Below are 57,671 nucleotides of genomic sequence, written 5' to 3'. Positions count from 1 at the left end.
GTAATCACCCACTGCGCCACAATCCAGGAGCCGTGCGCCTCGCCCTTCACAAAGCGCTTGATGATTTTAGACAGCGCCAGGTATAGGATAATCGCGACCCCAAAGGCGGCCACATACCCCATCAGGCTTTTGCTCACCATCCCGATAATAGCCCCGGAACTGACAGTGAACACACTCAGCAGCATGAACGTGGTGGACACCGGGATTCGGAAACGCGTCAGGAGCAGCAGCACGATCGGGGCGGCCAACTGCAAGTACACAAAGCTGTCGATGTTCTGGTCGAAGCCCTTGGACGACAGGCGCTGGTACGTCACGTCGCCGTCGAACACATACCAGCTGTAAAAAACGGTGCCCAGAAAGATAGCGCCCATAAAGAGCCACTGCCAATACCATTTCTTGTCCTCGTTGGATACGATGAACGTGCCGATGGTCTGGATACTGTCGTTGGCGATGGCGGAGTAGCCCGCAAAGGCAAAGCCCACCCACATAGCCACACCGGCATACGGATACACCATACCCGCCAGGATAAGGGAGAAGGCGATGAAGTAGAGGAAGTTCTTCTCCTTTCGGATGTAGATGTCGAGCTGGCTATACCGGTCCCGGAATTTGTATGGCTTTACAGGGGCTAGGTGCTTCTTTCCCTTTTTAATTTTAGGCATTCGCGATAAAATTGGTGAGCATCATAAATCGGCGCAAGTTAGCTTAAAAACAAGAGAGGGAGGAAGTTTGGTGCATAAGAAATTCCCCTCATACCTACTCAAATGTGTTTTAGGGCCTTCCAGGGCTAAAAATCAACTTCTTTATAGTATACATCACGAAACGATACTTTGCCCATACCCCGAAAAAGTATAAGCCTGCTGTGGCAAAATCAAACACTAAAAACATATCTTTGCGCTATGGCAACACAAGAGAAAACCCCTGTAGAAAACGCACAGTTAAAAGATATTATCTCGCACGCGAAGGAGTATGGCTTCATTTTCCCGTCGAGCGAGATTTACGATGGCCTGCAAGCCGTGTACGATTACGGCCAGATGGGCGTGGAGCTGAAAAACAACATCAAGAGCCTGTGGTGGAAATGCATGACGCAGCTCAACCAGAACGTGGTTGGCCTCGACGCCTCCATTTTCATGCACCCGCATACCTGGAAAGCCTCTGGCCACGTGGACAGCTTCAACGACCCGATGATCGACAACAAAGACTCGAAGAAGCGCTACCGCGCCGACGTGCTGATCGAAGACAAAGCGGCCGAGTATGAGGCAGACGGCCATTTTGACAAAGCCAGGGACCTGCTGGTAGAGATGGGACGTTTGCTGGGTGCAGAGGAACTGGACGGCGTCCGGGAGCTGATTATCCGCGAAAATATTAAATGCCCAATCTCCGGTACTGCCAATTGGACCGAGGTACGCCAGTTTAACCTGATGTTCTCGACGCAGGTGGGCTCGGTGGCCGAAGAGTCGCAGACGATTTACCTGCGCCCGGAAACGGCTCAGGGTATATTTGTGAACTTCCTGAACGTGCAGAAAACAGGCCGCATGAAGATACCGTTCGGTATCGCCCAAATCGGAAAAGCCTTCCGCAACGAGATCGTGGCGCGCCAGTTCATCTTCCGGATGCGCGAGTTTGAGCAAATGGAGATGCAGTTCTTTGTGCGCCCCGGCACCGAAATGGAGTGGTATGAGCAGTGGAAGGAAACACGCAAGAAGTGGCACGAGGCGATGGGTATACCTGCCGCCAAGCTGCGCTTCCACGACCACGACAAGCTGGCCCACTACGCCAACGCCGCCGTGGACATTGAGTTCCAGTTCCCGTTTGGCTTCAAAGAGGTAGAGGGTATCCACTCCCGCACCGACTTCGACCTGACGCAGCACCAGGAGCTGAGCCGCAAGAAACTGCAGTACTTCGACAACGACCTGAACGAGGACGGAAAGCCATACGGCAACTACGTGCCTTACGTGATCGAGACATCGGCCGGCGCTGACCGCCTGTTCCTGATGACGCTGTGCAACGCATACCAGGAAGAGGAGATTACCGAAGGAGACAGCACCAAGTCGCGCACCTTCCTGAAGCTGCATCCCGCCCTGGCCCCGGTAAAAGCCGCTATCCTGCCGCTTACCAAGAAGGATGGCCTGCCTGAGAAAGCAACCCAGGTGTTTGATGCCCTGAAGTATGATTTCAACATGATCTATGAGGAGCGCGACAGCATTGGCAAGCGCTATACCCGCCAGGACCTGATCGGCACGCCGTTCTGCATCGCTGTAGACCACCAAACGCTGGAAGACGACACCGTTACGGTCCGGGACCGCGATAGCCGTGAGCAGGTGCGTATGCCCATCAGTGAGTTGCGCAGCTACATCGACAAAGCCGTGAACTTCAGAAGCATTTTCGAGAAGCTGGCTTAGTTTTATCAGGGTTTCAGACAAAGAAAGAACGTGATTTCAGGCAGAGGCAGTGTGGTTATACCATGCTGCCTCTGCTTTTATACACCAAGCGGATTTGTATGCAAGTAGCTGCTGTATAAAAAATGTGTTAACATATATGAGCATGGCTTATTAAATATCGATATAATTCCTACGATGATTAACATATCAACAAAGAATAGTTATTAGGATTTATACATGCCTTGGTAATTATATATAGATTTTTAGTAGCTTATGGCAATCAATACATTAACAGAACACAGGGTATGAGATGGATATGGTGCTTGATCATGGTGCTTGCCTTTGGGCAGGCGCAGGCGCAGAAGCAGGCGAAGGAACAGCCTGTTGAGAAGGAGAGAGTAGGGGCCCCTGTTGTGCTGCACCGCGATACGCTTTTTTATATCTATAGCCCGGTAGGCTCTTTCAGCCAGCAGGAGCGAGCCGATGCCATCAACAAGCGGGTGCTGCAACTGGCGGAAGAGCGCTTTCTGCAGCCAGACTCCATCCAGGTCGTAGAAAACGTGCTGTCTGCGGATGTGGTGTATATGGATCGTGTGCTGATGAGCATCACAGAGGAGGATGCCAAAGCGGCCGATCGGCCCCGCCTCGAGCTGGCCTCGCTCTATGCCGCCAAAATCAAGGAAAGCACCGCACGGTCGGCGGAGCAGTATAGCCTGCGCAGCATCCTGATTGAAATTGGCATGGCGATACTCGTGCTGTTGGTGTTCTTTTTCCTGATCAAGTACATCAACAAATTCTTCCAATACATCTTCGGGAAAATAGAGGAGCAGCAAGGCACGCGGCTGAAGGGCCTGCGGGTGAAAGACTACGAGATGCTGACGCCCGAGCGTGAGGTAGCCGTCGTCCTGACGGTGGCCAAGTTCGTTCGCCTGATCACGCTGTTTGTGATGGTGTATATCCTGCTGCCCATCCTGTTCAGCATCTTCCCCTGGACGGAGGGATATGCTGACACGCTGCTGCAGTACATCATCGACCCGCTTCGCAACATCGGTGTCAGCCTCATCAACTATATCCCGAATCTGCTCACCATACTCGTGATCGTGACGGTGACGCATTATGTGGTGAAGTTCCTGCACTTCCTGGCTGGCGAGGTAGAGACCGGGAAGCTGGAGATTTCGGGCTTTTACCGCGATTGGGCCAAGCCGACCTACAACATTATTCGGTTTCTGCTGTATGCCTTCATGTTTGTGGTGGTGTTCCCATACCTGCCGGGCTCCGATTCACCCATATTTCAGGGCGTGTCGGTGTTTATCGGTATCCTTTTCTCGCTGGGTTCCTCATCGGCCATAGCCAACATGGTAGCTGGTTTGGTACTCACGTATATGCGTTCGTTTAAATTGGGCGACAGAATCAAGATAGGGGATATTTCCGGGGATGTGATCGAGAAGACGCTGCTCGTCACGCGGGTGCGCACCACCAAAAACGAGGACATCACCATCCCGAACGCCATGATCCTGAGCAGCCATACCACCAATTATACCGCCTGCAGCGAGCAAAGCGACAAAGGGCTGATTCTGCACACCACCGTGACGATAGGGTATGACGTGCCGTGGCCCAAGGTGCAGCAAGCCCTGATCGCCGCCGCGCTGGCCACGCCTAACGTGGAAAAAACACCGCAGCCCTTTGTGCTCCAAACCAGCCTCGACGATTTTTATGTGAGCTACCAGCTGAACGCCTATACCTTTGCCACCAGCAAAATGGCCATGACGTACTCCACCATCCACCAGAACATCCAGGACAAGTTTAACGAGGCGGGCATCGAGATCCTGTCGCCGCATTACCGTGCCCAGCGCGACGGCAATATGGTTACCATCCCGGAGCAATACTTGCCAGCCGACTACCAGGCACCGAGTTTCCGGGTAGAGCAACAGCAGGTGAAACCTGAAATGGCTTCCCAAAAGCTGTAGGCGCATCGGTATACCCGGGTAAAGCAGGAGTTTCAAATTTATACATACCTACATGCCGACACTTATTATCAGCAGACCGTCCGAATGGAACAGCAGGTTTCGTAACTATGAGATTTTCCTGAATGGCGACAAACTGGGTGACGTTGCCAATGGAAAGGCAAAGGAGTTCGAAGTTCCTGTCGGAACACATACCGTAACTGCCACCATTGACTGGTGCGGTAGCCAGGAGCATCAGATAGCGGTAACAGCAAATGAGGCAAGAGAAATTAAGGTAAGTGGCTTTGCGCCAGGGAAGTGGTTAGTTCCATTTAACCTAGCCATGCTGCTCGTATACTTTATCCTAAATCTGGCTTTTAATGTAGAGGTGATGTTCCTTTTACTTTTGGTGCTTCCTATGTTCCTGTATCAAGCCTATTTCATGACTTTTGGCCGTAATAAGTTTCTGCGGTTGGCAGTGGTTCAGTAGAACAATCCCAATACAAAAAGCAGCCTTCCAGTATAGCGCTTTGCTATGCCAGAAGGCTTTTTTTGGCTGTGCCTACTTTTACAGCTGCTCTTTCAAATTATAACCTGCCACCAGAATTTCCTGATTTCCATACCATTTCCCTCCCTATTCCGAACCATGGTGCACCCAACAGCATTGCTAAATGTAGCCTGTTGGCAATAGCTTTAGCTGCAGCTTTTCATTTTAAGATGAAATTTGGCAAGTCAAATAAGTAATTTTTCTTTATAGTTTAATACTTATGTTAAGTATGGGAAAGTGAGTTGTCTGTCTTTTCTTGGATTAGAATTTAAAAATAAGTTTGATCCAGCTTAAAAATTAGGCACACTGCCATAATAAAAAAGGGAAGGAAGGCTTTGTTTTTTGCATCACTGCTGCTAATTTATACATGAGAAAAGGACAGTATTCACCTTCCGGGGCAAGGCCAAATATGTGGATATGTAAGCCCTTAAATATACGGACATATCTGTGGATAAATATCTAAACAGGTGACAAACAGATATGTGTACTGTGTACAACTGCATAGTTATACACACTGTATAAAAATGAGTTTGCCGTTTGTTTCACAAAAAAGAGAGCTGACGCGTGAGGATGCTAGGCAGAACACGTATATAATTCCGAACCAAAAAGCCTGAAACCATGAGCAAACAAAAAGAAGAGAAAGACGACAGCCTGAAAGAAAATAACCCATGCTGGAAAGGGTATGAACCGATCGGAATGAAAAAGAAAAACGGAAAAGAAGTGCCGAATTGCGTGCCCAAAAACAACACACCAAAATCCGGCACTTCTGAAAAGAAGAGTTAAGCCGCTGCACAGGATACTATTGCCAGCCTCAGTTTTGCTGAGGCTTTTTTTGTGCTTCGTACGGAGACTTCTCAAGCATGGCTTAGGGCCACGTGCCATGATTGTTAGCCGCAGAAATAAGCAAAATTGCCTACCTTTGCCGAATTGTAGCTGACCATGTGGAATAGGATTGCCATTTTTATCATCAAAAACAGGCTGAGACTCATCTTGCTCTTGGCCGTGCTCACTTCGTTTATGGCCTATCAGGCCAAAGACGTGGAGATGTCGTATGATTTCGCCAACGTGGTGAGCCTGGACGACCCGGACATGATGTACTTCACCCGCTTTAAGGAGACCTTTGGCGAGGATGGCAATGTGCTGGTGGTGGGTATGCAGGATAAAAGTATCTACCAGCTCGAGAACTTCCGGGCGCTGGATGAACTGACCAAGGAATTGAAGACGGTGGAAGGCGTAAAAGCCGTCATCGCGCTGCCAAACCTGGTGCAGGTCGTAAAAGACACTGCCGCCCGCAAATTCATCACACGAAATATATTCCAGCCTTTTCCAAAGTCGCAGCCGCAACTGGATAGCCTGGTGCAGGTAGTGAAGGAGCAGGGCTTTTACGATGGCCAGATCATCAACAACAAAACCGGCGCGACGCTGCTGGCGGTCACCATGGACGCGGCTTATCTCAACTCAGCCCGCCGCATCGGTGTGATGGACGACATCCTGGCACATACCGAGGCCTTTTCGAAATCAACCAAAATCAAGCTGCATTACGCCGGACTGCCGTTCGTGCGCTCCGTCATGACCACAAAGGTGGCGGCGGAGATGAAGCTGTTCCTGGTGCTGGCGCTGCTGGTAACGGCCGTTTCATTATTCCTTTTCTTCCGCTCTTTCTACGCCGTGCTTATACCCATCGTGGTCATCAGTGTAGTCGTGATCTGGGTGATGGGCACGATCTCGCTGCTGGGCTTTAAAATCTCACTCCTGACCGGGCTTATACCTTCCATCATCGTGGTGATCGGTATACCCAACTCCACCTACCTGCTGGCGCGCTACCACCTCGATTACCGTCGGCACGGCAACAAAATACTGGCGCTATCCCGCGTTATCAGCAAAATAGGGCTGGTGAACCTGGTCAACAATACGACCACGGCTATCGGTTTTATCGTGTTCACGTTTACGCACATCGCCATTCTGTATGAGTTTGGAGTAGTGGCGGCCATCAACATCTTCGTCACCTTCCTGATCAGCATGATCCTGGTGCCGGCCATTTTCTCCTACCTGCCGCCGCCCACCGAGCGGCAGCTGCGCCATCTCGATGCCAAGCCCTTGAACAAGCTGCTGGAGTTCTTCGATTACGTGGTGCACCACAAACGCCACATCGTGTACTTTTTCCTGACGCTGGTGCTGGCCTTGTCGTTCTGGGGTATCTACAAAGTGAAGACGATCTCCTACATGGTGGATGACCTGCCCGAGGAAAGCAGCGTGAACGCCGACCTGGCCTTTTTTGAGCAGCACTTCAACGGGGTGATGCCGCTGGAGGTAATCGTGGATACAGGTATAAAGCAGGGCGTGATGCGCCTGCCAAACCTGCGCAAGCTGGCAGAGCTGGAGGATTTCCTGCGCACGCAGCCCATATTATCTGCCCCGATTTCGGTGGTGGGATTGGTAAAGACAGCCACGCAGGCATTTTACGAGGGAGACCCGAACTCCTACCGCCTGCCCGACAATACTGAGCGAAACTTCATCTTCAGCTACCTGGCCAAGCAGGACGAGGGCGTGAGCCAGCGCCTGCTGCGCTCCTTCGTGGACAGCACCGGGCAGCGCGCGCGCATCTCGCTTAAAGTGGCCGATGTGGGCTCCCGGGAACTGGATACGCTGCTCCTGAAGAAAATAAAGCCACAATTGGCCGAGATATATGGCGGGGAGGGCGTGCGGATAGAGGAAGTGGGCAACAGCATGAAGTTCATTCGCGACGACACCGGCAGCGAAACCTCCGTGAGCCTGACCGGAACCACGCTGCTGTTCATCAAAGGCAACCAGTACCTGATCGACAACCTGCGCTCCAGCCTGCTTTTAGCGTTTGTGTTGGTAACGATCACCATCGCTTTGTTGTTTAAGTCTATCCGGGTGGTGGTCATCTCGCTGATTCCGAACATGATCCCGCTGCTGATCGCGGGTGGGTTGATGGGCTTTTTCAACATTCCGCTGAAGCCAAGCACCGCGCTTATCTTCAGTATCGCGCTGGGCATCGCCATCGACGACTCGATTCACTTCCTGGCCAAGTACCGGCACGAGTTGCTGCACAACGGCTTTAACGTAAGCCGGGCCATCACGAGCAGTTTAGAAGAGGCGGGCACCAGTATGATTTATACCTCCATCATCCTGTTTTTCGGGTTTGTGATCTTCGCTTTCTCCGAATTTGGCGGCACAAAGGCGCTGGGCGTGCTGATGTCGGTGAGTTTATTGATTGCCTTATTTACAAACCTGATTATCTTGCCTACCTTGCTAATGAGTTTCGACAGCGGCAAGTATGAGCGGGACCCATACGCCCTGATCGAGCAGATCGACGAGGCATATTTTGAAGAAGACGATGAGGAGCTGGATTTAGCGCAGCTCAGACTTAAATTAGATCAAGAAGAACCTGAAAATGGTAAAGTACAACGAGTATAAAAACCTGAACTACGCCAAAGTAGGCGAGGAAGTACTGGAGTTCTGGAAGCAGAACAACATCTTTGAGAAATCGGTGTCGACGCGCAATGGCCATGAGAACTTCGTGTTCTACGAAGGACCGCCGTCTGCCAACGGAAAGCCGGGTATCCATCACGTGATGGCCCGCGCCGTGAAGGATATTTTCTGCCGCTACAAGACCCTGAAAGGCTACCAGGTAAACCGCAAAGGCGGCTGGGACACCCACGGTTTGCCCATCGAGCTGCAGGTAGAGAAAGAGCTCGGCATCACGAAAGAGGATATCGGCAAGACCATCTCGGTGGAGGAGTATAACCAGCGCTGCCGCGAAACGGTGATGCGTTTCAAGCACCAGTGGGACGACCTGACCGAGAAAATGGGCTACTGGGTAGACCTGGACAACCCCTACATCACCTTCGAGAACGAGTACATCGAGTCTTGCTGGGCTCTGTTGAAGCGCCTCTACGACAAAGGCTTTTTGTACAAGGGTTATACCATCCAGCCATACTCTCCGGGAGCGGGCACGGGTTTGAGCTCGCACGAGCTGAACCAGCCGGGCTGCTATCAGATGGTGAAGGACACAACCATTGTGGCGCAGTTCGAGGTGAAGAAAATCACCCGCAACATGTTCCTCTTCGAGAACGAGGAGGAGAAGGTATACTTCCTGGCCTGGACGACAACCCCCTGGACGCTCCCTGCCAACACCGCGCTGGCCGTGGGCAAGGGCATCAAGTATGTGAAGGTGAAATCCTTCAACCCGTATACCTTCGAGCCGATCTCGGTAATCGTGGGCAAGGACCTGGTGAGCCGCTACTTCAATCCGAAGGCTGCTGACCTGGCGCTGGCCGATTACAAGCCGGGCGACAAGCTGATCCCATTCAAAGTGATGGAGGAATTCAGAGGCAGCGACCTGGCAGGCGTGGAGTATCACCAACTGATGCCCTACGTGCAGCCGGACAAACCAGCTTTCCGCGTGATCGTGGGCGATTTCGTGACGACAGAGGACGGTACAGGTATCGTGCACATCTCACCGACCTTCGGTGCCGATGACTTTAAAGTAGCCGCGCAAAACGACATTCCGGCCCTGATGGTGACCGACGAGAACGGCAAGCAGGTTCCAATCGTGGACAAGCAGGGCCGTTTTGTGAGCGACATCACAGACTTTGCCGGCATGTACGTGAAGAACTATACCGGCGAGGACGAGTCGGCCCCGGATTACAAGCCGACGGACGTGAAGATCGCCATCAAGCTGAAAGAAGAGAACAAAGCCTTTAAGGTAGAGAAATACGAGCACACCTACCCGCACTGCTGGCGCACGGACAAGCCCGTTTTATACTACCCGCTGGATAGCTGGTTCATCAAAACCACGGCCGTAAAAGACAGGCTGATCGAGCTGAACAAGACCATCAACTGGAAGCCCGAGTCTACCGGCACGGGCCGTTTCGGTAACTGGCTGGAGAACCTCGTGGACTGGAACCTGTCACGCTCGCGCTACTGGGGAACACCGCTGCCTATCTGGCGCACCGAGGACGGCGACGAGGAAATCTGCATCGGCTCCATCGCGCAACTGACCGAGGAGATCGACAAAGCGGTGGAAGCAGGCCTGATGGACGCCGCGGTGGAGGTGAAAGACCTGCACCGCCCGTATGTGGATAACATTATACTGGAAAGCCCCTCAGGCAAGCCAATGCGCAGAGAGTTAGACCTGATCGACGTATGGTTCGACTCAGGCGCTATGCCTTATGCACAGTGGCATTACCCGTTGGAGAACAAGAAAAAGTTCGAGGCAAACTTCCCGGCCGACTACATCGCGGAGGGAGTGGACCAGACACGCGGCTGGTTCTTTACGCTGCACGCCCTGGCTGTGATGCTGGAGGACAGCGTGGCCTACAAAAACGTGATCGCCAACGGACTGGTGCTCGACAAGAACGGCAACAAGATGAGCAAGCGCCTCGGCAACGCCATTGACCCGTTCGAGATGATCAACCAGTATGGCCCGGATGCAGTGCGCTGGTATATGATCGCGAACGCGCCGCCCTGGGACAACCTGAAGTTTAATCCGGAGGGCGTGGTGGAGACGCAGCGCCGTTTCTTCGGCACGCTGCAGAACACCTACTCTTTCTTCGCGCTTTACGCCAACCTCGACAAGTTTACCTATGCCGAGGCTGATGTGCCGCTGGAGAGAAGAACAGAAAGCGACCGCTGGATCATCTCGAAGCTAAACACGCTGGTGCAGGAGGTTGACGGCTACCTGGCCGATTACGACCCGACCAAAGCGGCCCGCGCCATCCAGGATTTTGTGGTGGACGACATGAGCAACTGGTATGTGCGCCTGAACCGCAAACGTTTCTGGAAAGGCGAGTACAACGAAGACAAGACGGCCGCTTACCAGACACTTTATACCTGCCTGGAAACTATCGCCAAGCTGATCTCGCCGATCGCGCCGTTCTACGCCGAGCAACTGTTCCGCGACCTGAACGGTGTGAGCAACAAGAACAAAGTAGAGTCTGTGCATCTGGCTAACTTCCCGAAAGTGGCGGATGGCGCGATTGACAAGGACCTGGAAGAACGCATGCAACTGGCACAAACCGTATCATCGCTGGTGCACTCGCTGCGCAAGAAGGAGATGATCAAAGTGCGCCAGCCGCTGCAGCGCATCCTGATCCCGGTGCTGAACGAGCACACCAAACAGCAGATACAGGCCGTGGAAGACCTGATCATGAGCGAGGTGAACGTGAAGGCCGTGGAGTATATCGACGACACCTCCGATATCCTGGTGAAGAAAATCAAGCCGAACTTTAAGAAGCTGGGCCAGGTATTCGGACCGAAGATGAAGCTGGTGGCCGCCGCTGTGCAGCAGATGGACCAGAACGACATTGCGCACCTCGAGCGCGAAGGAGGCTTTGAGATCATGCTGACAGACGACGAAACCGCTGTGCTGACACCGGACGACGTGGAAATCTCCTCGGAGGACATCCCGGGCTGGCTGGTGGCCAGCGAAGGCAAACTGACCGTGGCGCTGGATATCACCCTGACAGACGCGCTGAAGCAGGAGGGCATTGCCCGCGATCTGGTCAACCGCATCCAGAACCTCCGCAAGGACAGCAACCTGGAAGTGCAGGACAAAATCAACATCACGCTGCAGCGCGGGGAGGCCGAGGTGAACGCCGCCGTAGAAAACTACAGTGCCTATATCTGTGCCGAAACGCAGGCCCAAAAGCTGGACGTGGTAGATGAGTTGCCGGACGCGACCTTGCTGGATATCGACGAGTATAAAGTGTTCATTCGCATACAGACAGTGGAGAGCACTGTTTTCTAAATCAGAAAGCACCGGGAACATCCTTTCCGGTGCTTTTATACTTTCACGGGTGTCCCGCAGCTGCGCACGGTTTTGTAAGGCCGCTGTTTAAAAATCATATATGAAATATTGGAAATATTACCTCACCGCGTTTGCCGTTATCCTAGTGGACCAGGCTGTGAAGCTAATCGTGCACTACAACATGGAAATGGGGCTGCCCGGCGAAATACAGTTGGTCGGTGACTGGCTGAAACTGCATTATACCCTCAACCCAGGTATGGCTTTTGGCGTGGAGCTCGGCTCTGATTACGGCAAGCTTATCCTGACCCTCTTCCGTTTGGTGGCCATGTTCGGTATTGGTTACTACTTATACTACCTCGTGAAGCACCGCGCCCCCAAAGGCCTCATCTGGTGCATTGCCCTGATCCTGGGCGGAGCCATCGGAAACCTGATCGACAGCACCTTCTACGGCGTCTGGTTCGACAATGCCCCGTATGGCGCAACCACACCCTGGTTCCATGGCCAGGTGATCGATATGTTTTATGTGGATATATGGGAAGGCATCATCCCGAACTGGGTACCGATTATGGGCGGCCGCCCCATGTCTCTGTGGCCCATCTTCAACGTGGCCGACTCTGCCATCTTTGTAGGCGTACTGCTGATCCTGTTCAACCAGAAACGCTTCTTCGGGGAGCATGACGGCGCGCACGTAGCCCATACCAGCATGCTGGAACAGGAGAAAGGGATATAAACAAAACCTACTTAAACAGGGGCTCACTCAATCAAATAAGACCTCACAGTGTTTGCAAAACCTGTGAGTGTCTGGTGAGTAAAAGCGATAAACCGGCGAGACGCTCAACACCAGCAAGACACTCACAGGTCTTCCAGACACTGTGAGGTCGGTTTGGCGTTAGCTATAGAACTGCTCGCTTCTTCAACTCCTCCCGCAATGCCTCGGGCGTGGTGAAGTGGATAGACGCGATGCCCAGTTGCTCGGCCGCTTTGACATTGCGCAGGTTGTCGTCGATAAACAACGCCTCCGAAGGGTGTACCTCATACCGCTTCAGCAGGGTATGGTAAAAGCTGTCGAATGGCTTACGGTCTTTCTCCGCACCAGACACTACCGTGCCATCAAACCAACCCAGAAACTCGAACCGCTCCTGCGCAATCGGAAACGTTTCCGCCGACCAGTTGGTGAGGGCATACAGGTTATACCTGCCGCTTTCCTTCAGCTCCCTGAAGATCTCCACCGTGCCCTCAATGGCGCCACCCAGCATCTCGTCCCAACGGCCATAAAACGCGCGGATATGCTCCTCGTGCTCGGGGTGCTTTTCCACCAGGTAGGTTGTCGCCTCGTGCAGGGGCCGTCCCGCATCCTGCTCCTCGTTCCAGTCGGGGGTGCAAATATTCTCCAGGAAGTGCAGCATCTCGGCCTCTTCCTTAAACAAATTACGGTATAGGTAGTGCGGGTTCCAGTCGATGAGCACGGCACCCAGGTCGAAGATGATGGTTTTGGTCATAGTTCGATGTAACAGATGGTGAAACATAAATTTAACGACTTGAGATTAGCTTAACAAATTCTGAGGGAAGCCTTTAAATGCCTGGTTGCCAACATAGTTTTTCAGGGATAAAGGTATAGATGCCGTTGTTTCCTTGAACAATCAGCACCAAAAGATTCACTATCATCTAAAAACCCTTATTTTTACTCAGAGCATAAACCTAGATCATCCTTGGCTACTTCAAAACCCATTCTTCAGGTCAGCGATTTAAAGACCGTCTTCTCGACGCACCGCGGCACCACCACAGCCGTGGACAGGGTTTCGTTTGAGGTATACCCGGGCGAGACGGTGGCCATTGTGGGAGAGTCGGGCTCTGGCAAGTCGGTCACGGCGCTGTCGCTGATGCGGCTGATTAACACCCCGCCTGGGAAGATAGCGGGAGGCGAGGCGCTGTTTCAGTCAGGAAAACTGGGGCAGGTAGACCTGTTGCAATTACCCGAAAAGCAGATGCGGCGGCTGCGCGGCAACGAGATCAGTATGATTTTCCAGGAGCCCATGTCGTCGCTGAACCCGGTGTATACCTGTGGAAAACAAGTGGCCGAAGTATTGCTGCTCCATACCAGTTTATCCAAAAAAGAGGCTAAAAAGCGCACGATACAGCTTTTTGAGAAGGCAAGGTTGCCACGGCCAGAGAAAATATACGACGCTTATCCACACGAGATCTCAGGGGGCCAGAAGCAGCGCGTGATGATCGCGATGGCGATGGCCTGCGAGCCCAGCATCCTGATTGCTGACGAGCCCACCACCGCCCTGGACGTGACGGTGCAGGCGCGGATGCTGCAACTGATAGACGAGCTGCGCGTGAAGGAGAACACAGCCGTCCTGTTCATCACCCACGATCTGGGGGTAGTGGCCGAGATCGCAGACCGCATCCTGGTGATGTATAAAGGCAAGCTGGTGGAGCAGGGCCCGGTGCTGGACATCTTCACGAATCCGCAGCACCCTTATACCAAAGGCCTGCTGGCCTGCCGCCCGAAGCTGTCGGCCAAGGCGCAATCCGTGTTGCCCACCGTATCAGATTTTATGGAGGAGGATGCAGCCGGTAACATCATCGAAAGGAAAAAGAGCCTGTACGAGCCGTCGCTGGCAGAGGTGGTGAACGGCTATATAGGCACCGTGGAGGCGCTGAAGCAGCAGAGGGAAAATGCCCAAAGCCCGCCGCTGCTGCAGGTAACAGACCTGAAGGTATACTTCCCGATCCGGAAGGGCTTCTTCGGGCGGACCACCGAGTATGTGAAGGCCGTAGACGGCGTGAGCTTTAGCGTGCAGCCCGGCGAAACCATCGGCTTGGTGGGCGAGTCGGGGTGTGGCAAAACCACCCTGGGCCGTGCGTTGCTGCGCCTGGTAGAACCCACGGAAGGCAGCATCCTGTTTGAAGGCCGCGATATCGCCCAACTGAGCGCATCAGCGCTGCGCAAAAGCCGCCGTAACTTCCAAATGATTTTCCAGGATCCGTATGCTTCCCTGAACCCGATGCATACCGTAGGCGATGCTATCATGGAGCCCATGCAGGTGCATAACCTGCATGCCAGCAACAAAGAGCGTCGTATAAAAGTAATGGAACTGCTTGAAAAGGTGCGACTTCTGCCGGAGCACTTCCAGCGTTATCCACATGAGTTCTCGGGTGGGCAGCGGCAGCGTATCAGTATTGCGCGTGCGCTGGCGCTACAGCCAAAATGCATCATTTGCGATGAGTCGGTGTCGGCGCTCGATGTGTCGGTGCAGGCGCAGGTACTGAACCTGCTGAACCAACTGAAGCAGGAGTTTCAGATGACGTATATCTTCATCACCCACGACCTATCGGTGGCCAAGTACATGTCGGACCGCATCCTGGTGATGAGCAAAGGCCAGATCGTGGAAAGCGGCACGCCGGAGCAGCTCTTCCAAAACCCGCAGCAGGCGTATACCCGCGCGCTGTTGCAGGCTATCCCGACAGGCGAGCCGGAGGATATTCTGGAGGCACAGCAACGCCGCGAGGCCATGAAGGCGGGGCTGCAGTTATAGCGCCGCAAAACATTGCGGCGCAAGCATACACACAACCAGGAAAATCCTCAGTATTTCGGCTTTACCCCACCAACTGCGCAATGAGTTCCTGCTTCTTCTCTTCGCTCTGCCTTGCCTCCTGCAGCACGGGCTTCATCTCTTCGACACGCGCTAAGTTTATTTTCAGGAGTAGCACCAGGTTCAGTGAGTGATTTTCAGGAAGCTCAAGCTGGTCCAGCATTTTTATGTATAGGCTGGCCATGTATAAATCGCCTGTTTCATAGAAGTAATCGGCCATTAAGGAGTTAAATGCGGTCAGTTCTGTGATATGGAAGGTATTGCGGTGGGGGTACACCCCTTTCAGCTGGTATTGGTTATTAAACACAGCCAGAACTTCCTCTGCCTTTCCCTGGTCCAGCAGCATTTCAGCATACATGATTTTGCCGAACAGATACTCCGGGAACTGCTCGTGCAGGTGCCGGATTGATTTCTCGGTTTCTTCGTCCTCGCCCAGCTGGCGGCAGGTCATGGCCATGTAATTCCAGAAAATCGGGTTTTGGGGCCATCTGGCTATATCCTTTTTTAGCCTCTCTTTTGTTTGTTTCAAAAGCGGGTCCGGAGGGCCAGTTGATTTTATAATGTTAGTGAGAACATCTGGGGCAGGAGGTGTTGCTGCTTTTATTGTTCCAATAATGTCAGCCGCTTCGTTCAGCTCCTCGGCCGAATAATCGTTTGGCAAAGCGTCATACGTGATTTTCATGTCTACGCGCGCTGTCTCCGAAGTCAGCAACTCCACCGCCTTGGTGGGTGCAGCCACTATTTTATCATACATAAAGAGAGCCGCTTCCGGAAAATCAATAAGCTCTTCCGGCTCTGTTTCATCTATAAATTCGTCCCAGTCGTCTTCCTTCCAGTCCTCCGGGAAAGCGAAATAGTCGTCTCCTTCATCCTCGAAATCATCCTCAAACATGTCTCCTAAGCGCCCGTCCACCACATTGTAGTTACCCGGCCCGGCATACTTCTCCAACTGGCGCAGGAAATAATCGGCTCTGGGGTCGCCGGCGGGGTTTATGAGTAAGGCAGGCTTCCCGTTGCGGCCAAACTCGAGTTCAATCAGCGCAATGTCATCGGTATCTTCTTCCAGTATCATTTGCGTCAGCCTGAAATCAGGGTCTGGCTCAATACCGTACTCCTGTGCATAGGCCACAGCGCCATAGATGATGTTGTGGGCCAGCTCATACGGAATCTCTTCTGGATTCGGCAATGCGCCTGCAATACGGTCGTTAAAATCATTCTCCGGCATGTTGAAGAGATAAAAAGTGCTTTTAACCCCTGTACAGAAGGTATCAACGAGGTAGATGCCCGCAGAAATATGCCCGTTGACATGCTTCCTCAAAACAAAGATATCGGCCATGCCGTCTTCTTCCCATCCCTCGTTGACAAGGCATTTGTAAAGGGGCAGGCTTCGGGCGCGGCCGCTCTGGATGTATTTTTTATCGCTTATTGCTGCAGGCGCAGCCTTGCTTTTTGCTGGTACAGCCTTCTTCTTTTTCTTTGCCATAGGAGTAAAGGACTTAGCGGTAAAACAATCATATTACATTTCACTCTACGGTTGGTCGGGGGCAAAAGCACGAAGAATTTTCTGATTCTGGCTTCATTTTTTCGGATACTCCCAACGGACGCGCCGGATGAGGCTGCTTATTTGTCGCAGATAGCTCATATATTAATTTTTATATATAAATTCAACCTAAATAAGCACTGGCAAGGCAGCCATACGCCCACATCCGGCGTATAGTAAACAAACTATTTAAGCTTAAGCTTGTAGTAGATGTGGGCACTACGCTAGTGGCCAGCAAGATGCATTAACGAGATACATGAGAAGTAAAAAAAGTAACAGAAGCGGCGACGAGAGTAACAGCCGCGACGATCGCAACAGCTCCAGAGGACGGGGCGAATCATCAAAAGGAAAAAGCTCATCAAGAGGGAAATCATCTTCTAAGCGCGGCGGAGGCTCCTCTGACCGCAATAGAGCCCCTAAATCAGCCAAAGCGCTGGTGCTGGAGGTATTCTCCAACAGCCCCGATACCGTATTTACCGAGCGCACCTTATGCCGCCGCCTGGGGGTAGTAGACCAGAAAGGCCGTGACCAGGTAAAGAGCATGCTGTCCGATTTAGTAAAAGAGAATAAGTTATTGCCAACCGACGGCGACAAGTACATGATGAACCTGAAAGTGGACATCATTACGGGCCGCGTGGACCTGGCCAACAGCAAATACGCCTACGTGGTGTCGGAAGGGCGCGAGGATGACGTGCGCGTGTTCCGGGAAAAGCTGAAATACGCCATGGACGGCGACACCGTGAAGGTGGAGGTGTCGCCAACGGTGCGCGGTGGCCGCCAGGAGGGTGTCGTGATCGAGGTATTGGAGCGCTCCCGCACCGAGCTTGTCGGCATCATGCAGCTGTCGAAGAACTTCGGCTTCGTGGTGCCCGATTTCAAGAAACTGTACTTTGACGTGTTTGTGGGCGAGCGCGGCCTGAACGGTGCGCAGTCTGGCGACAAGGTGCTGGTGAAGATAGTGGAGTGGCCTGACAAGCCCGACAAAAACCCGACGGGCGAGGTCATTCGCGTGTTCGGACCGGCAGGCGAGAACGAGGCGGAGATCCACTCCATCATGGCTGAGTTCGGTTTGCCGTTTGAGTTTAACGAGACGGTGGAGGAAGAGGCAGAAACCATCTCCGACAAAATAACGGAGGCTGAGATTGCCAAGCGCCGCGATTTCCGGGGCATAACCACCTTCACCATTGACCCTGCCGATGCCAAGGACTTTGACGATGCGCTGTCTATCCAGAAACTGGAGAACGGCCGTTACGAGATAGGCGTGCACATTGCCGACGTAACGCACTACGTGGTGCCCAAGAGTATCCTGGAGAAAGAGGCTTTCCACAGAGCCACATCGGTATACCTCGTGGACAGGACCATTCCGATGTTGCCGGAGCGCCTTTCTAACGGGCTTTGCTCGCTTAGGCCAAATGAAGAAAAGCTGACGTTCTCGGTGGTGTTTGAGCTGGACGAGCACGGCAAGCTGTATGATACCTGGTATGGCCGCACCGTGATTTACTCAGACCGCCGCTTCGCTTACGAGGAGGCGCAGGAGCGCATCGAGACCGGCGAGGGCGACTTTGCCGAGGAAATCAACATCATGAACAGCATCGCCAAAAAACTGAAGGACAAGCGCTTTAAAAACGGGGCCATCAGCTTCGAGACAACTGAGGTGAAGTTTAACCTCGACGAGAACGGGCGGCCGCTTTCGGTGTATGTGAAAGAGCGCAAAGATGCCCACAAGCTGATTGAGGAATACATGCTGCTGGCCAACAAAAAGGTGGCGGAGTATGTGTATAACCTGGGCAAAGGCAAACGCCGCCCTACCATGGTATACCGTACGCACGGCAACCCGGACCCGGACAAACTGACCACCTTCTCGCTATTTGCCCGCAAGTTTGGGTATAACGTGGATCCTGATGGCGACATCTCGGAAGAGCTGAACAACCTGACGGAGGAAATTGAAGGAAAGCCGGAGCAGAGCGTGCTGCAGAACCTGGCCATCCGCACGATGGCCAAGGCAAAATACAGCACCGAGCCCGAGGGCCACTTCGGTCTGGCCTTCGACCATTACTCGCACTTCACCTCGCCCATCCGCCGCTACCCCGATATGATGGCGCACCGCCTGCTGCAGCATTACCTCGACGGGGGAAACTCCGAAGACAAGGAAGCCTACGAAGAGCGTTGCCGCCACTCCTCCGAGATGGAGAAACGCGCCGCCGACGCCGAGCGCGCCTCGATCAAGTACAAGCAGGTGGAGTTCATGAAAGACACCATCGGAAACCAGTACAAAGGCATTGTGTCTGGCGTTACGGAATGGGGTATATTTGTGGAGATCGAAGAGAACAAGTGCGAGGGCATGGTGCGTCTGTCGGACCTGAACGACGACTATTATGAGCTGGACGCGAGCAACTACCGCATCATCGGCCGCCAGAACAAGCGCATTATCTCGTTTGGCGATGAGGTGCTGGTAGAAGTTAAGAGCGCCAACCTGGCCGACCGCACCATTGACCTGGAGCTAGTTCAAACCCTGAAAAACCATTAAGCATCCTGTGGATATCAGTACCCTTTCCGAGAAGATAAGCCATACCTTATCCACGCTTCGCTACGGCGAGCACCCCGTGGAGCTATATGAGCCGATCCGGTATATCATGGCGCTCGGTGGCAAGCGTATCCGGCCCATGCTGGTGCTTTTAGCTGCCAAAATGTATGCTGAGGATGTGGACAAGGCCCTATTGCCGGCAGCGGCAGTAGAGGTTTTCCACAACTTCACGCTCATGCACGACGACATCATGGACAAGGCCCCGCTGCGCCGTGGCGAGCAAACCGTGCACGAGAAGTGGGATGCCAACACTGCCATTCTCTCCGGCGACGTGATGCTGGTGCGCGCCTACCAACTGCTGCTGGGCGTGGAGCAAAGCCAGCTGGCCCGGGTGCTGGAGCTGTTCAGCGAGACGGCTGCGCAGGTATGCGAGGGCCAGCAGCTGGACATGAACTTCGAGCGCCGCGAGCAGGTGAGCATTCCGGAGTACATCCATATGATCACGCTGAAAACTGCCGTGCTGCTGGGCCTGAGCCTGGAGCTGGGCGCCGTGCTGCAAAACGCGCCTGTTGCGGATGCCGAGAACCTGAAAGCCTTTGGCAAGAACATCGGGATCGCCTTCCAGCTCCGCGATGACCTGCTGGACGTGTATGGCGACAAAGCCAAGTTTGGCAAGCAGGTAGGCGGCGATATCCTGGCGGACAAGAAAACATACCTTATGCTGACGGCACTGGAGCAGGCCAACGCAGCGCAGCGGCAAACCATCATCAACTGGCGCGACAAGACAGACGACAGTATTGCCGAGGAGAAAGTGGAAGCCATTACCGGCATCTACAACCAGCTTAACATCCGGCACCAGACCGAGCAGGAGATAGACCACTACTTCCGAAAGGCCCTGCACCACCTGGATGCCATCCAGCTGCCCGAAGACCGTACCTCCACCATTCGCGGCCTGGCCCTGCAACTGATGGAGCGAGATTCTTAAATTGTTAAATGGTTTGATGGTTGAGTTGTTGGTTCGCCTGTGAAATAATGGCTGGCTTTTAAAAATTGATCTTGTACAGGTATAAATGCTTTCAAGTGGTCAGCCATTTAACAATTCAGCCATTCAAAATTCAGTTATTCAAAATTAGAAAATGAGCGTTACCCTTATACTCATCATCATCACCGTAGGCATCTCCTTTTATGCCTGGCAGAATGAAAGCCTGATGCATAAATGGATTTTTCAGCCGTACGCCGTGCAGCGCGAAAACTCCTGGTACCGCTTCCTGACTTCCGGTTTCCTGCACTCCGACATGACGCACCTGTTCTTCAACATGTTCACGTTCTTCTTTTTCGGGCAGGCGGTGGAGCAGACGTTCAAGGTTATATTTGGTGCGGAAATAGGTATTTTGCTATACTTGCTCATCTACCTGGGTGGCATTGTTGTGTCTGATATTCCCACCTTTTTCAAGCACCGCAACGACCCGCCATACCGCGCGTTAGGAGCCTCGGGTGGGGTGGCGGCCATTGTGTTCTCCAGCATCTTCTTTTATCCGACCAATGACATTTGCCTGTATGGCTTGTTGTGTATCCCCGGGTTTATACTGGGTGTGCTCTACCTGATGTATTCCTACTTCTCCGGTAAAAAGATGGGCGATAACATCAACCACGATGCCCACTTGTATGGCGCTGTGTATGGGTTTTTGCTGAGCCTGGTGCTGGTGCCGCAGGCACTGTCTGCCTTCTTCGAGCAAATAAGCAACTGGCGCCTGTTTTAGTACCCTGCGTAATTGCACTCTTTTTAAAGGCCTGGCAGCCAAAGTCTGTAGCTGCCAGCGGCGGGTTTGCGTATACCTATCCAGAGGGTAATGCTCTAAGCCAATGAAATCATACCGCCATCCACTGTCTATACTATTTGCCGTAGCGGCCATGCTGCTGGTGCTGTGCATGCCGACAGCGCTGGCAGACCGTGCAGCGGCAGGGCAAACCCAGCGCACGACCCTGATGCAGTATATTATGCAGGAGAGGCCTGTACTGGCAAGCCTGATCACAAAAGCCGGGCTCACCCCGATTCTCTCAGACAATAATCCTTATACCCTGTTGGCACCGCCCGAAGCCGAACTAAAGGCATTGGAGCAACTGCCCACTGCCCGTCTCAGGGCAATTCTCTCAGGCCATATCCTGAAAGGGATATATCAGGAGAGTGACTTTAAAGACGGGGCCACCCTCGAAACACTGGCGCGCACCAAAATCACCATCTACCGCAAGAAAAACTATACCCTGATAGACGGGGTGCGCCTTGAAAAGCCAGCCACCCAACTGGAAAATGGCATCCTCCATAGCCTCGCCGGCAAACTGGCCTTATAACCTGTTTAATCCTTTAATCCTCTAACAAGAACACCGCATTATCAAAAGCATGCGCAGAAGCCGTACGTAAACAAGAAGAACTTTATGTACGATCCAGACCCACACGCGTCCTCAGGCGAGGCCCTGCTCATAGTAGCTCATAACCCACGTTATGAGCTTTTGTATGATTATAGCACGAATCGGGTTTACCTGACGGTGAAGGGATTCTGGAAAAACCCCGAAATCGTGCCGCAATACCTGGATGATGTCCAAAAAGCCCTTCGGATGGCAAAGACAGGCTTTAGCCTGCTCCTGGACCTGCGGACCATGCTTACGCACCCACTGCGGCTGAGTAGCCTGCATATAAAAGCCCGAAACATGATGCAGGAGGCAGGGCCCGGGAAAGCCGCGCAAGTCTTCCCCTCCGACCGCATAGCCACGCTTCAGGTGGAGGAAATCAGCGGAAAAACAACTTTAGAGGCGATGACTTTTACGTCTATACAGAAAGCCAAAGCTTGGCTAAACGCCTGATCCCATCTTAACCCCAAACACTGTCCACAAAAATATAATAGCTTTTTGCAGGTTTAGCCGTATCAGCAAATACGAAAACTCCCGCGTTGAATGCTGATTGCCAACAGGTTGCTGAAACCTGTTTGTGGTATGTATGGCCGTAACATCCTTACGGGCCGTCAACGCTATGTTACTGCGCCTATGACCTTCGAAATCGCCTTAGTGCTTGGGATTATTACGCTGGCAGTTGTTCTGTTTGTGTCTGAGCGCCTGTCAATCGACACAGTGGCGATTCTGATCATGGTGCTGTTCATGCTGACGGGCATCCTCACACCGGCCGAGGGCTTCGCGGGGTTCAGCAACCCCGCCACCATAACGGTGGCTGCCATGTTCGTGGTCAGCTCCGCCATTTTCAAATCCGGGGCGCTGAACAGCATCGGCATCGGCCTTACCCGCATCGGCCGTAAAAACTACCTGCTTTGCCTGCTTGCCCTTATGGTCATTGCCGGGACACTGTCTGCGTTCATCAACGATACCGCTGTGGTGGCGCTGCTCATGCCCGTGGTGATACAAGTGAGCCACGACATTCATGTAAGCCCCTCCAAACTGCTGATGCCGCTCTCCTTTGGTGCCCTGCTCGGAGGAGTGTGCACCCTTATCGGCACCTCCACCAACATACTGGTTAGCGGCATTGCCGAAGTGCAGGGCGAGAAACCCTTGCAGATGTTTGAGTTCACCTCGGCGGGCATCTGGTTTCTGCTGGTGGGCATCGTGTATATGTTTTTTGTGGGGAGGCACCTGCTGCCTAACCGCAAGCTGGTGACCGACCTGACCGAGGACTTCAACCTGGGGCACTACCTGACGGAGGTGGTGTTGCAACCAGACTCGCCCGCGGTGGGGGAGCCGCTCAAGACGCTGGGGCTGGTGCAGAACCTGGATGTGTTTGTGATGCAGGTAACCCGCCGGAAGCATAAGCTGGAGGTGTCTCCATCGCTTATCTTACAGGCCAACGACGTGCTGAAAGTGCGCTGCGGGGTGGAGAAGCTGAAGATGCTGAAACAGGAAAAGGGCATCAAGCTCAAATCGGAGCGAAAGGTCCAGGATGACGACCTGCACCTGCACGACAGCAAGCTATATGAGGCCATCGTAACGCCAAATTCCTATATGGAGGGGAAGTCGTTGAAAGAGCTGGACTTCAGGGCGGCCAACCACGGGGCATCGGTGCTGGCGATCCGCCACCGCGACGAGATAGTGAACGAGAAGCCCTCACACATCAAGCTCTCCGCCGGCGACGTGCTCCTTATCGCCGCCAACCAGCACCAGGCAGAAAAACTCCGAAAAAACGATGATCTCCTCATTATCTCACAGACCGAGCGGAGCCCTTTCAATTACAGCAAAATCATACCGGTGATGATCATCAGTGTGGGCGTGGTCATGACGGCGGCCACGAATATGATGCCCATTGCGCTGAGCGCTCTGGCGGGCGTAGTGCTGTTGATTCTCTTCAGGTGTATCCGGGCAGATGAGGTATACAAGGCGATCGACTGGAAAGTCATTTTCATGCTGGCGGGGGTGCTCTCGATGGGGGCCGCTCTCGAGAAAACCGGGGCTGCCAAGCTGCTGGCCGATTTCCTGATTGCGGGCGTTGGCGACTATGGGCCGCATGCGTTGCTGTCGGTTTTCTTCTTCATCACCTTCATGACCACCAATTTTATGTCGAACAACGCCACCGCGGCCCTGTTGGCCCCCATCGCCATTGTGGCTGCCCACGAAATGGGCGTGAGTGCCCGGCCTTTCCTGATGGCCGTGGCCTATGGCGCTTCCCTCAGCTTTATGACTCCGATGGGCTACCAGACCAACACGATGATCTATGGTCCGGGCAATTACCGCTTCTCCGATTATTTAAAGGTGGGTACGCCGCTTAACCTGCTCTTCTGGCTGCTGGCCTCCCTCATACTGCCCTATTTCTTTCCTTTCTGACCCAGCGCCAAAATCAATTGATAAAGACGCATACCGCATACTTATTGAGAACTGGGATAAGGGGTTTGTTATTTGGCCAGAAAGCCATACCATCAGCCTAAGTCAGAAACGCTGCTCCATGCATTCCTTCCCAGGCGTTTGAGCGAGATACGATACGGGTACTAGAAAATCCGAAGGAACAACGAAAGGCTGGATGAACCGCGAGCAGTGGTATATGGATCGAAACATACCAATCACTTGATAATGGCATAAGATATATAGGTATACCCGGATGTTCCACGTGGAGAGTGGGTTGAGGTAGTTATACCAATATCAATTGATCGATACGCATATCTATGGTGCAGGCGTCCGCTTGTGACCCACAATGCAATAACCTGCCGCATATCACATGGAAACACAAGGTGGACGCCTGCGCCAGTGTTTACTGACTCCAAAATCACGAACTTCCTGAATACTGATGCATAACCTTGCTTTTTTTGAAGAGCAGGTAGATCCCACTATCAAACATATATTGCACAGTCAAATCTGCCGTAACGCAGGAGAGTCGCGCAGTTCGTAAAAGTCCCCCTTTGAAGGGGGCAGGGGGATGAAAGGTGGCCAGAATAACCTTTCGTGTTCTTGCTTGATGAGAAATAGCTTCTAAAATACCACACATATGAATGTCCGCAGGGAGTATCATCCCCCTAACCCCCTTCAAAGGGGGACAAAAAAGGGCATTTTGTAACAGCAGATAGTAAACACTGCAGAAATACTTCAAAGCGCAAAATCCATTCGATGATGGTATTATATCCCAGATTTTTGCTTGGCCAGAACGTCAGAACGGCCTCAAGCAGGATACCGGGCAATCGGAAGTTAGCTTGAGGCCGCCCCAGACATCGGGTGGAACACACGAAAGACGTTTACAACACAGCGTTCAGCATACACTGCCGCACTCCTTGCCCAAAACGGCCGGGCAAGACCAGTTCTGCACTGCAGATTTGATGGAATGAGGCAGGTATGGCATATGGCTAGTGTGTAATTCGGACTAACTCTTCCCGATCGTTTCCACCTTCCACTTTCACAGCGAGCACAAACCCGACGCCTTTGGCATAATACTTATTTTCTGCAACGCCGGGCTCCAGGGCCGTAAATTCCTTTGTGCGGAGGCAGTTTGTGAACGTGCCATACGGTACTTCCACGGTGTTATTGGCATCAAGCACAATGGCCTGGTCTACGGCCACGCCGGGGTAAAACTCCTGGTAATAGGGCTCGCCCCGATGTGCCAGTGGTTTGGCATACATAAGAATGCCAGGCTCTGCGCCGTCCACGCCCGCTTCCCAGGAGCCGGCGGTGCTTACCTCGCCATCCTCATAGGCCTTGGTATCCTCGCCGAAGTACCACACATTTCCTCTTTTGTCCTGGGCATACCAGTCGAAGGTATCTTCAATCACGTTGCCGTCTTCATCGGTGGCCACATCATGCACCACCCGGCAGGTAACGCCCATAATCACTTTGGTGTCGTGAGTAACTTCAACCTTTAGGTCCTCGGTGCTGGTCTCTCCGTCCTCTTCGCTGGTGTTCACATAGTAATAGGTCGTGCCCGGCACTAACGGGAAGTACGGGTTCGAGATATGCATCACAAAGTCATCCGGATCGATGTCTACCCCTGGTGGCTCAGGCGTAAAATAGTCATCCTTATGGCAGGATGTAAGAACGATAAAGAAGCTGGCAAGGAGCAATAAGGAACGGCTAAATTTCATAGGTATAAAACGATTAGAGATAAAACAGGGGGCGGGGCTGGTTGGCAGGGAGCAGGTGCGGCACTCTTCTGATTAAGAAGCAACGGAAGGTAAATCACTCTGTATGAATGACATGCTACCCTAATAAAACGAGGCGTTTATAAAGATTGTTATATTGTTTTGTGAAAAAACACTTTATACATCCGGAAATTTGGTGTAGGCAGCCTAATGGCAGGACTTTGACAACTATTACAGAGGCAAGAGGCTTGCGCGCAGTAACCTTTCTCCCGGTCATAGCGGCAGAAAGCGGAACCTCACCGGCCTCATGCAGGCTAGCGTGACTTCGGTGATTTTGGCAAAATGATCACAGCATGTACAGGAGGTTAGTCAAATCGCTACATTTGCGCTAAACGCTTGCGGCAAAGCACAATAGCAGGAACTTGTTTTCATGTGGTGGTGCGAAACGCGGAGTGGGGGTATAGGCCATTGGTAAGAGCTATGATAAAAGTGCGTGGTATATGTCTGGCGGTGGTAGGGTTGTTCATCGTTGCCTCGGTGTGCGCGCAGAGCACAGGCAGGCAGGTGACACGGCAACAGCTGGCATGGTACTCCTACAACAATACGCTGGAGTTTAGCTCAAAATGGACACTTACGACGGAACTGCACGAGTGGAGGTTCAGGAAACCGGATGCGCAGCAGCAAGCCCATGCGAGTAGCCACCTGCATTATGCCCTTACTGAGAAGTGGAATGCATCCGCGGGCTTTTCTTACTTTTTGCAAAGCCCCCGTGCCCTCACGGCGGCAGAGAGGCTTACCATACCAGAGTTGCGGCCGCATATCCAGATAGACTACAGGCAGCCCTTCCGCGCGTTTAGTATTGGGCACCGCCTCCGGGTTGAGGAGCGCTTTATCAGGAATACAGCCAACGGAGAACTGGCGGATGGGTATACCGCGAGTTACCGGGTCAGGTACCGGCTTGGGCTTGAGTATCAGGTGGCCCGCCTCAGGCAACTGCCACTGAAGGTAAAATTGAGCGAGGAGGTTTACGTCAAGCCTGCCAGCCACGTCAGCCATACCCTGTTCGACCAGAACAGACTGTATGTCGGTATGAATTACGCGGTGCACAAGCACGCAAACCTTGAGGCAGGGTATATGAAATTGTTCCAGCAGCGCCCCGCGCAACACCAGTTTTTAGACAGAGAGGTGCTCAGCTTTAGCGTCAGTCATAGAATAGCGCTTAAACACAAGCTGAAGACTGAGCCCGAGGGAGAGAAGATGTGACGCGCAGCGATGCGCCAGTAGCGTATACGCCACCCAAGTAACCGTTTTTGCAGGGTTTTGATCAGGATGGACTGCACAAAAGCTCCGGCAAGAAGATTACAAGTACCCTTTCGCCTGCAACTGGAACAGTTCCGCGTATTTGCCCTGCTGGGCCAGCAGCTCCTCATGCGAACCGAGCTCCTTCAGCTGCCCCTGCTCCAGAAAGAGAATGCGGTCGGCCATGCGCACCGTGGAAAAGCGGTGGGAGATGAGCACGGCCGTGCGGCCCTCAATCAGCTCCGAGAAGCGCAGGAACACCTCGTGCTCCGCGCGGGCATCCAAAGCCGAGGTTGGCTCGTCCAGTATCAGCAGTTGCGCGTCGCGCATGTAGGCACGGGCCAGCGCCACTTTCTGCCACTCGCCCCCCGACAGTTCCACGCCTTTGCTGAAGCGCTTGCCCAATACCTGGTCATACTTGTCCGGTAGCCGCTGAATCACGAGATCGGCGAGGCTCTTCTGGGCAGAGCCCTGGATGCGGTCCTTGTCCAGGATATTGCTGATCTGGCCGATGGCGATGTTGTCGGAGGCCGTCATCTGGAAGCGCACATAATCCTGGAAAATGGTACCGACCTGATGGCGCAAATCAGCCAGGTCGTAGTCGCGGAGGTCTACGCCATCCAACAGGATACGGCCCTCGGTGGGTTCATACAACCTGGCCAGCAGTTTCACCAGCGTGGTTTTGCCTGCGCCGTTCTCGCCCACCAGCGCCAGCTTTTCGCCCGCCTGCAAGTGGAAAGACAGGTGCCGCACCGCCCAGCGCTCACTGTTGTGGTACTTAAAGCCGACATTCTCGAACGTGAAGCCCTGCCGGATAGGCTGCGGAATGGGCAGTGGGTTGGCAGGCGGCGTGATCTGCGGTTTCAGCTCCAGAAAATCGAATAGGTCCTGCAGGTACAGGGCGCTCTCGGCTATCTGCGAGAAGCGCGTCATGATGCCCTGCAGCAGGCTGCGCATGTTGCTGAACGAGCCCGCCAGGAACGTGAGGCTACCTATCGTGATCGCGCCCATCACCGTCTCGAAGAGGATGAACACATAGGCCCCGTAGTAGGCGAGGGTGCCGAGGGCGGAGAGGGCGCTGCCCCAGACGGCCCGTTTTACCGTCAGGCCCTTGTTCAGGAGGTAGTATCTGTCTGAAAGCTCTTTGAAGCGGCCCGCCAGAAAGCCGGAGAGGTTAAACGTCTTGATTTCCTTGGCCGTTTCGTCGGAGGCCCCGATGTAGCGCAAGTAATCCAGCTCGCGGCGCTCGGGCGTCCAGGAGCGGGAGAGCGAGTAGGTGCGCTCGTTAAAGTGCGTCTCGCCCAGAAACGAGGGCACCACGGCCACCAGCAGGATCAGGATAAGCCAGGGGTTGAACGCGATCAGGCCGACGGCCAGGAAGGCGATCGTCACGATATCCTGCAGCTGCGACAGCACCTGCGACATGAGCACCACGCGCGACACCGTTTGCCGCCGCGCCCGCTCCAGCTTGTCGTAGAAAGTGGCGTCTTCGAACTGCGCCAGGTCCAGGGTGGCCGCGTGCTCGATCAGCGACACAGAGGTGCGGTTCGAGAACAGGTCGCCCAGCAGGCTGTCCATCAGCGTAATGCCCCGGTTAATCAGGTCCGACAGCACCGCCAGCCCCAGCTCCGCCGCTACCAGCACCCACAAATAGCGCAGCTCGCGCTCGCCCACCACGTCGATCAGGCGCACCACCTCGTCAATAATCAGCTTGCCGATATAGAGCATGGTGATGGGCAGCGCGGATTTGAACAGGCGCAGCAGCACGTTGGCCAGCGTCATACGCTTGCTCGTGTCCCAGATCAGGCGAAAGAACTTGGGCAGGTTCTTTAGGGCGCCCAACTGCTCCCGGAAGCTCTTTTTTGCCTCTTGTCCCTGCTGGGCTGACTTGTCTCTTGTTCCTTTCGTGGTATCGCTCATATTGTTTTCTCGCGACTTTGCAGTCTCTGCCTATAGCTATACAGGCGGTATATACTTTTGTTTGGAGGATGCGCCTGTAAGTTGGGCAAACTACATGAATGGATGGGCGTGTCGGGGCGATGCCGCAATCATGGTTCGCTTTTGTTCGTTTAAAGTATCTGAAATAGTCATTTTGCAGTATGATACACCTATGACCAGATACCTGCTCTATTTCCTGACGGGCGTTGCCGTGGCCACCTTCATCCTTTTCTTCAGGGGGTATGGCGGGGTGCCGCACTCGGTATACTCCGACGCCGCCCTGGTGGGAGCGATGGCTCTGTTCGGTGTGGCCTCGTGGCTCACGCTGTACAAGATGCGGATCGGGGCTACAGTGGCGCTACTGTGTCTGCTGGCGCAGGTGCCCTGGGTGCTCAGGCTATGGCAAATCATACCCCACCGCGACTCTAGCCTGACGTCCTATGTGCTGCTGGTGCATGGCGTGCTGTCGGGGCTGGTGCTGTGCGCGCTGGTGGTCAGTGCCCGCTACGTCTTGGGGCGGCATTCCTGGGCGGCGGGCACCCCGACTCCGGGCTTTGTTCTCAAAATCATCCTGACGCTACTACCGCTGGCGGTGGCAGCAGCCTGGCTTTACGTGATGCCAAAGCTATAGCCCACACGATCCCTGAATAGTATAAAACCTACTGCGCCAAGCCTTTTCGAGTCGAGCTTCGGGCGCGGGTGCAAGGCTCCAAATGGCTTTGCCTTAAATACTAGAGGCTATAATATGAGAAAAGCCCCAACTAATGTTGGGGCCTTCTCTCACCTTAAAACAAACTAATCTAAACTTTACTAACCTTATCGTATGTATAAAAAACTTCTTTTTTAGGCCGGAAACCTGTTTTTATAAGCTAATGCCGGTTCTCTGGATGCAAGGCCGCAGGATGAAAAGAGAAATATGTGTAACAGTGCTTGTATGTATAACAGCTGTTGTATATATTAGCTTTTCAGAAATTCCTTCTCCTTAAATCGGGTGCAAAACTACACTTTTGTTTCGTGTTTAAAAACGAAATGCTGAAAGTTTTTCAGCATCACTCCCTGATTTTTTCTTAACATATTTATAATTAGGACTTTAGATGCTAAAATATTTTATGCGCATCCACCGAAAGCCCTTTCCCCGAGGTGCCTTTCGGGTTCTGTTGCGGCAACATGTTTCCCCGGGATTGTTATATGCACGGCAGGAGGTATAAAAAATGGCTAAGCCAACGGCGTTTATACCATGTTAGCTTAGCCATCTTGCTGTAGCAGCGCGCCCGGGCAGACAATGCATCTTATCAGATCATCGCCACGGTTTTATTGTTCACCTGCACGCCGTAGGTTTTCTTGTAGTGCACTTTTTTCTCCAGCGCCTCGATAATCGGCTCCGAGAAATCCACACCCTCAATCTCGCTGGCATCGGGCAGGGCGCCGGGGCTGAACACGTTGATCTCCATCAGCTTGTCGCCCACAATGTCGAGGCCTACCAGGAACATGCCGTCCTGAATCAGCTTTGGCTTTACGAGCTCCACCAGATCGAGCATGCGCTGGTCTACTTTTGCGGCCACCGCCGAACCGCCCGCGTGCATGTTGCTCCGGATGTCGTCTTTGCTGTTCACGCGGCGTATGGCGCAGTACTTCCCTTTGTGCTGCAAGGCCTCACCGTTCATCACAAACAGGCGCACGTCGCCCTCAGTGGCCTCCGGCAGGTATTCCTGCGCGATCACGTAGCCGTCGCGGCTAATGGCCTCCACAATCTGGTTCAGGTTGGTGGCGTCCTCCTTCTTCACCATAAACACGCCCGAGCCGCCGGAGCCCTGCAGCGGCTTTAGGATGATGCTGCTCTGGAGTTCGTTGTAAAACGCCTTGATCTCGTCTTTGTCGCGGGTGATGAGCGTGCGCGGCCGCACGGCCTCCGGGAAGTGCTGGAAATACATCTTGTTCACGGCGTCGGAGAGCTTGGTCGGGTCGTTTAGCACGATCACGCCGTGGCGCAGGGCCAGCTGCCCGAAGATGATGCCGGAGTTCTGTGCCCAGCCGCGGCCCTCGGCTTCCGAGGAGGGGTCGTTGCGGAGCATGAGCACGTCCAGGTCCGGGGCTGTGACGCGCACCCGCTCCCGCTTCTCATCCTGGATGGCCTCCAGGTAGGTGTTGCAGGATTTATACTTGTGCTTGGGGTCGGCTTGCACGGCTGTGGCGCCCATGTAGCCGTCGGGGTAATAAGCCAGGTCGCCCACGCCCATCAGGTATACCGTATGGCCACGGTTGTGCATGCGCTGCGCCAGGAAAACGGTGGTATAAGAGGCTTTTTCGGTGTTTACATCGTTTACTACAAATCCTATCGTCATGTTATAAGTGCTTTTTTATTAGATGCCAGTATCGGGACAATTCCCACAAAGCCTGTGATGGGGCGGTATGGGTATACGTAACTTTTCCGTCCGGCAGCCTTGTAGAAAAATTGTCTTTTTATAGTAGGTTAAATACTGATATGCCCGCTTTAAGTTGTTCTAGTTTGGGCTGGATGGCCGGGTCGAGCAGATAGCGGGGTTTTATCGGCACGGGCCGCAGCACCTTGCGGTAGATTAGTTCCTGCACAATCGGGATATAGTCCTGCCGGATCTTGCCGATGAGCAGCGGCTCCAGTTCGTTGCCCTTTTGCAGGTAGTCGAGCAGGTGCACGAGGCCGCGCAGGTACACGGCGTCTTTGGTGAGGCCGCCCCCGCGGTGCACGCGCATGGTCACGTCGAAAGCCGCCTCATCGTCGAACTTATACTGGTCTTTCAGGCGCCAGAAGTTGTCGGTGAAGCTGGCGCCCTTGGTGAGGTGGTATACCGTCAGCACGCGCGCCGCCAAGATGCGCATCCGCTCGTGGTCCAGGCCGCCTACCAGCCACTCGCTCAGCACCGCCAATCCTTCCTGCAGTTCCTCGTAGCCGGGGCTGCCCACGTACAGTTGCTGCAGAGGCTGCGCCTTGCCGTTGTAGTAGGTCAGGATATGGGTGCCCACTTCGTGCTGAATCAGGGCCTGGGCCCGGTGGCGCGGTATTTTGGCGTCGGTGCCCACGTTCAGCCTGCCCTTCGACACGATCAGGCCCACAATATCGTCCCGGACATCCACGCCCGAGTCCACGCCTTTGTACTGCGCCTTTAGAAAAGCGATTTCCTGCTCGGCCAGGGCCGCAAACTCCGGCACGGGTATGATGTCGATACCAGCTTTGGGAGTAGGCTCGGGGAGGGCCGCCAGAATGCCCTCGGCTATTTTCAGCAGCTGGCCGTCCACGCCGCCATACAGTTGCATGCTGCTATACATAAAATTGGGCGAGTTGCGGTCGGCGAGCATGGTCAGCATCTTGTCCAGCTCATGGCGCTTGTCCCGGAAGAGGAAGGCCAGCGTGGGGTCGTCTACCTTCTCGATTTTGATGTTGTAGAGGTCACGCTTCAGCTTTTCGGCATCCACGGGCATCAGGCGGTAGTGGAAGGTGGGCGCCTTGCTGTACTTGCTCTTGCAGAACTCCTCCCAGGCCGCCTGGTTGTTGACCGGCGTCACGAGCAGCAGAAACTGGAACTGGTCGCTGATGCTGGTCAGCTGCTTGTCGATGCGCCACACCGCACGGTTTACTGCCTGCCGCCCCAGCGCCTGAAAGTGAATGGGCTTGTGGGTGGTCTGCACGCTCACGAAATTAAACACCGTTTTCTTGATGGCGTTGGCTATTTTCTCGCGTAGCGTGCGCAGCAGCAGGGGGTAGGCCTTGCCCGTCACGGCATCCTTGTAGATCGGTTTCAGCTCCAGGCCCAGCAGCAGAACGCCGTGCTTTTTCAGTTCCTCTTCCGGCATCACGCAGCGGGGCTCCTGCATCAGCTGGTGGTTCGAGGTTGTTTCCACGGTGGTGGGTATGCCGCCGATCTTGATGCCCTTGAGCTCCGAGGTCAGAGTGTCAACGGTGGCGGGGAGTTGCAGCTCCGGCCCCAGCACCCGGAATAGGGGCGTGGCCGCGTTGGCTGAGCGGGCCGCCTGCACCTCCAGAATCATGAAGGCGCCAAACTGGTCGGCCATCTCCTGGGCAATTTCCTGCACCAGCATCCGGATTTGGGGTGTCTGCTCCTCTTTTGCGATGATGTAGGAGGCGGTGGCCTTCACAAAGTCGGCGGTGGCATGGTCGGGGTTGCCGGCAGGGTGGCGGTAGAGCACCAGGAAGGGGAGAGGCCGGTCGATGTATACCAGCCCGCCCTCGGGCAGCCGCCGGTGTACCTGCTTGCCCCGCTTCAGGCTACGGCTTACTTTTTTTATGAAACTATCGGAGATGGTGTCTGGCATTTTTGTTTTAAGTATGATTCTCTGGCGCGGGTTTCCGACCCGTGACTAAGTATGAAAGCGAGTCTCCAGACTCGCGGGAGCCATGGGAAAAGTATGGCAAAGCCGCGTTAGGTATAACCAAGTTTAGCAAGGGCCTTTGCTGCGTAGCGCTTGCGCCCTGCAGGCGCATGAAGTCGGAGACTTCACTTTCATTAAAAGGCACGGGTCGGAAACCCGCGCCAGGAAAACTTGCCCTCTGCGCTGGCGCAAGCTTGTAGTTTGTGCTCTGTTGAAAGTACGAGCTACAAGCTCGCACTAGCGGGTAGGGCCGTTAAGTTCTAACGAAAATTGTCCCCTTGAGGGGACCGCAGGGGTGTAAAGCCAGCAAAAAGTACTTTTCGCAAAGAGTAAACACCCCTCTAACTCCCCTCAAGGGGAGAATTGTTATTTTGGTGTTTTGAAACCTTACGTAAAGGCACACTACCAACTCTTAGAACTTAACAGCCCTACACACTAGCGGGGGCCTTGCCGCCGTATAACAATTAACAATCAACAACCAGCAACTACGACGGGCATACCTGAGCCAATGCCTGCAACACCGGCCTGGTGGTATGCTCCAGCGCCTTCCGGATTTCCTGCACTTGCCCATGGTCGGGGGTGCCGCTCCACTCATCCATAAAGAACTTCTTAAACTCGATGCTCATCACGCAGGCACTGTCGCCGAAGGTGTCGTGGATCCAGCGCATGAAGTAGCCTCCCTTGAACTTCACGTTCTCGCGCACATCCAGGTGGCGGCCCTCGTAGCTGTAGGCGCTGAGGTTCTCTATAAACGCCTCCACCACGGGTGCCCATTTCTCACGGTTCATGTTGCCGGTTCCGATGTTCACCTCGGGGTTCTCTGCCGGGTCGGCGGCGGGGCCGTGGGCGCCTTCGCGCTTGTGGTTGTAGGTGTGCAGGTCATATACCACAAAGCAGCCGTGTTTCTCTTTCAGCTCGGTCAGCATTTGTTTCACGTCGGCATAAAACTGGTCGTAGCGGCTCATCGACTCCTGCGCCAGGTCGTCGGGCAGTTCGTCCTGCCATACCTCCAGGCCCCAGGCGTCCTCGGGCTGGCGGTAAATGGCCTTTTCGGGCGAGCGGTTCAGGTCCAGCTCAAAGCGCGAATTGTGCCCGATAATCTGGTTGTCCGTGATCACCACCCACTCGTCGGTATGCGGATCTTCCTCGCGCAAGCGCTCCTCGGCGGCCAGCGCAAACAGGTTGCTGATGTTGGGGCGCACGTCGTGGCCGCTGTGGATGGCGGTGCCCACCAGCGGGCTCTCGCCGCGCTTGATGGTATAGTATGCGTTGTCTGTTTTTGTCTGTGTCATGGCTTTTTGTTTGGTAAGGATGTACCGGGGAAAGCTACTGAAGGTTATACTGGCGGGCCGCTGCGCCAAAACCCAACCGCCGCAGCGGGGTATACTATGCGTAACAGCCCGTCTGTTTTTTGCCATCATACCATACTGCTGCCATGCCGATACCACACGAGAACCAAACCAGAACCTGCCCTAACTGCGGAGAACCGGTGCCGCCTGGCGCAAAGCAGTGCCCCAGCTGCGGACAAGTGCTGGGCACCGGCCCCCGCTCGCGGTGGTGGTGGCTCAAGAGCCTCACGCCCACCGAGATCTTCCTGTTGGTGATAGGCAGCCTGATGCTGAGCGTGTTTCTGGTGGCCGTTTAGCAGCAGCCGATGCGAAGCCTCCTTCATCCGTTTTTTCTGAGCTGCCTGCTGCTGTTCTGCCTCAACCAGGGGCTGGAGCAGGCACAGGTATACATCTGGCCGCTCCATACCCACCTCGACGACCTGCTGTGCCTGCCGATCACGCTCCAACTCGTGCTGGTGGTGCAACGCGCCTATTTCCGGAACCCGGCGATGGTGCTCCCCCGGTGGCAGGTGGTGTTTGCCTGGGCTGCTTTCAGCGTATGCTTCGAGCTGCTCCTGCCGCTGTACAAACCCCTTTATACCGCCGACGCCCTCGACGTGGCGGCCTACGCGTTTGGCGGGCTTGGCTTCGCAGCGATTTTAAACAAACCGCTGCGCCCACGGCCTCAGGCGCTACGGTAGCCTGTTCCCTTTCGCGGGCCGATAATTTTTTTTCTCCCCCTCAGGCAACCTTCTGCCCAAACCTGCATCTTTCTAACTACTACGCTTGCAGGGCTTCACGCCTTCTTACCGCGCCTAAACTATTTTTCACTATAGCAAAATACAACTATGAAGATTATTCAATTTTATCTCGCTACAGCCTGCGCGCTTGTTCTGGCCCTTCTTTTAGTAGATGCCCCGCTGATGGCCCAGCAATTGCGCGGAAACGGTAACATACAGGCACAGGACAGAAAAGTGTCGGGCTTTAAGGGGATTGAGGTGAGCGGTGGCTTTACCGTAGAAATTACCCAGGGCAATCAGGAGCGCCTGCGCATTGAGGCAGAGGAGAACCTGCTGCAAAACATCAAAACAGAGGTGCGCAACGGCGTGCTGCACATTTACAACGACAAAGGCATCTCCACCAACAAGGGCATGAAAGCCTATATCACGATTCGGGAGCTGAACAGCATCCATCTGAGTGGCGGCGTGAAGGTAATCGGCATGTCGGCTTTTAAGATGAATGACCTGGAACTCGACCTGAGCGGAGCCTCCAAAGTCACGATGGAACTCCATGCGAAGGAACTGAAGGCAGACATGAGCGGTGCCAGCAAGGTAGAGTTTACCGGTGACGCCGACAAAGTGGACATGAACCTATCGGGCGCGTCGAAGGCAGAGCTTGCCGCACTGGAGGCCAGGCACGTGCGCGTTGACGCCAGCGGTGCCAGCAAAGTAAAGGTATACGCCAAAGAGTTGCTGGACATCGATGCCTCAGGAGCCAGCGCTGTCTTTTACAAAGGCAAGCCACGCATTACCGCCGAAACGTCGGCCGCAGCCAGAGTATCCAAAATATAAGTACCCGACATCAGTACCCCCAACATTAGAAAAGCAGCCCCATTTAGGGCTGCTTTTCTAATGTTGGGGCTTATACCTTTGCAGGCGATGCCCTTTATGTTTGGGCAGATGCTTATACCTAACGCACAGGAGTGGGCAAAACCGGCAGGCTGGCATGCCCTTCCGCATCTACAGACTGCACCGAAAAGAAGTAGTTGTCTTTGGAGTATGGCAGCGTTGCTTTGGTGTCTTTCACGAAAAACTTCTTTTCCCAGTTCGGGCTGTTGGTCGTGCGTAGCAGCACGTTATACCCGGCTGGCTTCGGCCCTTTGGCAGGGGCTTCCCACTGCAGGTCTGTCTTGTTGGTCAGGTTCGACGTGACTACGCCTACCTTTTCGGGGGCGGCGGGGGCCCAGCCCAGGCTTGCCATACTGGCCAGGTTCACGCCGGCGTTCTTGCGCAGGTAGCCAAAGTCCATATACTCGGGCAGGTCGCCGTACTGCACATTGTTTTCCTTGCGCACATCCTGGTGCTGGTGGTCGAAGTCCTCGTTCATCTCGCTCATGCGCACCGCCGTGAAGCCCTGCTGGTTAAAGGGGGTATGGTCGCCGCCACGCAGGAAGCGGTCGGCGCGGTGCACCAGCACCACATCCAACTGATCGACATACTTCTCACCGACGGTCTCCATGTAGCGGGCCAGGTTGCGGCTCGGGCTGTCGTTTTCGGCACCGAGTGTTCTGCGGAGCTTTGCCTGTTCCTCTGTTTCGTTGGCCGGGGTGCCCTCGCTGAAAATGCGCACACGGGAATTGTCATGTATACCTGTCTCGGCGGAGTAGGAGTTGCCCACGATGTCGTTGTTCTGCATCGCGATCAGGTTCCAGCCTTCCTGCTGGGCGCGCTCTGAAAGGTGCCTGGAGCCATACAGGCCCTGCTCTTCCCCCTGAAACGCCACAAACACCAGCGTCGCCGGGAATTTCCTGGATGCCATCACGCGGGCCATCTCCATCACCATGGCCACGCCAGAGGCATCGTCGTTGGCGCCGGGGGCCTTGCTTTTGGCGTCCATCACATCGGTCGCGCGCGAGTCCAGGTGGCCGCCCACGATAATCACACGGGTATCGGTGGGGTCGGTGCCTTTCAGGGTGGCCATAACGTTGGCCATTTCCACGTCTGCGGGGATGCGGCGTCCGTCGGCCTTCACCACAAACCTGTCCATCTCCACGGTCATGCGTCCGCCGGAGGCCTGGGCGTATTTCTCAAACTCTGATTTTACCCATTCGCGGGCGGCCCCAATGCCCTCTTTCTTGCTGGTGGTGGTGCTCAGGGTATGGCGCGTGCCGAAGCTCACCATCTTCCGGACCAGTTGCTCCAGGTTCTCGGCCGACAGCTCGTTCACCATCTTCTTGATGTCGTCATCCTGGCGCACGGCTTCCTGGGCAAGGCTTTGGGTAGGTATACATAGCGGGGTTCCTGCCAGCACCAAGGCCGTCAGTAGTGTTTTAAAGGTAGTTTTGGTCGTCATGTTTGGTATAAGATATGGAATCAATGTTACAAGTTATAAAGGAAATCGGAGAAATGGGAACCGTTACCCACTGGGAAGTACGCGATTTGAGTGCAAACCCGGTTCCGGCTTGCAAATAGCAGGCAAATACAGAAAGGATTAATGTGCAAAAGCCAGCTGGCAGCGCTGCTCGCGGAGCAGGTGCAGTTCCTCGTCAACTTGCAGGATGCTTTTGGTGTTGGAGAACTCTGTCTGGTAGCGCAAGCCCAGCTCGCGGCGTTTCATGGCTTCCAGAAAACGGCGGGCGTCTTCGCGCGTCTCTAAAATGAGGCCGGGCACCTGGGTGGGCTTCTCGTGCTCGTCTTTGGCCACCATGGTAAAGTAGGAGGTGTTGGTGTGCTTTTTCTTACCTGACTTCACGTTCTCGGCAATTACCCGGATGCCCACCGTTAAAGACGTGTTGCCCACGTAGTTTATGGAGGCCTTCAGCGACACCAGCTCGCCCACGTCTATGGGTTGCAGGAAATGCACGCCATCCACCGTAACCGTGACGCAGTAGTTGCCTGCATGCCTGGCGGCGCAGGCATAGGCCACCTTATCCATCAGCGACAACAGAATACCGCCGTGTATTTTCCCGCCAAAATTGGCGTAACTCGGAATCATCAGCTCGGTGAGCGTGGTGCGGGAGTAGGAAACGGCGTGGTACTTTTTCGTGTCAGGCATGGCGGGGCTACATTCAGGTTTTAAGCGCCTGTCCGGAGCACTTGCGCTGCACTGCCACTGTATCGCTTCAAAATCGAGGGCGGCGCATCAAAGCCAACTGCAAACAAGCTTAAACTCCACTATACGGTAAAATTATACGGCAGGCGGTAGGGTGCCGAAGAGGCCCGTTGACTAATTGCAAGAAGGAACGCAAAAGCAAGTTGCTGTTACAGAAAGACCACATCCTTTACTACCTCGGAGCCCGCCTCCGTGTTCAGCAACTCGATCACCTTGCTTTTCGACATGTTGAGCTCATGTTTGAGGGGGGCGGAGGTAAGGCGCACGAACAGCTTTCCGTCCTTAAAGTAGAGTTGCTGCGTTTTCATGGCAATCGGCTTGCCCATGACCTTCTCCCAGTTCTGCACCAGCTGCACCTCGCCCAGCTTCCCGTCCAGGCGGTAGGCTTTCATCAGCGCCTTCAGGCTGTCTCCGATCGGCTGTATGTCAGCGCGTCGCTTGTCAATCTCCTCTTTCTTCTTGTAGTAGCGCACGGCGGTTTAATTTTGAATAACTGAATTTTGTATGATGGAGCAAGTGAGAGCAGAGCAAATGCTATCCAACGGATAAATATTTTATGGCTTCTTCCTTCAAAGACGGGATATAGCGTTTTAAAATTGCCCACACAATGGTGTTGTCCATGCCGTCGTAAGCGTGAATCAATCTGTTTCTGAAGCCCACAATCTGTCTTGTGTTCCGAAGTGGAATGCGCGTGTTTAACTTTTCTAGTTTGTTAACAGCTTCGCCAATGATGCTTAACTGCCGCTCTACGGCACTTTGGGTTTTAAGGTCTTGTATGTATACCTCAAAGGTAGGAGTATCCTGAACAAAAAGCTCTGTTTTACGGATAGCCTCCACTATATCAGATAAGTACTTTTTCTCCTGATCCGTCATAAACAAGCACTTTGGTCGCGTCGATTGATTTCTTTAAGAAAGGGTTTCTGATGCAAGACTCGGTCAGGAGGTCTACTTTCCGGTCAAAAAACGCCTCCAACTCATCCCAAAGCGACATCAGCATTTCCCCGCTCTCCACCGGGTCTGCCGCGTCAATTTCTACGAGCAGGTCTATGTCACTTTTCTCTTCATCGAAGCGATCTGTAACGGAAGAGCCAAAAGCATACAGATACTTCACCTGATGGCTGCTGCAAAGTGCTATGAAGGCTTTTGCTTTGCTTCTTATTTCTTCCTGTAAATCCATAAGCTAAAAGCACAATAGACTAGTACAATATATCTATACGTATGGAATGCTCCTCTTTCTAATTGTCGTAGCGCACGGCGGTTTAATTTTGAATGAGTGGAGGAATAAACGCAAACAGGCAAATATCTATTAACGAAAGCAGGAAGGAGAAATGGGCACTTCTTTCTGCTCAATACAGAATATATCCGGTTGCATGATTACTTGATTTACCCTAAGTATTACGTTAGCTACTTGTTTTCCTACCATATAAACACTCTTGTTATGTCTATGCTAGGGTACCAAGGAGTCAAAAGTTCAAGGCTACACCATGCCCGTTTGTAGTTGAGCCTAATAGGAATTCAGTCTTACCTTGTCGAAGTTTCGCTTCATAAAGCCCAGCGTTATATAGGTCAACAGCATTTTTCGATAGCCTGTTGAACTTTATCGAGATGGGTATGGAAACTACAAACAATCCTGCACCAATTCCAGCCATTGCCCAGTTTGGTTCACCACCGGCAATATGTGACCCCACAGGATACCCTATCAAGAATCCACCGGCTCCTCCTAAAATTGAAGCAATAGTACTAGTTGATTTTGCAGCTCTCATTATTGCATAGGCCTCCTTATTTTCCCTCATGAGCATTACCATTTCATCTGCGGAAAGTTTGTGCCCATCCTGAGAGAATCGATGTCCTGCGAATACCTTTTCTATATCAATTCTTTTACTAACTGATTGTGAATGAAGATCAAGAGAGACAACAAAAAGAAAGATCAGAGCAATTAAAAATCTATTCATTTTTTAAGGGCTATTTTATCGCGTCAATTTCGATGTCAATATAATAAAAAAATGAACGTTAGAGAGGCGTTTCCTTCACCCAATCACCTTCACCGCCCCCTCCTTCACCTCAAATCTACGGATACTTTCTGAGAGGCCGGCGAGTATTTTGTCGGTGCGCTCGAGGTGGGTATCTGTTAAAAATATCTGGCCGAAGGTATGGGCGGCCACCATCTGCATGAGCTGCGTGATGCGCTTCTCGTCAAGGCGGTCGAAGATATCGTCCAGCAGCAGGAGGGGCTTGTGATGCTGCCGCTCGGCAATCACCTCGAAGTGCGCCAGCTTCAGGGCAATGACAAAGCTTTTCTGCTGGCCCTGCGAGCCGAAGCTTTTCACGGGGTTGCCGTCCATCAGAAACACGAAATCGTCTTTGTGCGGGCCCACGGTGGTGCGCTGCAGGGCCAGGTCCTTGCGCTCGGCCTGCAGCAACAGGGTGGCAAAATCGGCGCCCGGTAGCTGACTTTTGTAGGTCAGGCTCACCTCCTCGTGGCTCTCGGATATATGGCGGTAGTGTTTTTGGAAGATGGGCACAAACTCCTGTAGAAACTTCTGCCGCTCCAGCGCCAGCTGCTCGCCCGGCGGCACCAGCTGCTCGTTCAGGATGTGCAGGTAATCGCGGTCGTAGTAGCGGCGCTCGGCAAACTGCTTCAGCAGCGAGTTGCGCTGTTTCAGGGTATAATTATACTGTATCAGCTGCTCCAGGTAGGGGTGGTGCAGCTGTGAGATCAGGCTGTCAACGTATTTGCGGCGCTCCTCGCTGCCCTCCCGGATCAGGTCAGTGTCGTAGGGTGAGATGAGCACCACCGGAAACCGCCCGATATGGTCGCTTATTTTGTCGTAGAGCGCCTTGTTGTGTGTGACCGTCTTTTTCTGGCCCTGCTTTAGGCTGACCTGCACCGTGTGCTTTTTGCCCTCCACATCGAAGCGGCCTTTCACCATGAAAAAATCCTCTCCCTGCTTGATGCTCTGCAACTCGGTGCCCGGAAAAGCGCTTTTGGTGATGGAAAGATAGTAGATGGCGTCCAGCAGATTGGTCTTGCCGCTGCCGTTGTCGCCTATAAAACAGTTGATATGCTCCGAAAAGCTGACAGCGGCCTCGTCATAGTTCTTGAAAAACAGCAAACTTATATTTTCGAGGAGCATTCGTTTCTACTTTGATATCTTTTTCCTTAATTTCGCAAGCTAATTCTTTTAGCGGCTTATATTTGCCGTAATTCAAGAGAGTTAAACCTGCCCGAGGGTAGCTAATGAATATTTAAGATAACGCATAGACGAACACATATGGCTGATACGAAAGAAAAGGCAAAAGGAAAGGCCCCGAAAGCAAAGGTACAGGCTGAGCCAAAGTTTTCAAAGGAAACCTACATGACGTGGTATGAGCAAATGAAACTCATGCGCCGCTTCGAGGAAAAAGCCGGTCAGCTATATGGCCAACAGAAGATAAAGGGCTTCTGCCACCTGTACATCGGGCAGGAGGCGTGCGCCGCCGGTGCCGTGAGCGCGCTCACCAAAGACGACAAGTGGATCACGGCCTACCGCGACCACGCGCATCCGCTGGCATTGGGCACCGACCCCGGCGCCGTGATGGCCGAGTTGTTCGCCAAGTCCACTGGCTGCTCCAAAGGCAAGGGCGGTTCGATGCACATCTTCGACAAGGAAGTAAACTTTATAGGCGGCCACGGCATTGTGGGTGCCCAGATACCGATGGGCGCAGGCATTGCCTTTGCCGAGAAGTATAACAAAACCGGCAACCTATGCGTGTGCTCGATGGGCGACGGCGCGGTGCGCCAGGGGGCGTTCCACGAGGCCCTGAACATGGCCATGCTCTGGAAGTTGCCCGTGATCTTCGTGATTGAGAACAACGGCTACGCAATGGGTACCTCGGTCCAGCGCACCTCTAACGTAACCGACCTGTATACCCTGGGCGAGGCCTACGACATGCCCTCGGAGCCGGTGAACGCCATGAGCGTAGAGGATGTGCATGAGGCCGTGGCCAGAGCCGCTGAGCGCGCGCGCGCCGGCGAGGGCCCTACGCTGCTGGAATTCAGGACATACCGCTACAAAGGCCACTCCATGTCTGACCCTGCCAAGTACAGAACCAAAGAGGAGCTGGAAGACTACAAAGGCAAAGACCCGATTGAGTCAGTGAAAGCCACCATCCTGGAAAACAAGTGGGCCTCCGAAGAGGAACTGGAACAAATCGACGACAAAATAAAGCAGCGTGTGGCAGAGGCTGTGCAGTTCGCCGAAGACTCTCCATACCCGGAGGCGTCTGAGCTATACACAGACATCTACGTCGAGAAGGACTATCCATACATAATGGACTAAGACACAATTATTTCGGAATCAGGAATTATAAATTATTATTTTGATGTTCAGGCATTAGGAATGTTGTCTAAAACAGTTTTTAATTCCTAATTTTGAATTTATTATTTCATCATTCTAATGGCAAAAGAAACAGTAAAGAAGCACAGCGAGTTTGAAGAACTGGTTGAAAGTCCTGATGCATTGGCAGAACGCCTGGCGCACTCAGAGGACTTTGTAAAGAAAAACAAGTCGAAACTGCTCGGTGTGTTCGCCCTGATCGCTGCTATTGTTGTGGGTGGGTTCCTGTATTACAACTACCGCAACACGCAGAACCAGGAGGCGCAGCAGGCCATGTTCCAGGCCGTTTACTATTTCGAGGCCGACTCCCTGGGCAAAGCCCTGAACGGTGACGGACAGTACGAAGGCTTGCTTCAGATCGCGGACAAGTACAGCGGGACAGACGCAGGCAACCTGGCTAACTTCTACGCTGGCGTGGCCCTGCTGAAGCAAGGCGACTTTGCCGCTGCTGCAGACCATCTGAAAGAGTTTGAGTCGGACGACTACCTGCTGCAGGCACGTGCCTACAGCCTGACAGGCGATGCGTTGCTGGAGCAAGGCAAAAACAAGGAAGCAGCCGACATGTATGTGAAAGCGGCAAACCACAACGCCAACCCTTACTTTTCGCCACAGTACCTGATGAAAGCGGGTGTTGCTTACGAAACGGACAATGACTTCGCGTCGGCGGCCGAGATGTATGGCAAAATCATCACCGACTACGTTACCTCAGCCGAAGTGACCGACGCCAAGAAATACAAGGCTTACGCCGAGGCACAGGCAGGCGGCAAGCAGGCAGAATAACCAGACGAACGTCTTATACAGAAGCGCTTTTGCCCTATCAGGCAGAAGCGCTTTTTTATTGGCGGGGTGCAGCGGGTATACCCCGGTGGCACGCTTTACATGCGGCCATTTGCCGTAGCACACGTCAACCGGATCTATCGAAAAACGAATAACGAGCAACGAATAACAAACCAGCATGGCGACATCACTAAAAAACCTGAGCGAGTATAATCAGGATAAATTCCCGGACATCTCGGAGAAGAAGTTTGGGATTGTTGTGTCTGAATGGCACGATGACATTACCGGCACGTTGTGCCAGGGGGCGGTAGACACGCTGCTGCAGCACGGCGCAGCCAAAGAGAACATTTTTGTGAACACCGTGCCGGGCAGCTTCGAGCTTACCCTCGGAGCCCAGTTTCTGGCCCAGCAGGAGGAAATTGATGCTGTCATCACGATTGGCGTCGTGATTCGGGGTGATACCAAGCACGACGATTATATTAACAATGCCGTGGCACAGGGCATTACGCACGTGTCTATGAAGTATAACAAGCCAGTGTCCTTTGGCCTGGTGACCACCAATACCCTGGAGCAGGCGCTGGACAGAGCTGGCGGCAAGCACGGCAACAAAGGCGTGGAGGCCGCGGCAGCCGTTATCCGGATGCTGAGCTTCTAAGGGTATAAAGTAGTCGGATAACGGCGAGCTTGCCGCTACGGATTACCATGTATAAAGTAAACTTGGAAATTACTGTAGTTTAAAAAACTTCAAAATGAAGTTTCAAGCCATTGATTGTAATCTACTGTCAGAACAAGGCAAAATGATTCCCAGTTTTTCCGAGAGGCACCTTGTATATTTCCGGTGCCACGTCAGTGGCAGCCGTTAGGCAGGAAATGTACACAGTGCCGAGCGGGAAAACGCGCCCCAGCTTAAGAAGGGCCCCTACCCCAGGCGTGGAGCGCAAAGCAGGCTATGGAATAAGGCTGTATAAGTTTTGAGATAACCGCTATATTCCCGATTTCACGTATGTATAAAAACAGGAGCGCCCCAGTTCACTTAAGAACTGGGGCGCTCCTGTTTTTGTGCAAAGGGTATAGCAGTAGCCTAAAAGCTGTAGCCCACCGTCAGGCCGGGTCTGAACCTGACGCCGCTGCCCAGCACATAATCCAGGAGGCCACGGTCAAAGTCGTCGTTTGTGCCCGTTTTAATGTTCAGACTGCCGCCGTTCACGCCTACCCCGAGGAACAGGTCAACGGAAATACCGTTGTTGAAGATAAACTGGTTACCGGCAGCCACACCGGCCCCGATAGGCTTATAGGTTGCCTCGTAGGTTTCCCCTTTCTCCTTGTCCTCCACGGTCAGCTTGTAGTTCAGCACACGGCCATACCCGGCTACATAAAAGCCGCTTGGGGCGTTGTCCGAAATATAGTAGCGGATCTCCGGTGTAAATCCATACCCTTTGAAATCCACGTCCTTTATCGAGGCTCCTGTGGTAAAAGCCCCCAGCTGCGCGCTGATGTTAGGACTGAAAGCGTGCTCCAAAAAGCCGGAGGCCGTGAGCACAAACGGGCTGAGCACGTTCACCTTCAGGACGGTGCTGCGGTCGGGGGTGGCAGAGGTGGACCTGCGCTGTGCCTGTGCGCTGGCAGGCGCTACGGCCACAACAGCAAGCAGAAGGGTAAATAAGGCCGTCAAGGCGAGTCTTTTCATCGGTTTGGTATCTTAAAAGTGGCAAAACAGTATGCGTGGCCGGTAGAGCAACATCCGTTCCAGAACCTGCCTACGGCAAAGGTTTATTATGCGGCAGATGGTGAGGCAATTATACCGAAGATTAATTTGTTAAATATTACGTACCGGTAGCAAAGTATGGATATTACTGCTATTTTTGCACGAAATTTAGACTTTATACTACCCCCCTGGCGGTAGTTTGAGCTGAAGATTTAAGCGGGTATATATAGCGATTTAAACTAAAACCGGTTTGCTTCTGTTATGCGCCTATACCCCTAGAGTGTAATGTAGTTAGTTAGGCCATTATTTTCAGAGGTTAAGCTATAACAAGTTCTAATTCAGTGAAATGAATACAAACGAAGAAAATCAGCGCTATTCCAAAGAGGATTTAGCAGAGTTTGAGAGCATCATTCAGGAAAAGCTGGTGAATGCGCGCAAAGAAGTGACGTTTATAAAAGAGACCCTAAGCCGCCGCAACGATTCCGGCACTGACAACACGGCGTCGCCCACCAAAGTGCTGGAAGACGGTGCAGACACGGCAGAGAAGGAGAGCCTAAACCAGCTGGCCTCCCGGCAGATGAAGTTCATCCAGCAGTTGGAGAACGCCCTGATCCGCATCAAGAACGGGACGTATGGCGTGTGCATCGTCACAGGCAAGCTGATCCCGAAAGAGCGCCTGCGCGCCGTGCCGCACACACAGCACTCTATTGAGGCCAAGCTTCAGCGTAACGATTAGTACCCGTACTCTTACCTTTACCACTTGAATATTCTGCAGAACCATATTCAGGCACTAGTTTTCTGTGCCCAGTCACCCATCAGCATCGAGGAAATCCAGCGCTGCCTGCAGGAAGCGCTGGGGATGGAAGAGATACTGGTGAGCGATGTGCTGGAGGCAGTTGAGGCGGTAAACGAGCAACTGGCTGAAAGCGGGTTCGCCTTCCAGATTTATGCCATCGGGGGCGGATACCAGTTCCTGACCAAACCCGCGTATCAGGACACTATCAGCACGTACCTCAAACACAAATCAAAGAAAAAACTGTCGGCGTCTGCCTTAGAGACGCTGGCCATCATTGCCTACAAGCAGCCCGTCACCCGGTCGGTGATGGAGCAGATCCGCGGCGTGGGATGCGACTACGCCGTCCATAAACTGCTGGAGAAAGAACTGATCGAGATCAAGGGAAAGGCCGATACCATTGGCCGCCCGGTGCTGTATGGCACGTCCCAGAAGTTCATGGACTACTTCGGCATCAACCACATCAAAGACCTTCCGCAACTGAAAGAGTTCTCCACCGAGGAAAACACGATCGGCCAAACAGCCGACTAGCCAGTGAAGCCCCCTTTTGAACTATAATCCAACCTTATTCCTTAATACTGCACACACAAAAGGTACAGTAGCGATACTGCATCCATAACTATAGTAACATGGCAAGAGACAATGAAAGACCTGACCGCGGCAACGCAGGGGAAGGCAGAAGAGGCGCTGACAGAAACTTTTCTGGCAGGCCGGTGAACAACGACCGCGACGGCAAGAAAATATTTAACAGGCGGGACAAAGACGACCGTTCGGAAGGCAGAGGCGAGCGACGCTCCTTCGATTCCGGCGCGGGCAGACGGGACGGCGGTGAGCGCCGTTCATTTAACTCAGACCGACCAAACCGCGAAGGCGGAGAGCGCAGGTCGTTCAACACAGACCGCCCGGACAGACGCGAAGGCGGCGGGCAACGCGCTTACGGAAACAGAAGAGAAGATGGCGAGCGCAAGCCTTTCAACGGAGAAAGGAAGCCATACGGCACTGACAGGCCAGACAGAAGAGAAAGCGGCGAAAGACGCTCTTTTGGAGGTGATAGAAGAGAAGGCGGTGAAAAGCGCTCTTTTGGAAGTGATAGAAGAGAAGGTGGTGAAAGACGCTCTTTCGGGAATGACAGACGGGATGGCGGCGAGCGCCGTTCTTTCGACTCTAACCGACCGGGCCGCGACGGTGGCGAGCGCCGACCATATAACGCAGACCGCCCGGACAGACGCGAAGGCGGAGAGAAACGCGCTTACGGCAGCGACAGAAGAGAAGGAGGCGAGCGTTCTTTTGGCAATGATAGAAGAGAAGGCGGCGAAAAGCGGCCTTTCGGCAACGACAGGCCACGGCGCGATGAGGGAGAGCGCAGAAGCTATAGCCCCGGAAGAAGACAGGATGATGGAAACCGCTCTTACGGAAATGACAGAAGAGAGAGCGGCGACAGAAAGCCGTTTGGCGCTGACCGCAGAGAAGGCGGAGACCGCCCCTATAGCCGTGACAATAAGCCATCTTATGGCGAGAAGCGCAGCTTCGGCAACGACAGAGGCGCAAAGAGCAGCAGCTACAGCGACCGCAAGCGCCCTAACGGCCCGTCTGATGAGAACGCCAACGAAGTGCCGACCACGCCAACCTACAACCTAAGCCATTACAAGGATAACCCGCGCATCAAAAAGGAAAACCGCAAGGAGGAAGGCGAAGACGACGGATCTATCCGTTTGAACCGCTTTATCGCCAATGCCGGTATCTGCTCGCGCCGCGAGGCGGACCTGTTGATTGAGGCAGGCGAGATAAAGGTGAACGGCGAGGTAGTGAAGGAGATGGGCTTTAAGGTGCAGCTGACCGACAACGTGCAGTATGGCAAGAAAATCCTGAACCGCGAGAAGCTGGTATACGTGCTGCTCAACAAGCCAAAGGATTTCCTGACGACGACAGACGACCCCGAAGGACGGAAGACGGTGATGGACCTGGTGGCAAATGCCTCCACGGAGCGCATCTTCCCCGTTGGCCGCCTCGACCGAAACACAACCGGTCTGTTGCTGTTCACCAACGACGGCGAGCTGGCCCAAAAGCTGACACACCCCTCTAACGGCATCAAAAAGATATACCAGGTAGAGCTGGACAAGCCCCTCACCAAAGAGGACTTCAAGAAAATAGCCGAAGGCGTAGAGCTGGAGGACGGCAAGGCGGAGGTAGACGATGTAGCCCTATTGGGTGAGTCGAACAAGTTTGTGGGTATGGAAATCCACATCGGCCGTAACCGCATTGTGCGCCGCATCTTCGAGCACCTCGGGTATGAGGTGATATCGCTGGACCGCGTGCAGTATGCCGGCCTGATCAAGAAAGACCTGCCGCGCAGCAACTGGCGCTATCTCTCCGAAAAAGAAGTGGTGCGACTGAAGTACTTTATGTAGGCATATGCGCAGCGTCGCCATCGACATCGGGAACACCGGCACAAAGTATGGCATCTTCTCAGAAGAGGGTGCGCTGGTAAGGCAGGGGTATTTTGAAGGGCAGGACCAACTGCCCGAAGAGCTCCTGAACCAGGCCTTTGCCCATGCCATTGTCGCCTCGGTGGCGCAAAGCACGCAACCCATACAGCAGAGGCTGTCTGTAACCGGTAAGCTCGTGGAGCTGACGGCGCAGACAGCCTTGCCTGTTTCTAACCGGTATAAAACGCCCCAGACGCTGGGCGTAGACCGGATAGCGGGGGCAGTGGGGGCCAGTTACCTCTTCCCAAACCGCAACTGTCTGGTGTTTGACGCCGGCACCTGCATCACGCATGATTTTATAGACAGCGAAGGCTGTTACCAGGGCGGCGGCATCTCGCCGGGCCTTACCATGAAATTCAAAGCCCTGCACACTTTTACCCAGCGGCTGCCGTTAGTACAGCGAACCGGAGACGCGTTTCCGCTCACGGGCCAAACCACCGAGGAGTCTATCCGCAGCGGTGTGCTGGCAGGCACCGTGGCCGAATTGAACGGCTTTATCCAGGCCTATACCGAAAAAGCTGCCGATCTGGTGGTTATACTTTGCGGGGGCGATGCCGGATTTTTTGAAAGTAACTTAAAAGGACGCATCTTTGTAATTCCTGAACTGGTCTTAATCGGGCTTCACAGAATATTGACACATAATGTATAAGACACTCCGAGTACTGGTTGGCCTTGCCGCGCTGTGTATGGCGCATACCACACAAGCACAGCTTATCAGCAATACTCCATATTCCCGCTTCGGGCTGGGCGAAATAAACGAAAACTACGGTAACATCCGCAACGCCGGTATGGCGGGCATAGGCGTGAGCTCCGGCAACAGCTATCAGGTGAACACCTCCAACCCCGCCCTGTTGTACTACAACAGCATTACCAATTTTGATATGGGGATTGCAGGGCAGGTAAAGCGCGTGAGCAACGAGAGCAACTCGCAGGTAGACGGGAACGGAAACCTGCACAATCTGTCGCTTTCTGTGCCGGTGTCTAAGCGCTGGAGCGCTGCCACTGGTCTGCGCCCGTTCTCCACCGTAAACTATACCACCACCGTAACCAGCCCGATAGAGGGCAACCCCGAGGCTACGCTCTTTAAGCAGTATGTGGGCAGCGGCGGGCTGTCGGAGGCCTACTTTGCGCACGGCGTGAAAATTACCGGAGGCCTTACCGTGGGAGGAAGCGCGTCTTACCTTTTCGGCAACATCGCCAGCGAGTCGGCCAGTATCGTGAGCGACCCCAACCTGGAGTCGGTGCAGCAAGAGCGCGTCTCATTGGTTGACCGCACCAACTACCGCGGGTTCCTGTTTAAGGCAGGGGCCAACTATCGCCAGAAACTGACGGACAAGCTCTTTCTGAGCGCCGGTGGGGTATACAGTTTCGATTCGAAGCTGAACGCCGAGCGTACGCTCACATTTGAGCGGATCACAGAGCCGGACGCCGTCCTGGGCAGCACTTCTGAGAACAAGGTCACTCTTCCGTCTAACTATAAAGCCGGGATCAGCCTCGACAATAACTCCAACCTCACCCTGGCCGCAGAGTATGTCAGCTACAAATGGTCTGACTACAAGAACTTTGAGGGGCAGACAGGCGAGCTGCGCGACAGCTACCGCATGGCCGTTGGCGGCGAGTACACACCCAACGCAAATGCCATCGACAGCTACCTCAAGCGCATCATGTACCGTGGCGGACTCTACTACAGCGAGACGCCATACCAGCAAAACGGGCAGGGAATCACGGACAAAGGCGTGACGGCAGGGGCGACGCTTCCGATCGGGCGCTCCACCGTGTATGACATGTACCAGCTGAGCGTTTCGTTTGGCTACGGGGAGCGGGGCACCACCCAGAGCGGCCTGATCAAGGAAGACTACTTCCAGTTCGGCCTCGGTTTCACGGTAAACAGCAGGTGGTTCATCAAGCGCAGGGTAGACTAACCGCCGCCACACGATTTACTGACAACATGAAAGGCCGTTTTTGAAGCGGCCTTTTTACATGGCACACCAGCCTGCCAGAGAAGTGCGCCACAATAGCGCAGAATTTGCTAAATTCACACCAAACAGAAGGGAAGACAACAATGCGACACGCATATATAGCCAGTCTGATGGCGCTGATGGTCATGCTCGGGTTCGGCTGTAATGAAGAGCTGAGAGACCCGGACCAGGAGCCCAAGTACACGGGCCCCACCATGGAGAACCATGACGTGGTGACGCTCTACAGCGACTCGGCAAAGCTGCTGATCAAGCTGCAGGCCCCCTTGCAACAGGAGTTTGAGACGGGTGACGGGGTTTTCCCAGAGGGCCTCTTCGTGGAGTTCTATGAGCAGGAAGGGCAGGTAACCTCTACCCTGAAGGCCAACTACGGCAAGCAGGACCGCAACAAAAGCCTCTTCCTGGCAAGGGGCAACGTGGTGGTAGAGAACCTGGCCAAGAAAGAGAAACTCGAGACAGAGGAGCTGTACTGGGACAAGCGCCGGGCCAAGATTTACACCGACAAGTTCGTGCGGATCACGACGCCGGAGCAGATCATCATGGGAAACGGGCTGCAGGCAAACCAGGACTTCTCAAATTACAGAATCCGTGACGTCACGGGTATCATCGATATGAAAGAGTAATGAACCAAAAGCTCACAAATATAATTTTACTGTCGTTGTCTTTTGTGGTGATGGTGATCGGCGTGCACCGCAGCATCGTAGAGCAGGATATTATCGGCAACTACTGGCTCTACATGATTGGCCTGGTGCTGTTTATGCTGTATTACTACCGCAACAAGAAGCACGGTGCCTGAGTGATCCCGGACGCAAAGCATATATGGTAGACCCCAGTCAGATCATCGTTTTAGGAATTGCCCTCTTGTTCTCTGCCTTTTTCTCGGGCATCGAGATGGCCTTTATGGCCGCAAACAAAATCCAGATAGAGCTGAGTGAGAAAAACGGGGAACTGTCGGGGCGCATCCTGTGGTTTCTGCTGCAGCGCCCCGCCCGCCTGATGGGCACCATGCTCATCGGCAACACGCTGGCGCTGGTGCTGTACGGGCTGGCCATTGCCAGTGTGCTGCACCAGGTGCTGTACGCCTACATCCTTCCCGACGCCCTGCAGTTCGGGCTGCTCATCCTGATGCTGCAAATCGTGGTGGCCGCGGTGGTGGTGGTGCTCACGGCGGAGTTCCTGCCCCGCAGCCTCTTCGCCATCGACCCGAACCGCATGCTGCGGGTGCTGGCGGTGCCTATCCTGCTGGTGTATTACCTGCTATACCCGGTGGTGTTCCTGATTGTGGGCCTGAGCAAGTGGGTGGCCGAGAAACTCTTTAAGATCGAGTTTTCTGAGGAGAAGCCGGTGTTCGGGTTCACCGACCTCAACGCCTTCATCAAAAACCGCCTATACCACCCCGAGCAGGAGGACGCCCCGGAGATTGACCCGCTCATCTTCCACAACGCCCTCGACTTTAAAACCGTGAAGGTGCGCGAGTGCATGGTGCCGCGCACCGAGATAAAGGCGGTGGAGGTGGAGGCATCGGTAAAAGAGCTGGGGGAGGCCTTTGTGGAGACGGGCCATTCCAAGATACTGGTTTACGAAGACTCTATCGACAACATCATCGGCTACTGCCACCAGCTGGCCATGTTTAAGCAGCCCGGCAGCATTTCCGAGATTCTGGCCCCGGTGAGCATGGTGCCTGAAAGCATGCTGGCCAGCGAGCTGTTCGTCAAGTTTGTGTCGGAGCACCGCAGCGTGGCCGTGGTGGTAGACGAGTTTGGCGGCACCTCCGGCATCGTGACGGTGGAGGACGTGATCGAGGAGATCTTCGGGGAGATAGAAGACGAGTATGACCTGAACCAGGCGCTGCTGGAGCAGGTGCTGCCCGACAAGGGAATTTACATCCTGAGCGGGCGCCATGAGATTGACTACCTGAACGAAAAGTACGGCATGGGCCTGCCCGAGGGAGAGTATGAAACCTTAGGCGGGCTAGTTTTGTCTGCATTTGGGGAGATACCGCTGCCCGGCGACGAAGTGTCGGTGCCCCCCTATACCATTGGGGTGCTCACCATGGATGAGAACCGCATAGATGCCGTGAAGCTGGTAAAAAACACAGAGAATCAGGCAGATGCTGCCGGGTAAACTGGCGGATAAAAATTTTGAATTTTAACGCGATTAACCTTATTTTGCACAATCCTTTTATATCTAAATAAAGAATGGCATTAATTAACAAGATTAGAGAGAAGTCTGGTTGGGCCGTGGGCGCCATTGCCATAGGGCTTGGTGTTTTTGTGGTAGGCGGCGACTTACTAGGCCCTAACTCAAGGCTTCTGGGAAACGATACAAACACCGTGGGCGAGATCGCCGGCGAGGAAATCGACTATCAGGAGTTTGACCAGGTGCTGCAACAGGCAAAAGCAGATTACGAAAACCGCACCGGCCGCGCCGCCAACGAAGGCGAACTGGCAATGCTGCGCGAGCAAGCCTGGAACCAGCTGATCTTTAAGATTGCGCTTCAGAAAGAATACGACCGCCTGGGCATCACCGTCACCGAAGAAGAACTGGCGGACATGGTGCAGGGCAACAACATACACCCGTCTGTGAAGCAGGCCTTCACGAACCCGCAAACAGGTGAGTTCGACCGCAGTCAGGTGGTGCAGTACCTGCAGAATCTGGACCAGATGGGCCCCAACGCCCGCCCGATGTGGGTTAACTTCGAGCAGAGCATCTTTAACGACCGCAAGCAGACCAAGTACATGAACATGCTGAGCAAAACGGTGTACATAACTGGTGCGGAGGCAAAAAGGTACTACAACGCCCAGAACAGCGCAGCCAGCCTGAAGGTGCTATACGTGCCCTACTTCAGCGTTTCGGATTCTTCTGTGTCCGTAACCGACGCCCAGCTGAAAGGCTACTACGAGCGCAACAAAGAGCTGTATAAGGTGGAAGAAGGCCGCTCGGTCCAGTTCGTGACCATACCGGTGAGCGCTTCTTCCGAAGACAGCACCTACCTCACGCAGGAGATCAGCACCTTGTCGCAGCAGTTTGCGGCATCGGAGAATGACTCTTCTTTCGTGAACGCGAACTCCGACGCACCATTCAACGGCGCATACCGCAACCCGGGCGAACTGCCTGAGCAACTGCGCGACCAACTGCCCCTGCAGAAAGGCAAGGTATATGGCCCGTTCACACAGAACGGCACCCTGTCGCTGTTTAAAGTGTCTGACGTGAAAGAGGGAGACGTGGCCACAAAGGCAAGCCATATCCTGATACGACCGGAAAACGAAACGCCGGAAGCAAAGGCCGCCGCCAAAACCAAGGCACAGGACGTGCTGACGCAGATCAAGAACGGCGCTGACTTTGCCCAGATGGCTGCCCAATACGGCACAGACGGCACCGCTTCCTCAGGTGGCGACCTGGGCTGGTTTTCTAAAGGCCGGATGGTGCCAGCGTTTGATGCCGCCGTGTTTGCCGCCTCGGGCCCAGGCTTGCTGCCTAGCCTGGTGGAAACAGAGTATGGCTTCCATGTGGTGAAGATAACTGCCCCTAAATCAACGGAATCATACCAGGTGGCTGCCGTGCAGCGCGCCATCGAGGCAAGCGAAACAACCCGCGATGCCGCTTACGGCATTGCCGATGAGTTGGCCGGTACCAGCAAAAGCACCGAGGAGTTTAACGAGAATGCCGCCAAAAACCCATCGCTGGTGAAAGAAGAAGCCATCGCGATCGGTAAAAACAACATCGTGGTGAACAACCTGAACAACGCCCGTGAACTGGTGCGTTGGGCATATGCCAAAGACACAGAGGTAGGTGACGTGTCTCCGGTGTTTGAGATCGATGACCAGTTTGTGGTTGCCACGCTCACCAACAAGCGCGAGAAAGGCTATGCGCAGGTAGAGGACATCAAAGACGAACTGACTGCCGCCGTACGCAACGAGGTAAAGGCACAACAGATCATCGCGAAGCTGAAAAGCCAGAAAGGTACCCTTGATCAGATTGCCGCCAGCTATGGCGCTGAGGCCCTGGTGAGAGCCGCGGACAACGTAACGCTTGCTTCTGCCGCCATACCGGGTATAGGTGTGGAGCCGGTGGCCGTTGGCAAGGCGTTCGGCCTGAAGCCCGGTGCCCGCACGGCCCCGTTTGAAGGCCAGGGAGGCGTGCTGATGGTAGAGCTGACGCAACTGAGCCCTGCCCCTGAAATCAACGACTTCACGAACGTGAAAGAGCAGCTGCGCGCCACACGCGCTGGCCGCGCCGAGAACGATGCATTTGAAGCGATCAAAGAGAAATCTGACATCAAAGATAACCGCGTGAGGTTCTTTTAACCTGCCGGAAATTCAGTATACAAAAAGCCACTCCCGCAATGAGTGGCTTTTTGCTTTCCCGGCCTTAGCGCACGATAAACTAGGCACCGTTCGTAAGGACAGGTATACTGCCGGGGAACATTCCGATAAAAACTGATTCTCGGGATAGTCATGGATAAGCAGAATGCAGTAGAAAGAAGGAACGGGCTACATACCACCCATACATCCGGCCAGCCATGCAGCGCCACGGATTATACAAGCAAGTGCCACCACATCGTTTGAAGAATATGACGCGATCGAAAGTATACTACATTGTAGCCTTCTTGCTGCTGTTGCTGGCTGCGCCAGCCGCACGGGCGCAGCAGCAGGAACTGGAACTGGCCCGGCAGTACATGAGCCAGGGCGACTACGCCAAGGCGGAGGGGCTGTATGGCAAACTGATAGAAGAGCAGCGGCTCTTTGGCGTGGTATACCCCGATTACCTGAAGGTGCTGCTGGCCCAGCGCAACTACAAGGATGCCGAGAAACTGGTGAAGAAAACGGTTAGGCGCTATCCGGGCGTACCAACCTACGAGGTAGACCTGGGCCGGGTATACCTGGCGGCTGGCGACAAGGAGGCAGCCACAAAGCAGTTTGAGAAGCTGATCGCGGGCGCGTCACCGGAAACCGTGGTGGCAGTGGCCAACGCATTTATCCAGAATGAGCTTTACGACTATGCCGAGAAGGCTTACCTGCGTGGCCGCCAGCAGAGCAACGACCCATTTGCCTACAACCGCCAACTGCTCGCGCTATACATGTACCGGCAGAAAACAGAGGACCTCGTAAAGGAAGCGCTCAACCTGCTGCAGGCCGACGAAAATGAGCTGGGGTATGTGCAGAACATGCTACAGAGCAGCATGCGCGAAGACAAGAACGTGGATGCGCTGGAGAAAGAACTGATTCTGAGGGTGCAGCAGCAGCCAGACAAGCTGGCGTTTAACGAATTGCTGATCTGGCTGTATGTGCAGCGCCGCGACTTTTACGGTGCCCTGCTGCAGGCCCGCGCCGTAGACAAGCGCACCCGCAGCGGCGGCACCCGCGTGATGGAACTGGGCACGATCAGCCTGAAAAACGAGGATTACGAGGGCGCAATCGAGGCTTTTGCCTACATTGTGCAGGAATATCCGGAGGGCCCCTACTACCTGGTGGCGCGACAGCGCCTCATCAACGCCCGCGAAGCACAGGTGCAGCATACCTATCCGGTGAGCCAGGACAAGATACGCGCCCTGCTGGCCGACTACGAGGTGCTGCTGAACGATGTGGGGCGGAAACCCGAGACCATGGAAGTGCTGCAACACATGGCGGGCTTGTATGCTTTTTACCTCGACGACAAGGACAAGGCCATCGCGCTACTGCAGGAGGCCATCGCCATGCCCCGGGCCAACACCAACCTGGTGGCCGACAGCAAGCTTACCCTCGGCGATATTTATCTGCTGAAGGGGGAGCCGTGGGAGAGCACGCTGCTCTACTCGCAGGTAGAGAAGTCGCATAAGGAAACGCCGATCGGGCACGAGGCCAAGCTGCGCAACGCCCGCCTCAATTACTACAAAGGCGACTTTGAACTTGCCCAGGCTCACCTCGACATCCTGAAGCTGGCCACCAGTCGCGAGATTGCCAACGACGCCATGAACCTGAGCCTGCTGATTACCGACAACACCGGCCTCGACACCTCTACCGTGGCCATGCAGGAGTATGCCGCCATTGATCTGCTGGTGTTCCAGAACAAGCTGCCCGAGGCGCAGGCCGCCCTGGACACGATGCTGCAGAAGTTCCCCAGCCATAGCCTGACGGATGAGATTTACTTCCAGAAGGCAAAAATATATGAGCGGACTGGTGACTTTACAAAAGCCGTGGAGAACCTCCAGAAGATCGTGAGCAACCCGCAATACGACATCCTGAGCGATGATGCCCTATATCGGATGGCCTATATTTATGAGGAGAACCTGAAGGAGAAGGAAAAAGCCCAACAGCTATACAACGACCTGCTGGTAAAGCACAAGGGGAGTATATATGTGGCTGAGGCCCGAAAGCGCTTCCGTAAGCTTCGCGGCGATACAGTGAATTAATTAGGAAAATTTGGGGTAGGTGGGATGCTGAGGCCAAAGCTAAATATTCTACTACTGTTATGTGTTCGGTTTTTTATTCTTCAATTAAGACCTTATTTAATTCAATTTCTAAACTCGTATGTATGTCATTAATTAAAGTCACATAACTTTTATTCTCACCATCATCAATTATTAAATTTTTGTGCTGACATTCAATTGATTCGGAGAACTCTATTGCTCTTTGTTTAACAAAAAATATTTGTTTACGCAAGTTACTTATGAGCTCAGCAATCGGTTCTAATCTAATATCGAAATTAGCTTCCCCGTTTCTTATTACCATTGCTTCTTGATTAAAGAACTTAAGTATTTTTTCATCAATCTCTGTTAAATCTGTTTCCCTAATAGGATTTCCATTTTCGTCGAAAGAGTCCTCAATAATTTTATAATACTTTAACTCAAGTTGTGTGGTAGGCTCTAAAGGTAAAAAGAAAAATGGTTGGCTAACAAGAAGCCAAGCACCTTTAGCAGAAACCCCTCTTTGGTGACAGCGTGAATCTTCTTTGGGAA

49 protein-coding genes (1 of these 49 running past the window's edge) are annotated in these 57,671 nt (G+C 53.8%); 32 read left to right on the top strand and 17 right to left on the bottom strand.

Features of this window, described 5'->3' with window-relative positions:
- A protein-coding gene (locus MKJ04_RS02885; protein WP_241639184.1) for a hypothetical protein crosses the window boundary here: on the bottom strand, window positions 1-659 show its 5' portion. Its footprint begins 478 nt before the window's first position; only the first 659 of its 1,137 coding nucleotides appear in the window; it begins with the start codon at window positions 657-659; its stop codon lies beyond the left edge, outside the window.
- Between the two features lie 237 nt (window positions 660-896).
- Here MKJ04_RS02885 and MKJ04_RS02880 point away from each other — a divergent pair, with 237 nt between their 5' ends.
- The 7 genes from MKJ04_RS02880 to MKJ04_RS02850 all read left to right on the top strand — a co-directional run bounded on the left by MKJ04_RS02880 (window position 897) and on the right by MKJ04_RS02850 (window position 12,373).
- Complete coding sequence (locus MKJ04_RS02880; protein WP_241639181.1) at window positions 897-2,399, top strand: glycine--tRNA ligase; 1,503 nt, start codon at window positions 897-899, stop codon at window positions 2,397-2,399.
- 284 nt (window positions 2,400-2,683) lie between these two features.
- Entirely contained in the window at window positions 2,684-4,345 is a 1,662-nt protein-coding gene (locus tag MKJ04_RS02875) for a mechanosensitive ion channel family protein (RefSeq protein ID WP_241639178.1), read from the top strand.
- Between the two features lie 52 nt (window positions 4,346-4,397).
- Window positions 4,398-4,811, top strand: coding sequence for a hypothetical protein (locus MKJ04_RS02870; protein WP_241639175.1), 414 nt, complete (start codon window positions 4,398-4,400; stop codon window positions 4,809-4,811).
- 675 nt (window positions 4,812-5,486) lie between these two features.
- Window positions 5,487-5,651, top strand: a complete 165-nt coding sequence (locus MKJ04_RS02865; RefSeq protein WP_241639173.1) for a hypothetical protein — start codon at window positions 5,487-5,489, stop codon at window positions 5,649-5,651.
- Window positions 5,652-5,807: 156 nt separating this feature from the next.
- The gene (locus MKJ04_RS02860) at window positions 5,808-8,309 is read left to right on the top strand and encodes an efflux RND transporter permease subunit (RefSeq protein ID WP_241639171.1); all 2,502 of its coding nucleotides are present in this window, start codon (window positions 5,808-5,810) and stop codon (window positions 8,307-8,309) included.
- The gene (ileS, locus tag MKJ04_RS02855; RefSeq protein ID WP_241639168.1) at window positions 8,287-11,643 is read left to right on the top strand and encodes an isoleucine--tRNA ligase; all 3,357 of its coding nucleotides are present in this window, start codon (window positions 8,287-8,289) and stop codon (window positions 11,641-11,643) included. The genes MKJ04_RS02860 and ileS overlap by 23 nt, the downstream gene beginning before the upstream one ends.
- A 100-nt stretch (window positions 11,644-11,743) precedes the next feature.
- Entirely contained in the window at window positions 11,744-12,373 is a 630-nt protein-coding gene (locus tag MKJ04_RS02850) for a lipoprotein signal peptidase (RefSeq protein WP_241639166.1), read from the top strand.
- 163 nt (window positions 12,374-12,536) lie between these two features.
- Here MKJ04_RS02850 and MKJ04_RS02845 read toward each other — a convergent pair whose 3' ends face one another.
- Window positions 12,537-13,142 carry an HAD family hydrolase gene (locus MKJ04_RS02845; RefSeq protein WP_241639164.1) on the bottom strand — a complete coding sequence of 202 codons (606 nt, stop codon included), beginning with the start codon at window positions 13,140-13,142 and terminating at the stop codon, window positions 12,537-12,539.
- 210 nt (window positions 13,143-13,352) lie between these two features.
- Here MKJ04_RS02845 and MKJ04_RS02840 point away from each other — a divergent pair, with 210 nt between their 5' ends.
- Window positions 13,353-15,185: an ABC transporter ATP-binding protein gene (locus tag MKJ04_RS02840; RefSeq protein WP_241639162.1), complete on the top strand. Its 1,833-nt coding sequence runs from the start codon at window positions 13,353-13,355 to the stop codon at window positions 15,183-15,185.
- Between the two features lie 61 nt (window positions 15,186-15,246).
- On the opposite strand, the gene MKJ04_RS02835 is transcribed toward MKJ04_RS02840, so the two are convergent.
- Window positions 15,247-16,725, bottom strand: a complete 1,479-nt coding sequence (locus tag MKJ04_RS02835) for a tetratricopeptide repeat protein (protein WP_241639160.1) — start codon at window positions 16,723-16,725, stop codon at window positions 15,247-15,249.
- A gap of 313 nt (window positions 16,726-17,038) precedes the next feature.
- Here MKJ04_RS02835 and rnr point away from each other — a divergent pair, with 313 nt between their 5' ends.
- The 6 genes from rnr to MKJ04_RS02805 all read left to right on the top strand — a co-directional run bounded on the left by rnr (window position 17,039) and on the right by MKJ04_RS02805 (window position 24,124).
- A complete protein-coding gene (gene rnr, locus MKJ04_RS02830; RefSeq protein WP_241639157.1) occupies window positions 17,039-19,309 on the top strand; it encodes a ribonuclease R in 2,271 nt (756 codons plus the stop codon).
- A gap of 7 nt (window positions 19,310-19,316) precedes the next feature.
- A complete protein-coding gene (locus MKJ04_RS02825) occupies window positions 19,317-20,291 on the top strand; it encodes a polyprenyl synthetase family protein (RefSeq protein ID WP_241639156.1) in 975 nt (324 codons plus the stop codon).
- A gap of 151 nt (window positions 20,292-20,442) precedes the next feature.
- The gene (locus MKJ04_RS02820) at window positions 20,443-21,066 is read left to right on the top strand and encodes a rhomboid family intramembrane serine protease (RefSeq protein WP_241639154.1); all 624 of its coding nucleotides are present in this window, start codon (window positions 20,443-20,445) and stop codon (window positions 21,064-21,066) included.
- 103 nt (window positions 21,067-21,169) lie between these two features.
- A complete protein-coding gene (locus MKJ04_RS02815) occupies window positions 21,170-21,655 on the top strand; it encodes a fasciclin domain-containing protein (RefSeq protein ID WP_241639152.1) in 486 nt (161 codons plus the stop codon).
- 84 nt (window positions 21,656-21,739) lie between these two features.
- Window positions 21,740-22,165 (top strand): hypothetical protein, encoded by a 426-nt coding sequence (locus MKJ04_RS02810; protein WP_241639150.1) that lies wholly within the window; start codon window positions 21,740-21,742, stop codon window positions 22,163-22,165.
- A 180-nt stretch (window positions 22,166-22,345) separates the two neighbouring features.
- Window positions 22,346-24,124, top strand: a complete 1,779-nt coding sequence (locus tag MKJ04_RS02805) for an SLC13 family permease (RefSeq protein WP_241639148.1) — start codon at window positions 22,346-22,348, stop codon at window positions 24,122-24,124.
- Window positions 24,125-25,131: 1,007 nt separating this feature from the next.
- Here the strand turns inward: MKJ04_RS02805 and MKJ04_RS02800 are convergent.
- Window positions 25,132-25,863: a hypothetical protein gene (locus MKJ04_RS02800; protein WP_241639146.1), complete on the bottom strand. Its 732-nt coding sequence runs from the start codon at window positions 25,861-25,863 to the stop codon at window positions 25,132-25,134.
- A gap of 477 nt (window positions 25,864-26,340) precedes the next feature.
- Between MKJ04_RS02800 and MKJ04_RS02795 the strand changes: the two genes are divergently transcribed.
- A complete protein-coding gene (locus MKJ04_RS02795; RefSeq protein WP_241639144.1) occupies window positions 26,341-27,123 on the top strand; it encodes a DUF2490 domain-containing protein in 783 nt (260 codons plus the stop codon).
- A 96-nt stretch (window positions 27,124-27,219) separates the two neighbouring features.
- Here the strand turns inward: MKJ04_RS02795 and MKJ04_RS02790 are convergent, their stop codons facing one another.
- Window positions 27,220-29,079 carry an ABC transporter ATP-binding protein gene (locus MKJ04_RS02790; RefSeq protein WP_241639142.1) on the bottom strand — a complete coding sequence of 620 codons (1,860 nt, stop codon included), beginning with the start codon at window positions 29,077-29,079 and terminating at the stop codon, window positions 27,220-27,222.
- Window positions 29,080-29,269: 190 nt separating this feature from the next.
- Between MKJ04_RS02790 and MKJ04_RS02785 the strand changes: the two genes are divergently transcribed.
- Window positions 29,270-29,728, top strand: coding sequence for a hypothetical protein (locus MKJ04_RS02785; RefSeq protein WP_241639139.1), 459 nt, complete (start codon window positions 29,270-29,272; stop codon window positions 29,726-29,728).
- 661 nt (window positions 29,729-30,389) lie between these two features.
- Here the strand turns inward: MKJ04_RS02785 and MKJ04_RS02780 are convergent.
- The 3 genes from MKJ04_RS02780 to MKJ04_RS02770 form a co-directional block, all read right to left on the bottom strand.
- Entirely contained in the window at window positions 30,390-31,439 is a 1,050-nt protein-coding gene (locus tag MKJ04_RS02780; RefSeq protein ID WP_241639135.1) for a glutathione synthetase, read from the bottom strand.
- Between the two features lie 118 nt (window positions 31,440-31,557).
- Window positions 31,558-33,405, bottom strand: coding sequence for a flavohemoglobin expression-modulating QEGLA motif protein (locus MKJ04_RS02775; RefSeq protein WP_241639132.1), 1,848 nt, complete (start codon window positions 33,403-33,405; stop codon window positions 31,558-31,560).
- Window positions 33,406-33,947: 542 nt separating this feature from the next.
- Window positions 33,948-34,754, bottom strand: coding sequence for an N-formylglutamate amidohydrolase (locus MKJ04_RS02770; RefSeq protein ID WP_241639131.1), 807 nt, complete (start codon window positions 34,752-34,754; stop codon window positions 33,948-33,950).
- Between the two features lie 143 nt (window positions 34,755-34,897).
- On the opposite strand from MKJ04_RS02770, the gene MKJ04_RS02765 reads away from it, so the two are divergent.
- From MKJ04_RS02765 to MKJ04_RS02755, 3 genes are all read left to right on the top strand, one after another.
- Window positions 34,898-35,107 carry a zinc-ribbon domain-containing protein gene (locus MKJ04_RS02765; protein WP_241639128.1) on the top strand — a complete coding sequence of 70 codons (210 nt, stop codon included), beginning with the start codon at window positions 34,898-34,900 and terminating at the stop codon, window positions 35,105-35,107.
- Between the two features lie 9 nt (window positions 35,108-35,116).
- Complete coding sequence (locus tag MKJ04_RS02760) at window positions 35,117-35,491, top strand: hypothetical protein (RefSeq protein WP_241639125.1); 375 nt, start codon at window positions 35,117-35,119, stop codon at window positions 35,489-35,491.
- A 147-nt stretch (window positions 35,492-35,638) separates the two neighbouring features.
- On the top strand, window positions 35,639-36,361 hold the full coding sequence (locus tag MKJ04_RS02755; protein ID WP_241639122.1) for a head GIN domain-containing protein: 723 nt from the start codon (window positions 35,639-35,641) through the stop codon (window positions 36,359-36,361).
- Window positions 36,362-36,479: 118 nt separating this feature from the next.
- Here MKJ04_RS02755 and MKJ04_RS02750 read toward each other — a convergent pair whose 3' ends face one another.
- The 7 genes from MKJ04_RS02750 to recF form a co-directional block, all read right to left on the bottom strand.
- The gene (locus tag MKJ04_RS02750; protein WP_241639120.1) at window positions 36,480-37,862 is read right to left on the bottom strand and encodes a M28 family metallopeptidase; all 1,383 of its coding nucleotides are present in this window, start codon (window positions 37,860-37,862) and stop codon (window positions 36,480-36,482) included.
- 138 nt (window positions 37,863-38,000) lie between these two features.
- On the bottom strand, window positions 38,001-38,564 hold the full coding sequence (locus tag MKJ04_RS02745; protein ID WP_241639117.1) for an acyl-CoA thioesterase: 564 nt from the start codon (window positions 38,562-38,564) through the stop codon (window positions 38,001-38,003).
- A gap of 206 nt (window positions 38,565-38,770) precedes the next feature.
- Window positions 38,771-39,094: a DUF721 domain-containing protein gene (locus MKJ04_RS02740; protein ID WP_241639114.1), complete on the bottom strand. Its 324-nt coding sequence runs from the start codon at window positions 39,092-39,094 to the stop codon at window positions 38,771-38,773.
- 61 nt (window positions 39,095-39,155) lie between these two features.
- Window positions 39,156-39,494 carry a DUF86 domain-containing protein gene (locus tag MKJ04_RS02735; protein WP_241639112.1) on the bottom strand — a complete coding sequence of 113 codons (339 nt, stop codon included), beginning with the start codon at window positions 39,492-39,494 and terminating at the stop codon, window positions 39,156-39,158.
- Complete coding sequence (locus tag MKJ04_RS02730) at window positions 39,463-39,798, bottom strand: nucleotidyltransferase family protein (RefSeq protein ID WP_241639110.1); 336 nt, start codon at window positions 39,796-39,798, stop codon at window positions 39,463-39,465. The genes MKJ04_RS02735 and MKJ04_RS02730 overlap by 32 nt, the downstream gene beginning before the upstream one ends.
- A 286-nt stretch (window positions 39,799-40,084) precedes the next feature.
- Window positions 40,085-40,573 carry a hypothetical protein gene (locus MKJ04_RS02725; RefSeq protein WP_241639108.1) on the bottom strand — a complete coding sequence of 163 codons (489 nt, stop codon included), beginning with the start codon at window positions 40,571-40,573 and terminating at the stop codon, window positions 40,085-40,087.
- Window positions 40,574-40,648: 75 nt separating this feature from the next.
- On the bottom strand, window positions 40,649-41,755 hold the full coding sequence (gene recF, locus MKJ04_RS02720; RefSeq protein WP_241639105.1) for a DNA replication/repair protein RecF: 1,107 nt from the start codon (window positions 41,753-41,755) through the stop codon (window positions 40,649-40,651).
- Between the two features lie 138 nt (window positions 41,756-41,893).
- On the opposite strand from recF, the gene pdhA reads away from it, so the two are divergent.
- From pdhA to ribH, 3 genes are all read left to right on the top strand, one after another.
- On the top strand, window positions 41,894-42,940 hold the full coding sequence (gene pdhA / locus MKJ04_RS02715) for a pyruvate dehydrogenase (acetyl-transferring) E1 component subunit alpha (RefSeq protein WP_241639102.1): 1,047 nt from the start codon (window positions 41,894-41,896) through the stop codon (window positions 42,938-42,940).
- A gap of 117 nt (window positions 42,941-43,057) precedes the next feature.
- Window positions 43,058-43,777: a tetratricopeptide repeat protein gene (locus tag MKJ04_RS02710; RefSeq protein WP_241639101.1), complete on the top strand. Its 720-nt coding sequence runs from the start codon at window positions 43,058-43,060 to the stop codon at window positions 43,775-43,777.
- A gap of 175 nt (window positions 43,778-43,952) precedes the next feature.
- Complete coding sequence (gene ribH, locus MKJ04_RS02705; RefSeq protein WP_241639099.1) at window positions 43,953-44,429, top strand: 6,7-dimethyl-8-ribityllumazine synthase; 477 nt, start codon at window positions 43,953-43,955, stop codon at window positions 44,427-44,429.
- Window positions 44,430-44,855: 426 nt separating this feature from the next.
- On the opposite strand, the gene MKJ04_RS02700 is transcribed toward ribH, so the two are convergent.
- Window positions 44,856-45,461 (bottom strand): DUF3575 domain-containing protein, encoded by a 606-nt coding sequence (locus tag MKJ04_RS02700; protein ID WP_241639097.1) that lies wholly within the window; start codon window positions 45,459-45,461, stop codon window positions 44,856-44,858.
- A 364-nt stretch (window positions 45,462-45,825) separates the two neighbouring features.
- Between MKJ04_RS02700 and MKJ04_RS02695 the strand changes: the two genes are divergently transcribed.
- From MKJ04_RS02695 to MKJ04_RS02650, 10 genes are all read left to right on the top strand, one after another.
- Window positions 45,826-46,215 (top strand): TraR/DksA family transcriptional regulator, encoded by a 390-nt coding sequence (locus tag MKJ04_RS02695; RefSeq protein WP_241639095.1) that lies wholly within the window; start codon window positions 45,826-45,828, stop codon window positions 46,213-46,215.
- 24 nt (window positions 46,216-46,239) lie between these two features.
- Complete coding sequence (scpB, locus tag MKJ04_RS02690) at window positions 46,240-46,803, top strand: SMC-Scp complex subunit ScpB (protein ID WP_241639093.1); 564 nt, start codon at window positions 46,240-46,242, stop codon at window positions 46,801-46,803.
- Window positions 46,804-46,901: 98 nt separating this feature from the next.
- The gene (locus MKJ04_RS02685; RefSeq protein ID WP_241639091.1) at window positions 46,902-48,680 is read left to right on the top strand and encodes a pseudouridine synthase; all 1,779 of its coding nucleotides are present in this window, start codon (window positions 46,902-46,904) and stop codon (window positions 48,678-48,680) included.
- A 4-nt stretch (window positions 48,681-48,684) separates the two neighbouring features.
- Window positions 48,685-49,407 (top strand): type III pantothenate kinase, encoded by a 723-nt coding sequence (locus tag MKJ04_RS02680; protein WP_241639088.1) that lies wholly within the window; start codon window positions 48,685-48,687, stop codon window positions 49,405-49,407.
- A complete protein-coding gene (locus MKJ04_RS02675) occupies window positions 49,400-50,680 on the top strand; it encodes an OmpP1/FadL family transporter (RefSeq protein WP_241639085.1) in 1,281 nt (426 codons plus the stop codon). Before MKJ04_RS02680 ends, MKJ04_RS02675 begins: the two co-directional genes overlap by 8 nt.
- Before the next feature lie 140 nt (window positions 50,681-50,820).
- The gene (gene lptC / locus MKJ04_RS02670) at window positions 50,821-51,357 is read left to right on the top strand and encodes an LPS export ABC transporter periplasmic protein LptC (protein WP_241639082.1); all 537 of its coding nucleotides are present in this window, start codon (window positions 50,821-50,823) and stop codon (window positions 51,355-51,357) included.
- Window positions 51,357-51,530, top strand: a complete 174-nt coding sequence (locus MKJ04_RS02665; RefSeq protein WP_241639080.1) for a hypothetical protein — start codon at window positions 51,357-51,359, stop codon at window positions 51,528-51,530. Before lptC ends, MKJ04_RS02665 begins: the two co-directional genes overlap by 1 nt.
- 23 nt (window positions 51,531-51,553) lie before the next feature.
- Window positions 51,554-52,858, top strand: coding sequence for a hemolysin family protein (locus MKJ04_RS02660; RefSeq protein ID WP_241639078.1), 1,305 nt, complete (start codon window positions 51,554-51,556; stop codon window positions 52,856-52,858).
- A 74-nt stretch (window positions 52,859-52,932) separates the two neighbouring features.
- Entirely contained in the window at window positions 52,933-55,041 is a 2,109-nt protein-coding gene (locus MKJ04_RS02655) for a peptidylprolyl isomerase (protein ID WP_241639076.1), read from the top strand.
- A 266-nt stretch (window positions 55,042-55,307) separates the two neighbouring features.
- Window positions 55,308-57,125 (top strand): tetratricopeptide repeat protein, encoded by a 1,818-nt coding sequence (locus MKJ04_RS02650; protein WP_241639074.1) that lies wholly within the window; start codon window positions 55,308-55,310, stop codon window positions 57,123-57,125.
- A 73-nt stretch (window positions 57,126-57,198) separates the two neighbouring features.
- Here the strand turns inward: MKJ04_RS02650 and MKJ04_RS02645 are convergent.
- Window positions 57,199-57,671: hypothetical protein (locus MKJ04_RS02645; RefSeq protein WP_241639072.1), on the bottom strand; the 473-nt coding region annotated here is incomplete at its 5' end.

It is taken from the genome of Pontibacter sp. E15-1, assembly GCF_022601975.1.
Classification (GTDB): domain Bacteria; phylum Bacteroidota; class Bacteroidia; order Cytophagales; family Hymenobacteraceae; genus Pontibacter.
Note: the sequence above shows the minus strand (reverse complement) of the source record. Positions and strands in the feature narration are given on the sequence as shown.

Excerpts from the sequence above, each read along its gene's own strand:
- MKJ04_RS02880 (WP_241639181.1), top strand. The coding sequence starts at position 897 with ATGGCAACACAAGAGAAAACCCCTGTAGAAAACGCACAGTTAAAAGAT.
- MKJ04_RS02875 (WP_241639178.1), top strand. The coding sequence starts at position 2,684 with ATGAGATGGATATGGTGCTTGATCATGGTGCTTGCCTTTGGGCAGGCG.
- MKJ04_RS02870 (WP_241639175.1), top strand. The coding sequence starts at position 4,398 with ATGCCGACACTTATTATCAGCAGACCGTCCGAATGGAACAGCAGGTTT.
- MKJ04_RS02865 (WP_241639173.1), top strand. The coding sequence starts at position 5,487 with ATGAGCAAACAAAAAGAAGAGAAAGACGACAGCCTGAAAGAAAATAAC.
- MKJ04_RS02860 (WP_241639171.1), top strand. The coding sequence starts at position 5,808 with ATGTGGAATAGGATTGCCATTTTTATCATCAAAAACAGGCTGAGACTC.
- ileS (WP_241639168.1), top strand. The coding sequence starts at position 8,287 with ATGGTAAAGTACAACGAGTATAAAAACCTGAACTACGCCAAAGTAGGC.
- MKJ04_RS02850 (WP_241639166.1), top strand. The coding sequence starts at position 11,744 with ATGAAATATTGGAAATATTACCTCACCGCGTTTGCCGTTATCCTAGTG.
- MKJ04_RS02845 (WP_241639164.1), bottom strand. The coding sequence starts at position 13,142 with ATGACCAAAACCATCATCTTCGACCTGGGTGCCGTGCTCATCGACTGG.
- MKJ04_RS02835 (WP_241639160.1), bottom strand. The coding sequence starts at position 16,725 with ATGGCAAAGAAAAAGAAGAAGGCTGTACCAGCAAAAAGCAAGGCTGCG.
- rnr (WP_241639157.1), top strand. The coding sequence starts at position 17,039 with ATGAGAAGTAAAAAAAGTAACAGAAGCGGCGACGAGAGTAACAGCCGC.
- MKJ04_RS02820 (WP_241639154.1), top strand. The coding sequence starts at position 20,443 with ATGAGCGTTACCCTTATACTCATCATCATCACCGTAGGCATCTCCTTT.
- MKJ04_RS02815 (WP_241639152.1), top strand. The coding sequence starts at position 21,170 with ATGAAATCATACCGCCATCCACTGTCTATACTATTTGCCGTAGCGGCC.
- MKJ04_RS02810 (WP_241639150.1), top strand. The coding sequence starts at position 21,740 with ATGTACGATCCAGACCCACACGCGTCCTCAGGCGAGGCCCTGCTCATA.
- MKJ04_RS02805 (WP_241639148.1), top strand. The coding sequence starts at position 22,346 with ATGACCTTCGAAATCGCCTTAGTGCTTGGGATTATTACGCTGGCAGTT.
- MKJ04_RS02800 (WP_241639146.1), bottom strand. The coding sequence starts at position 25,863 with ATGAAATTTAGCCGTTCCTTATTGCTCCTTGCCAGCTTCTTTATCGTT.
- MKJ04_RS02795 (WP_241639144.1), top strand. The coding sequence starts at position 26,341 with ATGATAAAAGTGCGTGGTATATGTCTGGCGGTGGTAGGGTTGTTCATC.
- MKJ04_RS02790 (WP_241639142.1), bottom strand. The coding sequence starts at position 29,079 with ATGAGCGATACCACGAAAGGAACAAGAGACAAGTCAGCCCAGCAGGGA.
- MKJ04_RS02785 (WP_241639139.1), top strand. The coding sequence starts at position 29,270 with ATGACCAGATACCTGCTCTATTTCCTGACGGGCGTTGCCGTGGCCACC.
- MKJ04_RS02780 (WP_241639135.1), bottom strand. The coding sequence starts at position 31,439 with ATGACGATAGGATTTGTAGTAAACGATGTAAACACCGAAAAAGCCTCT.
- MKJ04_RS02775 (WP_241639132.1), bottom strand. The coding sequence starts at position 33,405 with ATGCCAGACACCATCTCCGATAGTTTCATAAAAAAAGTAAGCCGTAGC.
- MKJ04_RS02770 (WP_241639131.1), bottom strand. The coding sequence starts at position 34,754 with ATGACACAGACAAAAACAGACAACGCATACTATACCATCAAGCGCGGC.
- MKJ04_RS02765 (WP_241639128.1), top strand. The coding sequence starts at position 34,898 with ATGCCGATACCACACGAGAACCAAACCAGAACCTGCCCTAACTGCGGA.
- MKJ04_RS02760 (WP_241639125.1), top strand. The coding sequence starts at position 35,117 with ATGCGAAGCCTCCTTCATCCGTTTTTTCTGAGCTGCCTGCTGCTGTTC.
- MKJ04_RS02755 (WP_241639122.1), top strand. The coding sequence starts at position 35,639 with ATGAAGATTATTCAATTTTATCTCGCTACAGCCTGCGCGCTTGTTCTG.
- MKJ04_RS02750 (WP_241639120.1), bottom strand. The coding sequence starts at position 37,862 with ATGACGACCAAAACTACCTTTAAAACACTACTGACGGCCTTGGTGCTG.
- MKJ04_RS02745 (WP_241639117.1), bottom strand. The coding sequence starts at position 38,564 with ATGCCTGACACGAAAAAGTACCACGCCGTTTCCTACTCCCGCACCACG.
- MKJ04_RS02735 (WP_241639112.1), bottom strand. The coding sequence starts at position 39,494 with ATGACGGATCAGGAGAAAAAGTACTTATCTGATATAGTGGAGGCTATC.
- MKJ04_RS02730 (WP_241639110.1), bottom strand. The coding sequence starts at position 39,798 with ATGGATTTACAGGAAGAAATAAGAAGCAAAGCAAAAGCCTTCATAGCA.
- MKJ04_RS02725 (WP_241639108.1), bottom strand. The coding sequence starts at position 40,573 with ATGAATAGATTTTTAATTGCTCTGATCTTTCTTTTTGTTGTCTCTCTT.
- recF (WP_241639105.1), bottom strand. The coding sequence starts at position 41,755 with ATGCTCCTCGAAAATATAAGTTTGCTGTTTTTCAAGAACTATGACGAG.
- pdhA (WP_241639102.1), top strand. The coding sequence starts at position 41,894 with ATGGCTGATACGAAAGAAAAGGCAAAAGGAAAGGCCCCGAAAGCAAAG.
- MKJ04_RS02710 (WP_241639101.1), top strand. The coding sequence starts at position 43,058 with ATGGCAAAAGAAACAGTAAAGAAGCACAGCGAGTTTGAAGAACTGGTT.
- ribH (WP_241639099.1), top strand. The coding sequence starts at position 43,953 with ATGGCGACATCACTAAAAAACCTGAGCGAGTATAATCAGGATAAATTC.
- MKJ04_RS02700 (WP_241639097.1), bottom strand. The coding sequence starts at position 45,461 with ATGAAAAGACTCGCCTTGACGGCCTTATTTACCCTTCTGCTTGCTGTT.
- MKJ04_RS02695 (WP_241639095.1), top strand. The coding sequence starts at position 45,826 with ATGAATACAAACGAAGAAAATCAGCGCTATTCCAAAGAGGATTTAGCA.
- MKJ04_RS02685 (WP_241639091.1), top strand. The coding sequence starts at position 46,902 with ATGGCAAGAGACAATGAAAGACCTGACCGCGGCAACGCAGGGGAAGGC.
- MKJ04_RS02680 (WP_241639088.1), top strand. The coding sequence starts at position 48,685 with ATGCGCAGCGTCGCCATCGACATCGGGAACACCGGCACAAAGTATGGC.
- MKJ04_RS02675 (WP_241639085.1), top strand. The coding sequence starts at position 49,400 with ATGTATAAGACACTCCGAGTACTGGTTGGCCTTGCCGCGCTGTGTATG.
- lptC (WP_241639082.1), top strand. The coding sequence starts at position 50,821 with ATGCGACACGCATATATAGCCAGTCTGATGGCGCTGATGGTCATGCTC.
- MKJ04_RS02665 (WP_241639080.1), top strand. The coding sequence starts at position 51,357 with ATGAACCAAAAGCTCACAAATATAATTTTACTGTCGTTGTCTTTTGTG.
- MKJ04_RS02660 (WP_241639078.1), top strand. The coding sequence starts at position 51,554 with ATGGTAGACCCCAGTCAGATCATCGTTTTAGGAATTGCCCTCTTGTTC.
- MKJ04_RS02655 (WP_241639076.1), top strand. The coding sequence starts at position 52,933 with ATGGCATTAATTAACAAGATTAGAGAGAAGTCTGGTTGGGCCGTGGGC.
- MKJ04_RS02650 (WP_241639074.1), top strand. The coding sequence starts at position 55,308 with ATGACGCGATCGAAAGTATACTACATTGTAGCCTTCTTGCTGCTGTTG.